Below are 56104 nucleotides of genomic sequence, written 5' to 3'. Positions count from 1 at the left end.
TCCGCGAGGCACAACGAGCTGATCGCCGCGCACGACCTGGCCACCAAGGCCCGGCGCAAGCGGGACGACGGCAGCGTGTTCGACCTGCGCTGGATCGTGCTGCATCTCATCGAGGAGACGGCCCGGCACAACGGCCACCTCGACATCCTGCGCGAGCTGGCGGACGGCCGGACCGGCTCCTGACCGTACCGGCGTCCGGCCGGGCCGCGGGAAAGAGGGCTAACGCTCCCCGCCCGGCACCCACAGCACGTCGCCGACCTCGCGGTTGGCACTGCGGGCCAGAATGAACAGCAGGTCCGAGAGGCGGTTCAGGTAGGTCGCGGTGAGCGGGTTCATCGTCTCGCCGTGCACCTCCAGGGCCGCCCATGTGGAGCGCTCGGCCCGCCGTACGACCGTGCACGCCTGGTGGAGCAGGGCGGCACCCGCGGTGCCCCCGGGCAGGATGAAGGAACGCAGCTTCTCCAGCCGTTCGTTGAAGCGGTCGCAGTCCGCCTCCAGCTTGTCGACGTAGAACTGCTCCACCCTGAGCGGCGGGAACCGCGGGTTCTCCACCACCGGCGTCGACAGGTCCGCACCCACGTCGAACAGGTCGTTCTGGACGCGGGTGAGGACCGTGACGATCTCCTCGTGCAGCCCGCCCAGGGCGATCGCGGTGCCGATGACCGCGTTGGCCTCGTTGGTGTCCGCGTACGCGGAGATGCGGAGGTCCGTCTTGGGCACCCGGCTCATGTCGCCGAGGCTGGTGGTGCCCTGGTCGCCGGTCCTGGTGTAGATGCGTGTCAGATTGACCATGCGGCCAGCGTAGTTAGGCCCCGGCCGTCCGGAACAGCCGTGTGCCCACCGTCACGGCCAGTACCGAGAACCCGACGGCGACCAGGACGCCGTGGAGCATGTGCGTGGTCGCGTACCGGCCGACGTAGGCGTCGCGGACCGCGTCCACCAGATAGCGGAACGGCACGAGGTGCGAGAGCACGTCCAGCCAGCCCGGCGCCAGGGACATCGGGAGCATCAGCCCGGACAGCAGCATCGACGGCATCGACACCGCGTTGATCAGCGGTCCGAACTCCTGCGGGGTGCGGACCTTCATGCCGAGCGCGTACGACAGCGAGGCCAGCGAGACCGTCAGCAGCGCGACGAACGCGAAGCCGATCAGCACGCCGGCCAGCGGCGCGCGCAGGCCCATCACCAGCGCGGCCAGCACCAGCAGCACCGCCTGGAAAACGAAGACCGTGGCGTCGCGCAGCACCCGGCCGAGCAGCAGGGCGAGCCGGCTGACCGGGGTCACCCGCATCCGCTCCAGCACCCCCTGCCCCTTCTCCACGATGACCGTGAACCCGGCGAACAGTGCCCCGAACATGCCGAGTTGGAGCAGCAGGCCGGGCACCAGCACCTGCCAGGAGCTGCCCTCACCGCCGAGCGGCAGGCCGGTCAGCAGCGGACCGAAGAAGAGCAGGTAGAGCAGGGGCGTGAGCACGCCGAAGAGCAGGGCGAAACGGGAGCGCAGCGACTGGCGCAGATAGCGGCCGTAGACGAGGGCCGTGTCGTGGAGGAGCATCGGGCGGATCCCTGTCTGTCTCATACGGCTACGGGAGAGGTGCCGGCCGCCGGCGCGGGGCCGCGGCCGGTGACGGCGAGGAAGGTGTCCTGGAGCGTGGCGTCCGCCGAACCGCCGTGACGCAGCCTCAGCGCGGTGGGAGTGCCCTCGGCGGCCACCGTGCCCCGGTCGACGATCACCAGGCGGTCGGCGAGGGCGTCGGCCTCGTCCAGGTAGTGGGTGGTCAGGAAGACGGTCGTGCCGTGCCGGTCGCGCAGCCGGCGGACCAGGTCCCACAGGTCGGCGCGGCTGCCGGGGTCCAGGCCGGTCGTCGGCTCGTCCAGGAACAGCACCCGGGGGCGGTGGGTGAGCGCCAGCGCGATGTCCAGGCGGCGCCGTTGACCGCCCGAGAGTGTGCCGGTCCGCCGGTCGAGGAGGTCCGCGAGGTCCAGCTCCGCGGCCAGTTCTCCGGCGCGCGCCACCGCCTCCGCCTTCGGCAGGCGGTACATCCGGCCCTGGGTGACCAGTTCCTCCCGCACGGTGATCTGCGGGTCGACCCCGCCGGCCTGGGCGACGTAACCGATGGCCCGGCGCACCCCGGCCGGATCGGTCGCCAGATCGTGCCCGGCGACCGTGGCCGCACCGCCGGTGGGGGTCAGGAGGGTGGTGAGCATGCGCAGGGTGGTGGTCTTCCCCGCGCCGTTGGGACCGAGGAACCCGAGGATCTCGCCCGCGTGGACGGTGAGGTCGATGCCGCGGACGGCGTCCACGGGTCCGGCTTTCGCTTGGAAGGTGCGAGCGAGGCCCGCCGTACTGATGACTGCTGCCATGACCCCAGAAAAACAGAGTCCCCCAAAATTTGCAATGCCACCAAAATTACAGGGACTCCAGTGCGGTGGCGGCGTCCTACGATGACGCCATGGCAGAGGGACTCAGGGAGCGGAAGAAGCGCGAGACCAGGCAGCGCATCTCGGACATCGCCACCGGACTGTTCGTGGAGCGCGGCTTCATGGCGGTGACCATGGCAGACGTGGCCGAGGCGGCCGATGTCTCCGTCAACACCGTCTACAACTACTTCCCCGCGAAGGAAGACCTCTTCTTCGACCGCTCCGCCGGCGTGACCGACCGGCTCGCCCGCTGGGTGCGCGGCCGGGACGCGGGCGAGTCCGCCGCCCGGGCCGTGCTGCGCGAACTGCGCGAGGAGGTCGAGGCCGTCTCGCCCCGGGTCGGCCTGATGGAGGGCTACGACCGCTTCATGCGCGTCATCCACGAGGCCCCGCCCCTGCGCTCCCGGCTGTGGAGCATCCAGCAGGAGATGCACGACAGTCTGGAGGCGGCCCTGCGCGAGGAGACCGGCGCCGACGGGGACGACCCGCTGCCCGGCCTGATCGCCGGTCAGCTCTGCTGGGTCCACCAGACGGTCTTCCTCGCCATCGGCCGCCGCATGCTCGCCGGTCACAAACCGGCCGAAGTGTCACGAGAGATACTCGTCCTCCTGGACGACATCGAGGACCTGTTGGACGAGAAGGTCCTCAACTACGCCGTCCGTGGGCCGTCCTGACCCCTGCCGGTGTGATGTCCGTCAAATGAGACGTGACGCGCGTTACTTACCGGTCACACAGCGGCGTCGGAGCGCTATGGTCCGCCGAGGAGAGGCAGACCTACAGCGCGTTCTAGGGAGTCGGAGTGGCACGGAAGCTCGCCGTCATCGGGGCCGGTCTCATGGGATCGGGCATCGCTCAGGTCGCCGCCCAGGCGGGCTGGGAGGTCGTCCTGCGGGACGTCACCGACGAGGCACTGAGGCGTGGCACCGACGGCATCAAGGCCTCGTACGACAAGTTCGTCGGCAAGGGCAAGCTGGCGGCGCAGGACGCCGAGGCCGCCCTGGCCCGCATCACCGCGACCACCGACCTGGACGCCGCCGCCGACGCCGACATCGTCGTCGAGGCCGTCTTCGAGAAGCTGGAGGTCAAGCACGAGATCTTCCGCGCGCTCGACAAGATCGTGCGCGAGGACGCCGTGCTCGCCTCCAACACCTCCGCCATCCCGATCACCAAGATCGCGGCGGCCACCGAGCACCCCGAGCGGGTCGTCGGCGTCCACTTCTTCTCGCCGGTGCCGATGATGCAGCTCGTCGAACTCGTCCGCGGCTACAAGACCAGCGACCAGACCCTCGCCACGGCGCGGGAGTTCGCCGAGTCCGTCGGCAAGACCTGCATCGTCGTCAACCGCGACGTCGCCGGGTTCGTCACCACCCGGCTGATCTCCGCCCTCGTCGTCGAGGCGACCAAGCTCTACGAGTCCGGCGTCGCCACCGCCGAGGACATCGACCTCGCCTGCAAGCTGGGCTTCGGCCACGCCATGGGCCCGCTCGCCACCGCCGACCTCACCGGCGTGGACATCCTGCTGCACGCCACGAGCAACATCTACACCGAGTCCCAGGACGAGAAGTTCGCCCCGCCGGAGCTGATGCGCCGGATGGTGGACGCCGGTGACATCGGCCGCAAGAGCGGGCAGGGCTTCTACACGTACTGAGTCACCCGCCCACGCACAGCCACCCCGGGAGTATCACTCCCGGGGGTGAATTCGGTATCGGTTCGCTTACAAGCAGCAACCACACCGCCACCCACGCAGTCAGACGTTGCACAGCATCGTCACGAAGTACGCCAACCGCAGCCAACGGGGAGCGCATATGTTCATCAGGGGCGACCACGTCGAGCTGGTCGTCGGGGGCCGCCTCGACGTCCGCAGCGCGGCGGACGCCCGTACGGCCCTGCACTCGGCCGTCGACGACGGAGTCGGCGACCTGGTGCTCGACCTGTCCGAACTGGACTCCTGGGACGCCACCGGACTCGGGGTGATCATGGGCGCCCACCGGCGGGCCGGCCGCTGCGGGCGCCGCCTGGTGCTGCGGGACGTACCCCCGCAGATGCAGCGCCTGCTGGTGGCCACCCGGCTGCACCGCATCCTCGCCATCGAGGGCGGCATCGGAGTGGAGTCGCTTCCCCGCGTGTGAGACGCGTACGGGATTGAACCGGCCGACGGGGGAGACCCGGACACAGCCGTCGCGGCACCCGTCGAGGACGATCCTCACGAGACCGTGACGTCTCGGACCGCAACGGCACCCCGCCCTGTCGGAGACACCGGGTGACGGTTTAGGGTTCGGTCGCCCGCTGCCTCGCGACACTCGGCCGAGCGGGCCCGGACCAGAAGCGACAGCGCGGTGTGCGACAAGGCCGGGAGGGCCGGACACGTGCACGACGCTTTTGGGGAGCTTGAACCCATGGACCCGACGAACCCCGGACCCGAGGAGCACGGACCGGCGCACAGCCGCCGCCCGCCCCGGGAATCCCTCATCGCCGACTTCGCCCCGGGCGCACCGGCACCCGCCCGGATGTTCCAACTCCTCTCGGGCGACCTCCAACTGACCGTCAATCCCGTCGACGGCAGCGAGATAGAACCCTGCCCGCCGGCCGACCGGCCCGGCAGGCCCCGCAAGCGCACCGCCGACGAGCGCGCCGGCATCGAACGCGCGGCCCGGCCGCCGGCCCCGCCCGGCCCTGCCGAGCCGGCCCTCTCCCTGCTGGAACGCCAGGACGAACGCGAACGTTTGGTGCGCCTCCTGGCTCGCGGCCGCTCCGTCCGCCTCACCGGCCCGGCCGGTTCCGGCCGCACCGCCCTGCTCGACCTGGTGGCCGAGGACTGCCTGGACCTCGCCCCCGACGGCGTCGTGCGCCTCAACGGCCACCACCGCACGGCCGGTGACCTCCTCCACGACCTGTTCCACGCCGTCTACGACGCCCCGCGTCACCGCCCCGACCAGGACGAACTGCACGCCTGGGCCGGCGAGATCGGTGCGGTCGTCGTCCTGGACGACCTCGAGTTCGGCGGCGCCGCCCTCGACGAACTGCTCGACGCCACCCCCGAATGCGCGTTCCTGTTCGGCGCCACCCCGGACGTGCCCGCGCCCTCCGCAGAGTCGGACGTCGAGGAAATCTTCCTCACCGGCCTCGACCGCGCCGGCGGCGTGGAGATCCTGGAACGCACCGTCGGCCGGGTCCTCACCGAGGAGGAGGCCAACTGGGCCGGGGACCTCTGGTTCGAGTCCGAGGGGCTGCCCCTGCGCTTCATACAGGCCGGCGCCCTCCTCCGGCAGCGCGATCAACTGCGGGCCAGCACCGAAGCGGTCGACGAGTACGGCGTCTTCCAGGACGTACGGTCCACCGCCGACCCGGCGGCCGGCACGGAGCGGGAGCACATACCCCTGCCCTCCCTCGGTGAGGCCGCCGCCCCCGCCCCGCTGCTCGCCTCCCGGCTCGGCACCTCCGCCCGCGCCGCCCTCCGCTTCGCCGTCGCCCTCGGCGGCGAGGTACCGCACCAGGCGCACCTGCCCGCCCTGGTCGGCGACACCCACGCGGACGCCGCCCTCGCCGAACTGGCCGGCTGCGGCCTGGTCTCCCCGGCCGGCTCCCGCTACCGTCTCGCGGCCGGCGTGCAGACCCAGCTTGAAGCCGCCGGGTACGCCGACGACGCGGCCGACCGGGCCGTCACCGCCGCCCAGCACTACGCCTGGTGGGCCGGGCACCCCTCGGTCACCCCGGAGCGGGTGTGCGCGGAGGCCGACGCGGTGCTGGCCGCGCTCGCCGCCGTCGTCCCCCAGACGTCCCCGCCCGCCGAGGAGGAGGAGAGCACCGCCGTACGGCTCGCCCGCACCGCCGCGCCCGCCTTCGCCGCCGGACTCCACTGGAGCGCCTGGGAACGGGCCCTGCGGTCCGGCGCCGAAGCCTCCCGGATGGCCGACGAAGTGTCCGAAAAGGTCTATTTCCACCACGAACTGGGCATCCTCGCGCTCTGCGCCGGACAGTTCGACCGGGCCCGCGCCGAACTGGAGGCGTCCGGCGGGCTGCGCGGCGCCCTCGCCGACAAGCGGGGCGCGGTCGCCGGTCGCCGGGCGCTGGCGCTGCTCGCCGACCGCACGGGCGACGTGCCCGGGCCGCCGGTGCCGGAGCCCGCGGAGACGGAACGCGGGGAGACGGAGCGCGGGGAGTCGGCCTGGCCGCCGTACGGTCCCGTCGGTGCCGTCCGGACCACCCAGGCCACCCAACGGCCCGCGCCGCAGCCGGCGCCACGGCGTGGCGGCTTCAAACGCATGGCGCGCCGCAACATGGTCGCGGCCGGCTCCGGCGCACTCCTCGCCGCCGTGCTCGGCACGGTCGTCACGCTCGGCATGACGTCCCCCGACGGCCCCGGGCGCGCCCCGGCCGGCCGGGGCGGCGCCAATCCGTCCGCGAGCCAGGGCGCCGACGACGGCGGGGTCGTCGCGGACCCGGTGGACACCGACGGGAACGGCGGCACCGGGGGCACCGGCTCGGCCGCCGGCCGGCGCACGTCACCGGGCCCCGACGGCACGTACGGCACGGCGGACGACCCCGCGCCGCCGGCGGACACCCCCCGGCCGTCGGAGAGCGTCGACCCCTCCGGCTCCGGCACGCCCTCCGGCACGCCGTCCAGGTCGCCCGGGTCGGGAGGATCGAGCGCCCCGTCCTCCGGCGGAACGACAGGGGGGACGACCGGGAGTACGACCGGTGGCCCGTCCGGCGGTACGACGGGCAGCACGACCGGTGACCCCACGGGCGGCACGTCCACGGGCGGCACCCCCACAGGCGGCTCCACCGGCACGACCGGCACGGCCGGCTCCGCCGGCACCAACGGCGGCGGCGACACCGGCACGGCGGGCACCACCGGCGGCACGACCACCGGTGGCTCCACGGACGGGTCCACCGGCGGTGGCACCACGGGCGGCGACGGCGGCGGAACGACGACGGGCGCCTCCGCCGGAGGAACGTCGAGCAGCGCGTCGGCGTCCCGGACCGCACCGAGAACGAACGCCACCACGATCTGACGCCGACACCGCCCCCTGACGGCCGGCACGTCGGCATCCGACGCCGGACACCCTGAGCTGACGGCGCACGCGCCGCTGCCGCTGGGGGGCACTTCTCCCCGTCGCGACGGCACGAGGGGCGGCGGCGCTGAAGGGGGCAGCGGGCCCGGGGTGCCGGTGGGGTCAGAAGAGGCGGAGTTTGTCGTCTTCGATGCCGCGTAGGGCGTTGTAGTCCAGGATCTGGCAGTTGATGCCGCGGTCGGTGGCGAGGACGCGGGCCTGGGGCTTGATCTCCTGGGCGGCGAAGACGCCGCGGACCGGGGCGAGGTGCGGGTCGCGGTTCAACAGCTCCAGGTACCGGGTCAGTTGCTCCACGCCGTCGATCTCGCCCCGCCGCTTGATCTCGACGGCGACGGTCTGCCCGTCGGCGTCCCGGCAGAGGATGTCCACCGGGCCGATCGCGGTCATGTACTCACGGCGGATGAGCGAGTAACCCTCGCCCAGCGTCTCGATGCGGTCGGCGAGCAGTTCCTGGAGGTGCGCTTCCACGCCGTCCTTGATCAGCCCCGGGTCCACGCCGAGTTCGTGCGAGGAGTCGTGGAGGATCTCCTCCATCGTGATGATCAGTTTCTCGCCCGCCTTGTTGACGACGGTCCACACACCTTCGTCCTCGCCCTTGCCCTCCTTCAGGGCACAGGGCGGCGACATCCAGTTGAGCGGCTTGTAGGCCCGGTCGTCGGCGTGGATGGAGACGCTGCCGTCCGCCTTGACCAGGATCAGTCGGGGCGCCGAGGGCAGATGGGCGGTGAGCCGGCCGGCGTAGTCGACCGAGCATCGGGCAATGACGAGACGCATGGTCGGCAACGCTACTCGACACCCGCGGGTGCTCGCGATCCACCCGCCCCGCTCCCTGTGGATCGTCCCGTTTGTCCCTGGAAACTCTTGTTCATCCCTGGCCGATTGTGGGCGCAACGGGACCGTTCCATATACGCATTCTGCTGGTGTGGTCACCGACCGTTGCCTACCGTAGGGAACGGGAGGTCGCGACGCATGTACTGAGCGTGTTCCAGATCGCGGACTCCCTTACCTGTCCGGCAACCCCTGCTCTTCGGGGGTGCGAGAGGAGAACCCATGTCGCTCGACGTCTCACCGGCCCTACTCGAACAGGCCGAGCGAGGCGAGGTCGACGAAGCAGCATTCGTCGACTGCGTCCGGACCTCCCTGCCCTATGCGTGGGAGATGATCAGCTCCCTGGTGGCACAGCTGAAGGTGGACGGCGGCTCCTTCGCCGACAACCAGACGCCCCCGCCGGACGAGCGGGCACGCGGTCAGTTGCTGCGTGCGCTCGCGAGTGACGCCATACGCGGCGCGCTGCAGCGGCACTTCGGTGTGCGGCTGGCCTTCCAGAACTGCCACCGGGTGGCGGTGTTCCCGCTGGACGCCTCGGTGGACGAGACGTTGGCCCGCTTCACGTCGGTGCGCAGCCAGTTGTTGAACCAGTCGCCGGAGTTCCGGGACTGCTGACGCACGGCTTCGGTACGGCCGCGGCAGTGAGCCGTCCGCTTGCCGCTCCACCCGCGGGAGCACCATTTCCGTACCGGGGCGGCAAGCCCCCCAGGTGGCTTGCGCGCGAAACGGCTCAGCGCACCTGGGGCAGTACCTCGGCGCCGAGGCGCCGTAGGTTCTCCTCCGTGGCCGCGAGATCGCCGGAGCCCTCCATGAGAAGAGCGAAGCGGGAGATGCCGGTGCGTTCCGAGGTGGCCGCGAGCCGGTCGGCGGCGAGCCGGGGGGTGCCGACGGGGTGCAGTCCGCAGAGCAGCTCGGTGTAGGCGTGCGGGTCGCGCATCGTGCGCGCCCGTCCGTCCACCGTCACATGCGCCTGGAGGCCCTGCCTGAGCCAGCCCGGCAGCGCCTTCGTCAGGGTCTCCACCGCGTCCGTGCGCCGGTCGGCGAGCTGGCAGACGCCGGCCGACACATGGGCGGCGCCCGCGATCTCCTCGCCCGGCCGTCCGGCCGCGTGGGCGCAGCGCCGCCACAGGGCGACCATCTCGGCCTTCTCCTCGTCGCCGACGTGCATGCCGAGGAGCATCGGCAGTCCGCGCTCGGCGGCCAGCCGTACGCTCGCCGGCGAGGTGCAGGCGAGGACGACCTCGGGGCCTGGGGCGTCCGTCAGGGCCTCCGAGGGGCGGGGGACGACCGGCACCTCGCGGAAGGAGAACCGCTCGCCCGAGGCGCCGACCGACGGCTCGGCCAGCCAGCGCAGCAGCAGATCGAGCGACTCCGGGAACCCGTGTTCGTACGCCTCCAGGCCCGTGCCGAACACCTCCAGGTCCACCCAGGGGCCGCCGCGTCCGACGCCCAGCGTGAACCGTCCGCCGCTCGTCAGATGCAGCAGTGCCGCCTGTTCGCCGAGGGCGACGGGGTGGGCGGTGGGCAGTACGCTGACCGCTGTGCCGACCTGGACGCGGCGGGTGCGGCCGAGCAGCAGCGCGGCCAGGGTGACGGCGGACGGGCATGTGCCGTAGGGCACGAAGTGGTGCTCGGCCAGCCAGACCGCGTCCAGCCCGGACTGCTCGGCGACCTCCGCGGAGCGGACCGCCCGGTGCAGGGCCTCCCCGGGGCCCTGGCCCGGGAACTGGGCCGCCAGCACAAAACTTCCTACGTGCATCGCATTTCCTGCTTCCTTGGCTCCGACCCGGAGCTCCCCCGCCCCGCATAACCGTCTGACACGAGCGCAGGACACGGCCTCGCGGAGAGATTGGCCGATTGTCTTTAGAATGGGCGGCCCTGGAGGGGGACTTGTGCGGGTTGGTTCCCCCCGCGTACCCGGCGCGGCGGCGCGTAGGCTGGAGGCGGCTAGTGCTTCCGTAGAGCCCCGAGAGGTGTCCCGTGTCCCCGCGTCGTAACCGACCGAACGCAGCCGGATCACCGGGCCGGAGCGCCGAGGACGACCGCGCCGGCCGGTACGGCGGCTGGCAGTCCACCGAGAGCTGGCAGGGCGAGGAGTGGAGCGTTCGGCACGTCGCCGGGGCGAGCGCGCAGAGCAAGACGTACCGCTGCCCGGGCTGTGACCAGCTGATCCCCTCCGCGGTGCCGCACGTGGTGGCCTGGCCGGAGTACTCGGGCGTCGACGACCGCCGGCACTGGCACAAGGCGTGCTGGAACGCGAAGGACCGCCGCACCACGCGGGTGCAGCGGTCCCGTAACGCGCCGAGGTTCTAGGCCGGGTCGTCGGCCCGGGGTCGGGTACCCGGGGTCTCACACATCCCGGCTGCGCAGCAGCGCGTACGCGCCCGCGTACATCGCCGCCGCCAGGCCCAGCATGATCCACAGCGGGTCCCAGCCCGAGGGGCCGGACTCGGACAGGGAGTTGGCGTAGAAAACGCTCAGCTGGTTCGGTATCGAGTACTCGAAGAGCCACTCGCGCACCTTGTTGAGCGACTCCGTCGCCATGAACAGCGCGAGCACCAGCGGCGCGAGCAGCACGCCGATCATGAGGGTGACGGCACCGGCGGAGTGCCGGATGACCGAGCCGACGAGCAGCGAGAGCAGTCCCAGCAGGGCGATGTAGAGGCTGATGCCGACGGTGGCCTTGAACCATTCGCCGCCGGAGGGGGACCGGGCGCCGGTGTCCTCCAGCATGGACACCTGGACCATGGCCACGAAGCCGGACGAGGCCAGGGTGACGACGAACGCGACGGCGAAGAACACGATCGACTTGGCGGCGAGCACGCGAGCCCGGCTGGGGCACGCGGTCATCGTCGTACGGATCATGCCGGTGCCGTACTCGGAGGCCGTGGTCAGCACGCCGAGCGTCATGATGCAGATGCTGCCGAGGAGCAGGCCGAAGAAGCCGAAGGACAGCGGGTTCTCGCCGGACATGCTCGACGAGTCGGAGTGGGCGTCGACCAGGGCGCCGGCCAGCAGACCGACACCGAGGACGAGCAGCACGAAGACGCCGAGCGTCCACATCGTCGACCGCACCGACCTGATCTTCGTCCACTCGGAGGCCAGCGCGTGCCCGAGGTGCGTGCGCACGACCGGGATGGGCGACGTGTAGCCGGGGTACGGCCCACCGGGCGCCGCCTGCCGGTGGGGCACGGCTGCCGGGGCCTGTGGCATCGGGGGCTGGGGGGTGCTCATCGGGCGTCCTCGGGCTGGGTCGGGGTGGCGGTGGCGGCCGACGCGGCAGCGGCGGCGGGGGCCGCGTCCGCGGCGGCGGTCTGCTTGCCCGCGGCCGGGGCCTGCGGGGCGGCCGGGGCGGCATCGGCGGACGCCTGCTGCGGCGCCGGCGAGCCGACCGGGGTCTGCGGGGCCGCGGGGGCGGGGGCCGCCGGGGCCGGGACCGGTGCGGACGGCTGCGCCTGCGCCGGCTGCGGGACCTGGGCGGGCTGGTGGGCCTGCGCCGGCTGCTGGGGCTGGGCGGGCTGCTGGGCGTACGGGTTCGCGGTGCCCGCGCCCGGGGCGCCGTACGCGCCCGCCGGCGCGCCGCCGTACGCCGCCGGGGCGAACGGCTGACCGCCCTGCTGGGGCGGCGGCGGGGCGTACCAGCCGGGCTGGCCCTGGCCGGGGACCGGCATGGGCGGCTGTGCGCCGGGCGGCAGCGGCTGCTGGAGGCCCGCCTTCTGGTCGATCGTCGAGCGGTAGTCCACGGAGCCCTGCGTCATCCGCATGTACGCCTCCTCCAGCGAGGCCTGGTGCGGAGACAGCTCCCACAGCCGTACGTCCGTCTCGTGCGCCAGGTCGCTGATGCGCGGCAGTGGCAGCCCGGTGACCCGCAGCGCGCCGTCCTGCTCGGGCATCACGTGCCCGCCCGCCTCGGTCAGCGCGGAGGTCAGCTTCTCGCGCAGCTCGGGGTCCGTGTCGGGGGTCCGTACGCGCGCGAAGTCGGCGGAGTTGGCCGAGATGAAGTCCCGCACGCTCATGTCGGCGAGGAGCTGTCCGCGCCCGATGACGATGAGGTGGTCCGCGGTCAGCGCCATCTCGCTCATCAGGTGGGAGGAGACGAAGACCGTACGGCCCTCGGCGGCGAGCGCCCTCATCAGGTTGCGCACCCAGAGGATGCCCTCGGGGTCGAGGCCGTTGACCGGCTCGTCGAAGAGCAGCACCTGCGGGTCGCCGAGCAGGGCGGCCGCGATGCCGAGGCGCTGGCCCATGCCGAGCGAGAAGCCCTTGGAGCGCTTCTTGGCCACGTCCTGGAGGCCGACGACCCCGAGCACCTCATCCACCCGGCGGGCCGGGATGCCCGACAGTTGGGCGAGGCTCAGCAGGTGGTTGCGGGCGCTCCGGCCACCGTGCACGGCCTTGGCGTCGAGCAGCGCGCCCACCTGCCGGGGGGCGTTGGGCAGCCTGCGGTAGGGGTGTCCGCCGATCGTCACCGACCCGGACGTGGGGTTGTCCAGACCGAGGATCATCCGCATCGTCGTGGACTTGCCCGAACCGTTCGGACCGAGGAAGCCGGTGACGGCGCCGGGCCGCACCTGGAAGGAAAGGTTGTACACGGCGGTTTTGTCGCCGTAGCGCTTGGTCAGGCCGACAGCCTCGATCATGCTCCGCACCCATCGAAAGGTTCAGGACAGCGGGGCACACGCCCCCGTAAGGGTTAGGAGGATATCGGGGCGCTGACGGTTCCACTCAAGACCGGGTAAAGCCCGGACGTCACGCGGGGTGCCCGCGCCTCCACCCGGAGTTCCGGCGCCCGAGGGCGGCGCGGGTGCGCACGCGGCACCGCGGGCCGCGCCGGGACGGCGGCCGTCAGGCGGGACGGCGAATGCGGACCGGGCCGCGGGCGCGGGCGGGGTCGACGGGGGTGCCGTGCCGGGTGATCTCCACCTGCCCCCGGGCCGCGAGCCGGGCCGCGGCCCGGCGCACGGGGTCCATCAGCTCCCGCCACCCCTCGTCCGCGTCCGGGTGGACCGCGCGGGCCACGTCCGAGGGGCACACGGACGCCCCCGCGGCCCTCCGGTCGAGCAGGCCGAGGATGGCGTCCTCGAGGTCGCGTTCACCGACCGCCATACCGCCACCCCTTCCGACCCACGCCGCCCGCACTCGGCCCCCGATCGATTCCGCCCGCTCCTGACCCGCCCTGACCGGTTAAGGCAGGTCCTGCGGATCCCGCCCGGCGAGACCCGGCCCTCGTGCTCCAGACTACGCGCGGGAGGGCGCGCGGAACGGCCGTACGCGCGGCCGTCCACACATCCGCCCCTCCGGCCCCCCGGTACACGAAAGGGGCGGTGGGGTCGGAACCCCACCGCCCCTCACGGCCTCACTGTGCCGTACGGCCACCCGGACTCAACGGGACTGCTGCGCCGGCACACCCCGGGAGATCGGCTCGTCGTCGGTGGACGTGCCGGCCGCGGCCACCGCGGCGCCGGTCAGCGTGGCGAGCATCTCGCGGACGTTCGTCAGTTGGGCGTTGATGCTGTCGCGGCGGTTGGTGAGCGCCGCCAGCTCGCGCTCGGACTCCGAACGGATGCGGTCGGCCTTGGCGTTGGCGTCGGCCACGATGTCCTCGGCCTGGCGCTGGGCCGTCTCCACCGTCTGGCGGGCGCGGCGCTCGGCGTCGGTGCGCAGCTTCTCCGCCTCCAGGCGGAGCTGCTCGGCCCGGTGCTCGATCTCGGCGAGGCGCTTCTCGGCCTTCTGCTGACGGGAGGCCAGGTCGCGCTCGGACTGCTCGCGGCGCTTGGCCAGGTTCGTCTCGAAGTCGGCGGCGGCCTGCGCGGCCTTGGCGCGGGTCTCCTCGAAGAGGGCGTCCGCCTCCTCCCGCTTGGACTGCGCGTCCTTCTGCGCGTCGGAACGTAGCTGCGACGCGTCGGACTTGGCCTTCTCGACGATCCGGACGCCCTCGTCCTCGGCCTTGGTCTTGCGCTCGGAGGCGTAGGACTCGGCGTCGTTGCGGACCTGCTGGGCCGCCGACTCGGCGAGGTCGCGGTGCTGCTCGGCCGCGCGCCGGGCCTCCTCACGCAGCTCCTTGGCCTCTTCCTCGGCCAGGCGCAGGATCTTCTCGACCCGCGCGCCGAGACCCGCGTACGACGGCTCGGCGTCGCTGACCTGGGCCTGGGCGTTCTGCGTTTCGAGGTGGAGCTCCTCGATGCGCTTCTCCAGGGCGGTGATGCGGGAGAGAGCGCTGTCACGGTCGGAGACGAGCTTGGAGATACGTTCGTCCACCTGAGCGCGGTCGTACCCACGCCGCACAAGCTCGAAGCCGTAGGGGGAAGTGTCGCTCATGGGGTTCCTGTCGAATGAGACCGGTGAGGTGATAAGGGGAATCCTAGGGGCCGAAGCGGTGTGTCATCGAGCGGATACGGTTTTGATCTGGAGAATGGCACCACTTTCGGGTGGCTGACCGGCGCACGGCTTGCCCAGGACCCGGGCAAAGCCACCAGAAGACACCGGAATCCACCCTTCCCGCTAGCTGTCCGAGGATTTGCCACCCGATCGGGGGGCACCCACGGTGGCGCCCGCCTTGACCCCGCCGTCCTTGCCGGCCGCCGGGGCCTCGAAGGACTCCAGCGCCTCCAGGACGTCCTGGACGCGGGAGATCTCGGTATTGATGTCCTCGCGCCGGCGCACCAGGATCTCCAGCTCGCGCTTGCCCTCCTCGACCGTGCGCCGGGCCTCGCGGATCGCTTCCGCCCTCAGCTCCTCGGCCTCCTTGATGAGGCTGGCCTTCTTCTGCTCGGCCTCCTTGAGCAGCCCCTCCGCCTTCCTGACCGCGGCGATGCGCACCTTGCCCGCCTCGGAATCGGCGTCCGACACCAGTTGCTTGGCCTTCGCCTCGGCCTTGGCCAGTTGCTCCTCGGCGGCCTTGATGAGCGCGTCGCAGCGGTCACCGGTCGACTTCATCGTCTCGGCGGCCTCGCGCCGGGCCCGCTCGTGCAGCTCCTCGATCTCGGTGGTGACACGGTCGCGCAGCTCCTCCGCGCGCTCCCGCGTCGCGGTGGCGTCCCGGCGGGCGCCGACCAGCAGCTCGTCCGCGTCCGTACGGGCCTTCTCCACCAGCGAGTTGCCCTCGATGGTCGCCGCGGAGACGATCCGCTCGGCCTCGCTGCGGGCCGCGCCGACCATCGTGTCCGCCTGCGACTCGGCGTCCGCGGTGGTCTTCAGCGCCTGCTGCTGCGCCTCGGTGAGCAGCTTGTCGGCCTCGGCCGTGGTCTCCGTGATGAGCGTGTCGACCTGCTCCGCCGCCTCCGAACGCCGCTTGTTGGCCTCCTTGCGGGCCTCGTCCAGAGTCCGTTCGGCCTTCTCGCGCGCGGAGTTGACGAGCCGTTCGGCCTCGGTCTCCGCGTCCGTCCTGAGCTGCTCGGCCTCCGCCCGCAGCCGCTCGGCGTGCGCCTGCGCGGAACCGACGGTCTCGGCGGCCTCGGCGCGCAGCCGCTCGGCGTCGCCGGTGGCGTCCCCGATGAGCTGCTCGGCGCCGGCGACGGCCTCCGACCGGACCCGGTCGGCCTCGGTGAGGGCCTCGACGCGCACCCGCTCCGCCTCGGTCAGTGCCTCGGTGCGCACCCGGTCGGCCTCGGCGGCCGTCTCGGTCTGGAGCCGCTCGGCCTCGCCGCGGACCTCGGTGATGAGCGTGTCCGCCTGGGTCGCCGCGTCCGAACGGATGCGGTTGGCGTCCTCACGGGCGTCCGCCCGGGTGCGGGCCGCCGCCTGGTCGGCCTCGGCCAGCGCGTCCGACGCCTCGGTGCGCACCCGCTGGGCGTACTCGCCCGCGTCCGAGCGCAGCCGCTCGGCCTCCGCGATCGCCTCCGCGACCGTCCGCTCGGCCAGCGCCTTCGCGGCCTCCGTCTCCTCGTGCGCCTCGCGCCGCACCCGGGAGGCGTCCTCGCCGGCCCGCTCCCGCTCGGCGTAGGCGTCGGCGCGGACCCGGTCCGCCTCCTCCTCGGCCTCCCGCTTCGTACGGTCCGCCACGTGCTCGGCGGCCGAGCGCAGCCCGGCGATCTCTTCCTGCGCCTGCTCGTGCAGCCCGGCGACGGAGTCCCGTACCTGCTGGGCGTGCTGTTCGGCGGCGGTGACCATCTCGGTGGCGCGCCGGTCGGCCTCCTCGACCAGCCGGGTCGCCTCGGCCTGGGCCTCCTCGACCCGGGTGCGCGCGGACGCCAGCAGCTCCTCGCTCTGCTCGCGGGCCCGCTGCCGCTCCTGGCCGGCCTCCTCGCGGGCCGCGCCGAGGAGTTCCTCGGCCTCGCGGCGGCGCCGGGCGGCCTCCTCCTGGGCGGCGGCCAGCGTCTCGGACGCCTCGGTGCCGAGCCGCTCGGCGGCGGCCTGCGCCTCCGTCCGCACCCGGTCGGCGGTGTCCTGCGCCTCCGCCTTCAGCCGCTCGGCCTCGGCGGCGGCCTCGGAGCGCAGCCGTACGGCGATGGCCTCGCCCTCGGCGCGGGGAGGCGGACGCGTCGGACGCGGCCTCGTCGCGCAGCCGGTCCGCCTCCGCCTCGGCCTGCTGCTGGAGCGTACGGATCCGCTCGGCGGCCTCCGCGCGCAGCCGCTCGCCCTCCTCGGCGGCCTCCCGGCGGATCCGGGCGGCCTCCTCGCGGGCGTCGTCCAGCGCCTTCTCGGCCGACGCGAGCCGCTCCTGCGCGTCCGTCTGGAGCCGGCCCAGCTCCTCGGCGGCCTCGGTACGGCGGGCCTCCAGGGCCTTCTCGGTCTCCTCGCGCAGCTCGCGGGCGGCCTTCTCGGCGTCCGCGCCGACCGTCTCGGCCTGCTCGGCGGCCTCGGCGCGCAGCCGCTCGGCCTCCGTGCGGGCGCGTTCCAGGGTCTCCTCGGCCTGCCGGCGCAGTGCCGTGGCGCGCTCGATGGCCTCGGTGCGGACCTTCTCGCTGTCGGCGGTCGCGGCCTGCCGCAGCTCGTCGGCGTCCGCCTTGGCCTTGGCCAGCAGCTCCTCGGCGGTCCTGGCCGCCTCCTCGATCTGCGTGACGGCCTCGCGGCGGGCCTCGGCGCGGATCGACTCGCCCTCGGTGACCGCGTCGGCGCGCAGTTGCTCGGCCTCACCGCGCAGCCGGCGGGCCTCCTCCTGGAGTTCGACCGTCTTGGCGCGGTACTCCTTGGTGTCGTCCTTCGCCGCGCCCTTGAGCTGCTCGGCGATGTCGTGCGCCTCGGCGCGCAGCCGGTCCGCCTCGGCCTCGGCCTCGCTGCGGATCCGCTCGGCCTCCTCGGCGGCGGCCCTGGTGGTCTTCCGGGCGTCCTCCGAGGCCTTGTTCAGGACGTCCTCGGCGGTCCTGGCCGCCTTGGACAGTTGGGTGGCGGTCTCCTCGGCGGTGATCGAGCGGGCCTTCTCGGCGGCCTCGGCGACGAGCTTCTCCGCCTCGGCCCGCGCGTCGGCGACCAACTGCTCGGCCTCGGACCTGGTGTCCTCGGCCTCCTTGGTGGCCTCTTCGACCAGCCGGGCGACCTGCTCCTTGGCGGTGCGCGTCCGTGTCTCGTTGGCGGCCTCGGCGCTCGCGAGGGCCTTGGCGGCGGCCTCCTTGGCCTCCGTGACCACCTTGTCGGCCTCGGTCTGCGCCTTGCGCAGGGCCTCCTCGGCCGCCGTCATCCGCTCCTCGGCGACCCGGCTCAGCTCGGCGGCCTGCCGGCGGGCGCTGTCCGACTCGGTGACCGTGGCGGTGCGAAGCTGCTCGGCGTGCTCGGTGGCCTCCTGGGCCTGGTTGGAGGCGGCGTTCAGCAGCCGCTCGGCGTCCGCGCGGGCGCGGCGCAGGATCTGCTCGGCCTCCGCGCGGGCGCTCTCGGCGTCGTTCTGGAGCCGCTCCCGGGCCTCGCGGGTCAGCCGTTCGGCCTCCGCGCGGGCGGTCGCCATGGCCTGCTCGGCCTCGGCGCGGGACTCGTCGAGCAGCCGGCGCGCCTGCGCCTCGGTCCGGGCGCGCAACTGCTCGGCCCAGGCCACGTTCTCGTTGACGTGCGACTCGACGGTGGCCCTGCGTTCGGCCAGCTCCTGGTCGAGCTGCTGGCGCCGGGTCACCGCCTCCTGGTGCAGCTCGGCCTGGAGCCGGGCGGCCTGCTCGGCGTGCTCCTGGAGGATGCGCTGGGTCTGCGCGCGGGCCTGGCTCAGCTCCCGCTCGGCGTCCTGGCGTAGCTGCTCGGCCTGCATCTGGGCGTTGCGGAGCAACTGCTCGGCCTGGTAGCCGAGGTCGCCCGTGTCGTAGGCGGGCCGGGTCATGAGGGTGCGGCGCGCCTCGTGCAGCTTGGCGCGCAGCACCTCGACCTGGTAGCCGAGGTCCTCGGCGTGCTGGATCGCCTTTTCCCGCTCGGTCCTCAGCCGCTTCATCTCGGCCTCGAACCGAGAGAGGTGGTCGACGTCAGCCGCCGGCTCTCGCTCCTGGCTCTCGTAGCCCCGCACTGCGCGGTCCCATCCGTCCCCTGGTCAGCTTCTGCAACGAGCTCCGTCCATCGGCCGGACGGGGCCCCCGGGGAATGGTGTCAGATCAGCGGCGGAGCACGGGCTGCCGCCCCGACGCTCGTCCCCCGAAACCCGGACCCCGGCATGCGGTCGCCCCCGGGTGCGGGGACGACCGCCCCCAACCCTACCGGCCCTTATGTACGGGGGTCAGTGCTCGGGCGACTCAACAGGGGCCGAAGTGACCAGTTCTGTCAGGACACCATGGCAGTCCTTGGGGTGCAGGAAGGTGATCCGCGACCCCATGGAGCCGCGTCGTGGCTCCTCGTACAGCACGCGTACGCCCTTGCCGCGGATGTCGGCGGCGTCCCCGTCGACATCCGCCGTACCGAAGGCGATGTGGTGGACGCCCTCCCCGTTCTTGGCGAGCCACTTGCCGACCGCGGAGTCCTCGCGGGTCGGTTCCAGTAGCTGGAGGTAGGAGGCGCCGCCGTCCGACGTCCCGTTGATCCTGAGCATGGCCTCGCGCACGCCCTGCTCCTCGTTGACCTCGGTGTGGAACACCTCGAAGCCGTACGTGGCCCGGTAGAACTCGACAGTCGTGTCGAGGTCGTGGCAGGCGATCCCGATGTGGTCGATTCGCGTCAGCATGGATTCAGTGCAGCGCTCCCGGGGTGGTTACGCAACGTGCGCGCGATCACACCGACAGGCCGGTGACGCCGTGCTCGCCCGCTCAGTACATTCGAAGTAAACCCTCGTTCACTCCTCGGCTGCTCGTCAGCTGGAAGGGGATCGCACCTCATGTCTTCTGGAACGACCAGCTCGGTGATCGTCGCGGGCGCACGTACGCCCATGGGGCGGCTGCTGGGCTCGCTGAAGTCCTTCTCCGGAGCCGACCTGGGCGGCTTCGCGATCAAGGCCGCCCTCGACCGTGCGGGGATCGGCGGCGACCAGGTGCAGTACGTGATCATGGGCCAGGTGCTGCAGGCCGGCGCGGGCCAGATCCCGGCCCGTCAGGCGGCGGTCAAGGCCGGTATCCCGATGAACGTCCCGGCGCTCACCATCAACAAGGTGTGCCTGTCCGGCCTCGACGCGATCGCGCTGGCCGACCAGCTCATCCGTGCCGGCGAGTTCGACATCGTCGTCGCCGGCGGCCAGGAGTCCATGACCAGCGCCCCGCACCTGCTGCCGAAGTCCCGTGAGGGCTTCAAGTACGGCGCGGTGGAGATGCTCGACGCGATGGCCCACGACGGCCTGACCGACTCCTTCGAGGGAATCGCCATGGGCGAGTCCACCGAGAAGCACAACACCCGGCTCGGCATCGGCCGCGCCGAGCAGGACGAGATCGCGGCCCTGTCCCACCAGCGGGCCGCCGCCGCGCAGAAGAACGGCCTGTACGAGGCCGAGATCACACCGGTGGAGATCCCGCAGCGCAAGGGCGACCCGGTGCTGTTCAGCAAGGACGAGGGCATCCGCGGCGACACCACCGCCGAGTCCCTGGGCAAGCTGCGCCCGGCCTTCGCCAAGGACGGCACCATCACCGCCGGCTCCGCATCGCAGATCTCGGACGGTGCGGCGGCCGTGGTCGTGATGAGCAAGGCCAAGGCCCAGGAGCTGGGCCTCACCTGGCTCGCCGAGATCGGCGCCCACGGCAACGTGGCCGGTCCGGACAACTCCCTGCAGTCCCAGCCGTCCAACGCCATCCGGCACGCTCTGAAGAAGGAGGGCCTGGACGTCTCCGACCTCGACCTCATCGAGATCAACGAGGCCTTCGCCGCGGTCGCCGTGCAGTCAATGAAGGACCTCGGCGTTTCCACGGAAAAGGTGAACGTCAACGGCGGCGCCATCGCGCTCGGTCACCCGATCGGCATGTCGGGCGCCCGTCTCGTGCTCCACTTGGCGCTGGAGCTGAAGCGCCGCGGCGGCGGCGTCGGCGCGGCGGCGCTGTGCGGCGGCGGCGGCCAGGGCGACGCGCTGATCGTGCGGGTCCCGAAGGCCTGAAGGTCCACAGGACCGTGTTGCGGTACGTCGGTGAAGTGAACGGAGCTGTGATGCAGGACGTCTCCACGCTGGTCGCCCAGGCGAGAGAGGGCCGGCCGCGGGCCGTGGCCCGGCTGATCTCACTGGTGGAGGGGGCGTCCCCGCAGCTCAGGGAGGTCATGGCGGCCCTGGCGCCGCTGACCGGCAATGCCTATGTGGTGGGCCTGACAGGCTCACCGGGCGTCGGCAAGTCGACCTCCACCTCCGCGCTCGTCACCGCGTACCGCAAGCAGGGCAAGCGGGTCGGCGTCCTGGCCGTCGACCCGTCCTCGCCGTTCTCCGGCGGCGCGCTGCTCGGCGACCGGGTCCGCATGTCGGAGCACGCCTCCGACCCCGGCGTCTACATCCGTTCGATGGCGACCCGCGGCCATCTCGGCGGCCTGGCCTGGGCGGCGCCCCAGGCGATCCGGGTGCTGGACGCGGCGGGCTGCGACGTGATCCTGGTCGAGACGGTCGGCGTCGGCCAGTCGGAGGTCGAGATCGCCTCCCAGGCGGACACCTCCGTCGTCCTCCTGGCCCCCGGCATGGGCGACGGCATCCAGGCGGCGAAGGCCGGAATCCTGGAGATCGGTGACGTGTACGTCGTCAACAAGGCCGACCGGGACGGCGCCGACGCCACCGCCCGCGAGCTGAATCACATGCTGGGCCTGGGCGAGTCCCGTGGCCCCGGCGACTGGCGCCCGCCGATCGTCAAGACCGTCGCGGCCCGCGCCGAGGGCATCGACGAGGTCGTGCAGGCCCTGGAGAAGCACCGGGCGTGGATGGAGGAGCACGACGTCCTCGGCGAGCGCCGCCGGGCCCGCGCGGCCCACGAGGTGGAGACCATCGCCGTCACCGCCCTGCGGGAACGCATCGGCGACCTGCACGGCGACCGCCGCCTCAGCACCCTCGCCGAGCGGATCGTCACCGGCGAACTGGACCCGTACCGCGCGGCGGACGAACTGGTCGCGGGACTGACGCAGGGCTGACCCCTGCCGTCCCCGCCGCCGTACTGCTAACTTGCTCCCCATGTCGTTCCTCCTCCTGGCGTAGAGCGCACCGGATGCGCGGTGACCGGCCACCGGCCACCGCTGCCTTCGGTGTCCCCTCTTCCGCCTCTCCCAGAGGAACGTCCGCGTGTCCACACACCTCTCGCGGCCCTCGTACGCCGCTGTCCTGCGCGTGCCCCATGCGCGCCGCACCTTCACCGCCGCCCTGACCGCCCGACTGTCCTACGGCACGGTCGGCCTGGCGGCCCTGCTGTCCGTGACCCGGGCCACCGGGTCGTACGCCGTCTCCGGCGCCGTGCTCTCCCTGTTCGGCGCCACGACGGTCTTCCTCATGCCGCTGCGGGCCGCGCTGATCGACCGTCACGGTCCGCGCCGGGCCCTGCTGCCCATGTCCGCGCTCCACGGCGCGCTGCTGTGCGCCCTCGCGGTCCTCACCTGGCGGCCCGGCGCACCGGTGCCCCTCATCGCCGTCTCCGCGGCCCTGGCGGGTGCGTGCGCGCCTCCGCTGGGACCGACCATGCGCGCACTGTGGTCGCAACTGGTCGCGGACCGGGAGCTGTTGCGGCGGGCCTACAGCCTGGACGGAGTCGCCGAGGAACTGCTGTTCGTCTCCGGCCCGGCGCTGGTCGGCGTCCTCGTGGGCTTCGCCCCGCCGGCCGCCGGGCTCGTGCTCAGCGCGGTCCTGAACGTGGCGGGCACCTGCGCCTTCGTCAGGTCACCGGTCCTCCCGGGCCCGTGTCCCGCCCCCGCCCGGCACCGGCGCGGCGGTCTGCGCGAGGCGCTGCCCCCGGCCGTCGTCGCCCTGGGCACGGGTCTCTCCCTGAGCGCCGTGCAACTGCTGGTGATGGCCTTCGCCACGGAACGCTCGTACGACACCGCCCTCGTCCCCTGGGTGCTGGGCGCGCTCTCGGCGGGAAGCGCGCTGGGCGGCCTGGCCCACGGGGCGGTGCGGTGGCGCGTGGCGACGCGGACCCGACTGTGCCGGTTCGCGGCGTGCCTCGGCCTGGTGCTCGTCCCGGCCGGCCTGGCGCCGGGCCTGTGGACGCTCGCCGGGGCCATGCTCGTCGCGGGCGCGTTCGTCGCCCCGGCCCTGACGACGGCGTACCTCCTCGCCGACGAAACGGCCTCCGAGGGCGCCCGCACCCGCGCAGGGGCGTGGGTGAACATGGGCGTGAACGCCGGAAGTTCCGTGGGAGCGCTGGTGGCCGGACTGCTGGCCGGCCGGCTGTCCTCGGCGGTGTGCTTCGCCCTGGCGGGCGGTACCGCCCTGCTGTCCGCCCTGGCCGCGAGCCGCCGCGTCATCGGGACGGCGGGGACCGGCACGGGGTCCGCGAAAGCGGGGTCCGCGGAGACGGGATCGGCGGGTTCGGTGGAGGTGGGCGCGGCGGCGCCGCAACGATAGGACCGGGCCGCACGCCCACCCCCTGCCCCGCTTGTCACCCCCCTGAGTCTCCCGGGAGGCTCAGGGGCGTCCCCGCTGCCCTCTCAGGTGCTCGGCGATCGGCCGGAGCGCCTTGTCCAGTTCGATCAGGGCATCCTGGGGCAGCAGATCGATGAAGTGCCGCCGTACGGACGACACGTGGTGCGGTGCGACCTTCTGCATCGTCTCCATGCCGTGCTCGGTCAGCACGGCGTACAGTCCCCGCCGGTCGGACTCGCAGTTCTCCCGGCGCACCAGGTTCGCGTTCTCCATCCGCGTGATCTGGTGCGACAGCCGGCTCTTGGACTGGAGGGTGGCGGAGGCGAGGTCGCTCATCCGCATCCGTACGTCGTCGGACTCGGACAGGTTCACGAGGATCTCGTAGTCGTTCATTGTCAGGCCGAACGGTTGGAGATCCTTCTCGAGCTGGTACGTCAACAGCCTGTTGACCTCCAGGTGGGTGCGCCAGGCGCACTGCTCCGCATCGGTCAGCCAGCGCGTGGCCGTCTCGGTCTCCATGAATGAAGTCTACCTAAGAAGTTGAATTGTGAACTACTTCGGGTGGTGTGACTGTGCGCACGCGTTCGATGTCACACTCCGCAGACTACCGCTCACAGCCCGAAGCGACGCTGGAGGTCTCCGAGCTGTCCGGGAAGGCGCGGTGCGGCCGACGATTGCGGACCGTGCCCGAACGGTGCCTGTGCGCCACCTCCGGGAACCCCCGGATCCGGCGGAACCACCCCCGTGGCCGCCTCGGCCAGGAGAGCCTCCGTCGACTGCAGCAACACCGTCCCCGCGCCCGCGAACTCGAACTGGTGCTCCTCGCCGGAGACCCCGCCGAAGCCCGTCAGCGCACGTAGACCGCCCAGTACACCCCTCAGGTACCCGTGGTCGTAGTGATGGCACGGGGACGGGCAGTCGGCCCACCCGACGAGCGCCTGAGGGTCGACCCGGAGCGGAGGTTCCATGAACACCACCGGCCCGTTAGATGCGGCCACGAACTTGCCGGTTCCGATAAGGGTCAGAAAACCCGGCACGATCGATTGTTTGAGCGCGAGACTTGGCTGAAAAGCGAGCAGGTTGCCCGCGCGAATGGTCAAATTCCCGTCGTCCAGGTCGAAGGAGTTGACGTCGAAGGCCCGGTCGGCCAGCAGCATCTTCCCCGAGCCCGACGCCACGACCCAGTCGCTCGCGTGCAGTGGCGAATGAAACGACGTACGGACAAGCCGGTCGAGTCGCCCGTGCCCGATGCCGTCGAACTCGATCGCCCCGTAGTAGGCGATCATCTTCCCCTTCTGGAGGAACCACTGGCCGCTCTTCAGCTCGACGCAGAAGGTGTACGCGTTCACGTTGTCGTCGGCGGGCAGGGTCATCGGGTCGTGCACGACCGGTCCGGTGCCCGGCGTTGTGTGGGTGCTCACAGCTTCTCCTCCGACGCCTGGACGTAGACCGTGCCGTTGCCGCTCAGCTCTAGCTGGAAGGCCTCACCGGAACCGCGGCCCACCATGTCGCGCCAGCCGAGCGCGGTGGACAGCCGGTTGCGGACCTCGCCGTGATGGGCGACGTAGGCCTGCGGGTCCACGTGGACCGGGCGCTCGGGGGTGACCGGGAGCGCGAAGACGCCGCCGTGCGCCATCACGGCCACCGAGCCGTGCCCCTGGAGGGTGGTCGTGAACAGGCCCTGCCCGGTGACCTGCCCGCGCACCAGGCCCATCACCCCGCCCTGCGCGCCCATGAACATCGTGCCCTGCCGCAGCGTGCCCTCGAAGGCGAGCAGCCGGTCGGCCTCCACGTGCAGCGTGTCGCCGGTGAGGCCGATGACGTGCACGTGGTGACCGCCGTGCCCGAAGAAGACCGTGCCGCTGCCCTCCACGGTCATCAGCGGGGTCGCCTCGCCGGCCACCCGGCGCCCGATCATGGACATCACCCCGCCCTGGCCGCCCTGGACGTTGGGCGTGAAGGACACGTCCCCCTTGTAGGCGAGCATCGCCCCGCGCTGGCTGAACAGCCGCTGTCCCGGCAGCACGGACGCCTCGACCATCTTCGAGTTGATCTCCCGGAACGTCATCTCACAGATCCCCCGCGATCGTGTTCCGCTCGCTCGGCTGCACGTACACCAGTCCGTCGCCCTCGAAGCGGATCTGGAAGGCCTCGCCGCCGCCCTCCCCGAGCAGGGTGCGGAACGTCACGCCGGACTGGAAGGACTGCCGCACCTCGCCCTGGTGGGCGACATAGGCGCCCGGGTCCACGGTCAGCGGGTACTGCGGGGTGACCCGGAGCACGACCGCCGGCCCGTCGGAGAGGATCGCCGCCTGGCCGTGCCCCTCCACGGTCGTCGTGAACAGCCCGGTGCCCTGCGAGGCGCCGCGCAGGCCCGTGAACGTGGTGCCCGTCCGCAGCTCACCGTCCGTCGCCAGCAGGTTGCCCGCCTCGACGTACAGCTTGTCGCCCCGCAGGGCGACCAGGTTTATCTCGGCGGCCCGGTCCGCCAGCCAGCAGGTTCCGTGCCCTCTCACCTCCATCACCGTCATCTGCTCGCCGGTGAGCCGCCGGGTCACCATCCCGCGCAGCCCCTCGCCGCCACCACTCAGCTTCTTGAAGGTCATCCGCCCGTCGTACGCGACCATCGAGCCGTTCTTCGCCTTCACGGCGTCACCGGTCATGTCGACGGCGAGCACCTTGCTCCCCTGGAGTCGGAACATCGCCACGCTGTGAAAGTAGCCGCCGGGCGGGTGGACGGAACAGGGCCGACGGGTGGACACCCACCCTGACCGGACCCCTAGGGGCGCCGTTTGCCACAATGGGGGGACGCTTGTGCGTACGTTCACAAACGATTACTCCCACCGAAGGTGACCCGTGGACATCAAGACCGCCACCGCCCTCCGCCGTCTCCGCCTGGTCTCGGCCCCGGAGGCCGTGTCCTTCCTGGTCCTGCTCCTGTGCTCGGTGCTGAAGCGGACCACGGACTTCAACGCGGTCCCCGTCATGGGCGCGGTCCACGGCGTCCTCTTCGTGTTGTACGTCCTGTTCTGGGCGGACGCCTGGAACCGCACCAAGTGGCCGCTGGGGACCGCCGCCCTCTACTTCGTCCTCTCGGTGCTGCCCACCGGCGGCTTCTTCGCCGAGCGCAAGCTGCGCCGCGAGGCCGAGGACGCCGTCATCGCCGCCCGCGCACGCCGGGAAGGAGCGGTGAACGCATGATCGTCGCCTTCTCCGTGACGCCCCTGGGTGTCGGCGAGGACGTGGGGGAGTACGTCGCCGACGCCGTCCGCGTGGTCCGCGCGTCGGGCCTGCCCCATCGCACCGACGCCATGTTCACCTCCGTCGAGGGCGAGTGGGACGAGGTCATGGACGTCGTCAGGCGCGCCGTCGCCGCCGTCGAGCAGCGCGCGCCCCGCGTCTCGCTCGTCCTCAAGGCGGACATCCGGCCCGGTGTGACCGACGGACTCACCTCCAAGGTCGAGACCGTCGAGCGGCACCTGGCGCGGTAACTCCGCCGCCCCGGCGCACAACCCCGGCGCACAACCCCGGCCGCAGCGGCCGGGGTTTCTCGTGCGCGGGGGTTTGAGCGATCGCTCAAATGGCGGTAGGTTCAGCGGCAGGCGGTTTGAGCGTTCGCTCAAACACCATGCTGACGTGGGGGAACACATGGGTCTGTACGTGGAGACACACATCCGGGCCGACCTCGACGAACTATGGGCCCACACCCAGGACCCGGCACAGCACCAACGCTGGGACCTGCGCTTCACCGAGATCCACCACCTCCCGCGCGCGGCGGGCGAGCCACAGCGCTTCCGCTACGCCACGCGCGTGCTGCCGTTCCTCACCGTCTCCGGCACCGGGGTCGCGGCCGGCGAGCGGGACCGCCCCGACGGCACCCGGACCTCCGTTCTGCGCTTCTCCTCCCCGCACCCCCTGTCGTTCATCGCCGAGGGCAGCGGCTACTGGCGCTACGTGCCCGACGCCCACGGCGTCCGCTTCCTCACCGGCTACGACTACCGCCCCCGCTGGGGAGCCCTCGGCACCCTCGCCGACCGCCTGCTCCTCCGTCCGCTCATGGGCTGGGCGACCGCCTGGTCCTTCGACCGTCTGCGGCTCTGGCTGGAGCGGGGCGTCACCCCCGGGCGCGCCCTCGTCCACTGGCTCGCCGAGCTGACGGTCCGCGCGCTGCTCCTCGCCCTGTGCCTGACGGGGCTCGGGCGGGGCGCCCTCCCCGGCCCGCTCGGCCCCCTCGCGGACGCCATGGCCTACCTGTGCCCGCTGCTGCTGGTCGTCGGCGTCTCCCTCGCCCTGTTCAAGGCCCCTCTCGCCGGGACCCCGGCTGCCCGGCGCTGCCTGCGCGCCCCCTCCACCCGCACCCGGGCACCCCGCCTCCTGCACACCCTGGAGAAGCACGGATGACCTCGATCTTCCAGACCGTGATGGGCGCCGACTTCGACCGCCTCCACCCCGCGCTGCGCCGCCGCTTCTCGGTGGGTCTGGCGAGCGGCGAGGCCTGCACGGGCCGGGGCGTGATGGACCGGATCTGGCACGGCCCGGCGTTCGTGCGGCCGTTCCTGGCCCTGGGCGCCGCCCGCAACATCCTCGTCCCCCGGGCCGGCCGGAACATCCCGTTCGTGATCGAGAACGTGCCCTACGCCGACACCTTCGGCCGTGAGACGGTGAGCTTCGTGCGCACCTTCGACCTGCCCGGCCGCGCCCGCCGCTTCGACGCGCAGATGGTGCTGAGCCCCCGGGGCGACCGCATCCTCGACTACCTCGGCACCCACCAGCACCTCGCCAGCGACCTGCACCTGCGTGCCGAACCCGACGGCTCGCTGCTCATCCGCTCCGGCGAGCACCGGTTCCGGGAGGGGCCGGTGGACGTCCGTGTGCCCGAGATCATCGGCGCCACGGCCGAGGTGCGGGAGTCCTTCGACGAGACGGCCGGCCGTTTCCGCATCCGGGTCCGGGTGGTGAACCGGTACGCCGGGCCGCTCTTCGGCTACGAGGGATCGTTCACGGCGTCGTACACGGATGCCCGTGTCCGCGGGGTGCGGCCCGGGCTGCGGCCGGTGCGGGAGGAGGCACGCGCATGAGCCCGGAGACGGCGAAGGCCCAGGAGACCAAGACGAGGCTGCTGGAGGGCGCCCTGCGGACGCTCACCGAGCAGGGCATCGCCCGGACGTCGGCGCGGACGGTGGCGGCGGCGGCCGGGGTCAATCAGGCGCTGGTCTTCTACCACTTCGGATCGGTGGACGAACTGCTCGCCGCGGCCTGCCGGTACGGCGCGGAGAAGGCCGTGGCCGGCTACCGGGAACGGCTCGCCGGTGTCTCATCCCTGTCCGAGCTGCTCACCCTCGGGCGGGAGATCCACGAGCGGGAACGGGCCGGGGGGCATGTGACCCTGCTCGGCCAGCTACTGGCCGGGGCGCCGACGCACGCCGCGCTGGGGCCGGCCACCGCCGACGGGCTGCGGCTGTGGATCACCGAGATCGAGCGGGTGCTCACGCGCCTGCTCGCTTCCACGCCGTTCGGCGAGTTCGTCGACCCGGCGGGGCTGGCGCGGGCGGTCGCGGCGTCCTTCGTCGGGATCGAGCTGTACGAGGGGGTCGACGACCGGGGCGCGCACGCGGCGCTCGGGGCGCTGGAGCAGCTCGGCGCGCTGGTGGCCGCGCTGGAGGACCTCGGACCGGTGGCTCAGCGGGCGGTACGGCACCGCTTGCGGCGGGCCGGCCGCTGAGGATCACGCGGCTTCCCGGGTCCGGGTGACCGAAAGCCGAGACGGAGCTGACCGGCATATGACCGGCCGGTAGGGTCTGACGACGTGCCGAAGCCTCTCAGCCTCCCGTTCGACCCCATCGACCGCGCCGACCAGCTCTGGCAGCAGCGCTGGGGAAACGTGCCGTCCATGGCCGCGATCACCTCGATCATGCGGGCCCAGCAGATCCTGCTCGCCGAGGTCGACGCGGTGGTCAAGCCGTACGGGCTGACGTTCGCCCGGTACGAGGCGCTGGTGCTGCTCACCTTCTCCAAGGCCGGTGAGCTGCCGATGTCCAAGATCGGCGAGCGGCTGATGGTGCATCCCACGTCGGTGACGAACACCGTGGACCGGCTGGTGCGGTCGGGGCTGGTCGCCAAGCGGCCCAATCCCAACGACGGCCGCGGGACCCTCGCCGTCATCACCGACAAGGGCCGCGAGGTGGTCGACGCGGCCACCCGCGACCTGATGGCCATGGACTTCGGACTCGGCGTGTACGACGCGGAGGAGTGCCAGGAGATCTTCGCGATGCTCCGGCCCCTGCGGATCGCGGCGCGCGACTTCGACGAGGAGTGACCCGGGGCAAGATCTCCCGGAACGGGTGGTTACGCTCGACTCCATGAAAAAGAGCGTGCTGACCCGCTACCGCGTCATGGCCTACACCACCGGCGTCCTGCTGGTGCTGCTGTGCCTGAGCATGATCGCGAAGTACGGGCTGGGCGTCGACGGTGCGGCCGACTTCACCCGGGTCGTCGCCATCGCGCACGGCTGGCTGTACGTCGTCTACCTGATCTTCGCCTTCGACCTGGGCTCCAAGGCGAAGTGGCCGGTCGGCAAGCAGCTATGGGTGCTGCTCGCGGGCACCGTTCCGACGGCCGCCTTCTTCGTCGAGCGGAAGATCAGCCGCGAGCTGGACGCGCGGGTCGGCGACCGCACCCCGGCCGTCGCCAAGGCGTAGCGACACCGCCGTACGGATGCCGTACGGCGGTTGGCCATCGACATTTACTAGGACGTCCTAGTAAATTCAGGGGTATGGACGCTCACGCCATCGAGGAGGGCCGCCGTCGCTGGCAGGCCCGCTACGACGCCGCGCGCAAGCGCGACGCGGACTTCACCACGCTCTCCGGCGACCCCGTGGAGCCGGTGTACGGGCCCCGCCCGGGCGACACGTACGAGGGATTCGACCGGATCGGCTGGCCCGGGGAGTACCCCTTCACGCGCGGGCTCCACCCGACCGGCTACCGCGGCCGTACCTGGACGATCCGCCAGTTCGCCGGGTTCGGCAACGCCGAGCAGACCAACGAGCGGTACAAGATGATCCTCGCCGCCGGCGGCGGGGGCCTGTCCGTCGCCTTCGACATGCCGACGCTGATGGGCCGCGACTCCGACGACCCGCGCTCGCTCGGCGAGGTCGGGCACTGCGGGGTCGCCATCGACTCGGCCGCCGACATGGAGGTGCTGTTCAAGGACATCCCGCTCGGGGACGTCACGACCTCCATGACCATCAGCGGGCCCGCCGTGCCCGTCTTCTGCATGTACCTGGTCGCCGCCGAGCGCCAGGGCGTCGATCCCGGGGTGCTCAACGGAACCCTCCAGACCGACATCTTCAAGGAGTACATCGCCCAGAAGGAATGGCTCTTCCAGCCGGAGCCCCATCTGCGGCTGATCGGCGACCTGATGGAGTACTGCGCGGCGGGCATCCCGGCGTACAAGCCGTTGTCCGTCTCCGGGTACCACATCCGGGAGGCCGGGGCCACGGCCGCGCAGGAACTGGCGTACACGCTCGCGGACGGCTTCGGATACGTCGAACTGGGCCTCAGCCGCGGACTGGACGTCGACGTCTTCGCACCCGGCCTGTCCTTCTTCTTCGACGCGCACCTCGACTTCTTCGAGGAGATCGCCAAGTTCCGGGCCGCCCGGCGCATCTGGGCGCGCTGGATGCGGGACGTGTACGGCGCCAAGAGCGACAAGGCGCAGTGGCTGCGCTTCCACACCCAGACCGCCGGGGTCTCACTGACCGCGCAGCAGCCGTACAACAACGTGGTGCGTACGGCCGTGGAGGCGCTGGCCGCCGTGCTCGGCGGGACCAACTCGCTGCACACCAACGCCCTGGACGAGACCCTGGCCCTGCCCAGCGAGCAGGCGGCGGAGATCGCCCTGCGCACGCAGCAGGTCCTGATGGAGGAGACGGGGGTCGCCAACGTGGCCGACCCGCTGGGCGGCTCCTGGTACGTCGAGCGGCTGACCGACCGGATCGAGGCGGACGCGGAGAAGATCTTCGAGCAGATCCGGGAGCGGGGCCTGCGGGCCCACCCGGACGGACGGCACCCGATCGGACCGATCACCTCCGGCATCCTGCGCGGGATCGAGGACGGCTGGTTCACCGGGGAGATCGCCGAGTCGGCTTTCCGCTACCAGCAGTCCCTGGAGAAGGGCGACAAGCGGGTCGTGGGCGTCAACGTCGCCACCGGCTCGGTGACCGGAGACCTGGAGATCCTGCGCGTCAGCCACGAGGTGGAGCGGGAGCAGGTGCGGGCGCTCGCCGGACGGAGGACCGCGCGCGACGAGGCGGCGGTGCGCGGCGCCCTGGACGGCATGCTGGCCGCCGCCCGCTCCGGCGCCAACATGATCGAGCCGATGCTGGACGCCGTACGCGCGGAGGCGACGCTGGGCGAGATCTGCGGGGTGCTGCGCGACGAGTGGGGCGTGTACACGGAGCCCCCGGGCTTCTGACTTGCCCCTCCGCCGCGCCGCCCGCCGGCCCGACAGCCGGCGGGCGGCGCGGCGTCCCCCGGGTGCCGCCCGCGGCGGCGTGAGCCCTAGCCGTCCCCCGGGGCCTCCGCCAGGCCGTGGAGGAGGACCTGGGTGAAGCTGTGGACCCATTCCTCGTCCGCCGGTTTGCCGCTCACCAGGGTGCGGTGGACGACCGCGCCGGCCACCACGTCGAAGATCAGGTCGACGATGCGGGCGGACTCCTGCGGATCGGGTTCCGGAGGGAGTTCGCCGCGTTGCTGTGCCCGGGCGCGGCCCTCCAGGACCAGGCGCATCTGGCGTTGCACGATGGAGGCGCGGATGCGTTCGCGCAGGGCGTCGTCGCGGGTCGATTCGGCGATCACCGCCATCAGGCCGCTCTTCGCCTCGGGCCGGGCGAGGATGGCCGCGAACTGGAGGACGACGCCCTCGATGTCGTCGGCGAGGCTGCCGCAGTCGGGCAGTCTCAGTTCGTCGAAGAGTTCCGCGACGGCGTCCACGACGAGTTCGTTCTTGCCGGCCCAGCGGCGGTAGAGCGTGGTCTTCGCAACCCCCGCGCGCGTGGCCACGTCTCCCAGGGTGAGCCTGGACCAGCCGAGTTCGACGAGAGCCTCCCGGGTCGCGGCCAGGATCGCGGCGTCCGCGGTGGCGCTGCGCGGGCGTCCGGGACGGCCGGCGGGGGTGCTGCTCTGCATGGCACGACCATAACCGGGGGATCCTGTGGCCCCGTGAGGGAGATCACCGACGCGGGGTGTCGCGCGCTGCCCCGATGGCATTACGCTACGGGTCGTAGCGAAAGCTCGTGCGGGACGTGCACGGGCGACGACCACGGGCGTGGGGTGGGGACCCGGCGCCGCTACGACGCATTTTTCGTTCCGGCGCGGGATCGGGGGAGGATAGACGCATGCAGCCACGGAACATGTCCATGAGCGGAGTCGTCGACCTCGCCGCGGTGAAGGCGGCCCAGGAGGCCAAGGCCAAGGCCGAGCAGGCGCGCGCCGAAGCCGCCCGTCAGGGCGGGACGGGGGCCGTCTCGCCGGCCGAACTCGTCATCGACGTCGATGAGGCGGGCTTCGAGCGCGATGTCCTCCAGCGCTCCGCCGAAGTACCCGTCGTCATTGATTTCTGGGCCGAGTGGTGTCAGCCCTGCAAGCAGCTGAGCCCGGTCCTGGAGCGGCTGGCCGTCGAGTACGACGGGCGCATCCTCCTCGCCCGGATCGACGTCGACGCCAACCAGATGCTGATGCAGCAGTTCGGGATCCAGGGCGTCCCGGCCGTCTTCGCGGTCGTCGCCGGGCAGGCGCTGCCGCTGTTCCAGGGGGCGGCCGACGAGCAGCAGATCCGGCAGACGCTGGACCAGTTGGTCGCCGTCGCCGAGGAGCGCTTCGGGCTGACCGGCCTGACCGTCGACCCGGACGCCGAGCCGGGCGGTGCCCCGCAGGCCGCTCCGGCGGCGGGGCCGTACGACGCGGCCCTGAACGCCGCCGCGCTGGCGCTGGACGCCGGCGACCTGGGCGGGGCGATCCAGGCCTACCGCAACGTGCTGGCCGACGACCCGGCTCACCCCGAGGCCCTGCTGGGTCTCGCGCAGGCCGAGTTGTTGCAGCGGGTGCAGGGTATGGATCCGCAGAAGGTCCGTCAGGAGGCGGCCGAGAAGCCGTCGGACGTGCGGGCGCAGATCGCCGCCGCAGACCTGGACCTGGTCGGCGGACACGTCGAGGACGCCTTCGGCCGACTGATCCAGACCGTGCAGCGTACGGCGGGTGACGACCGGGACGCGGTACGGGTCCGGCTGCTGGAGCTGTTCGAGGTGGTGGGCCCGGAGGACCCGCGGGTGATCGGGGCGCGCCGCGCGTTGGCGCGTGCGCTCTTCTGACCAGTCGCTAAACGCCACGGTGTGTGATGCCGGGGTGAAAGATTCACCGAAGAGGCGCCACGGTGACCGCACTTTGCCAAAACTTGGCAATCGCGGTCACTGTTACTCCGAGTAAATCAAAGCCGTTGATCTGTCTGGGTTCGTCCAGGGATCAACGGTTTTTCTCGTCCCCCGGCCACCACCGAGTGTCGCGTTCCGAGACCGGTCGGTCGTCCCCCGGTTATCCAGCCGTTACTAGCCAGTAACGAACCCCCTTGTGTCCGGGCCGAGAATGCACCACGATCAGCGACGCTCGGTCCATTCCCACACCCCGGCATCCGGCCGGGACACGGGAGACTCTGGGTCCCCACCGAGCAGGGCCGGCGGCAGTGGCGCCGGCTCTCGGGCAGGGGGGTCTTCGCCGGCCGGCGAAGCCTGTCCAGCAGGGTTGTGCGTGATGCGTGTCAGGCGCGACCAGTGGTTGTCGCTCGGGGGTGATCGCCGGTGATTCGGGCGCGGTTCGCGCCTCCGAGTGCGGGCGCTCTCCTTCCCGAGGACGTAGAGCTTCTCCCATCCCTGCCAGGCTGAGCCGCCGTCCGGGGGCGTGGCCGGGCCAGGAGATGTACGTCCGAGAAGGAGGAAATATGGAGTCCCAGGTGCGTGGCGGGACCAGATGGAAGCGGTTCGCTGTGGTCATGGTGCCCAGCGTCGCCGCTACGGCAGCGATAGGCGTCGCCCTCGCGCAGGGTGCGCTGGCTGCGTCGTTCAGCGTGTCGGGCCAGGAATTCAAGGTGAGCGCCGACAAGCTCGTCGGCCAGCACTTCACCCAGTACGGAGCGCTGGACTCGGGCAAGGGCCTCGACGGCAAGGACGCGGCGCACCCGGTGGCGGTCTCGGCTTTCGAGACGGCGACCATCACCAACATGTGCCAGTCCGTGGTCACTCCGGTCCCGTTTCTGAACAATGAGATCACCCTCAAGCTGACCGCGGGCAACAAGGGCAAGGCCGTTGCGGCGTCGGACCTCTACATCGACGTCTCCAACCTCGACGCCGAGCAGGCCGTGTTCCACGGCATGGACATCGGCGTCGCGGCCGGCAGCGCCAAGGGCCCCAAGCCCAAGGCCGAGGAGTACGAGGGCAAGAAGACCAGCCCGTTCGGGTTCGCCCAGCAGGCCGACAGCGTTGAGCTGACCGGCGTGCACCAGACGGCGTGGGCGACCACGGCCGGCACCTTCACCCTGTCCAACCTGCACATGGGTCTGGAGTGGGGCAGCGGCGCGAAGCACGAGTGCTACTAGGCGCTCGATGACGGGCGGGGGAGCCACCGGTTTCCCCGTCCGGCTTCTCGGCCCGCACCCCCGAACGCTCCACCCAGCACCACATCACCAGAGCAACGCCGCACCAGGGAGCTGTTTTCCATGAGCGCCGAGACTTCTGCCGCCCCCGGCCAGTTCACCCGCCGTAGGCTGCAGTTCCGCGCCTGGCGGGGCAACCGCCCGTTCTGGGCGGGCCTGTACGTCTTGCTCGGCGGCTTGCCGATCATGTACTTCCCGTACGCGCACCTCAAGCTGGGCGGTCTCACGGTGGCGATGTCGACCACCGCGGGAGCCGGGTCCCTGATCATCGGCGTGCTCCTCGTCGTCCTGGGTCTGACCCTGTGGTTCCAGCAGCACGTACGCGTGTTCGCCGGTGTGGCCGCGATCCTGCTGGCGCTGGTGTCGATCCCGGTCTCCAACTTCGGTGGCTTCATCGTCGGCTTCCTGCTCTCGCTCTTCGGCGGAGCCATGGCGGTGGCCTGGGCGCCGGCCAAGTCCGGCCGGCGGTCGACGGAGCCGGCCCCGGCGGACGACGACGGAACTCTCGGAGCGAGCGCGCCCGAGACCGCCAACGGGCTGAGCAAGGCGAACGACCTGTCAGGGACGAGCCCGGCCAACGGGGCGAACGGGAGGCACAGTGCCGGCTGACGAGGTGATCCGCGGGACCGACGTGGACGGGCCCCGCGAGAGAACCGGGCCACGCCACGCGGCCCCCAGGAGGACGCTGTTCACCAGGTTCCACATGCCGGCCGGCAAGGCGATAGTCTCCGTGGCGATGCCGACCGCGGTGCTCATGGGCTTCGGGTACACGTCCTCGCTCGCCCTCGCCGCCAACGGCAGCACGTCCGCGCCCACCAGCCAGCAGGCCGAGGACTACAAGGACTGTCTGAAGGCCCTGGACGACTCAAAGGACGCGTCCGCCTCACCGTCGCCGTCCGCATCGGCGTCCGCATCGGCATCGGAGAGCGCGTCCGCGACGCCGTCCCCCGCGGCGAGCGCCGACACCGGTAAGTCGGACACGAAGACGCCGGACGACACGAAGGCCCCGGGCAAGACCTCTTCGCCGGATTCAGGTTCCGGCGACAAGGCCACTCCCGAGCCGACCGCGTCCTCCGGTTCCGGCACGGGCTCGGGTTCCGGCTCGGGCTCGGGTTCGGGTTCCGGCGGTGACACGGCCACGCCGACGCCGACGCAGACCCAGAGCGGCATCGGGGGCGTCCTCGACACCATCGGTGACACGGTCGGGGACACGGTCGGTGACGTCCTCACCGGCGGCCACAAGGACTCGGGCACGTCGACCGCGACCCCGACGCCCACCGCGTCCCCGTCGTCGTCCACGCCCTCTCCGTCGTCCGACCCCGACACCGGTTCGTCGGGCTCCGGTTCGTCCTCCCCGGGCGGCGGCAGCGCCTCCGACACCGTGAAGGACACGGCCGAGAAGGCCACCGAGACGGTCAAGGACACGGCCGAGAAGGCCACCGAGACGGTCAAGGGCACGGCCGGGAAGGCCACCGAGAAGGCCCAGGACGCCGCCGGGAAGGCCGGGGACGCGACCGCGTCGGCGACACCCAGCCCGTCCGCAAGTTCCAGCACGTCCCCGGAGCACTGCCCGGCGGCCACCGACAAGGTCGGCGGCGTCGACAACGACATCCTGGTGGCCGACGACCCCTGGTACCTGGAGGCCAGCTCCCTGACGCTGAACGGCGCCGACTACCAGGGCGTCGTGGAGGTGAAGACGGCGAGCGGCACCACCAAGAAGGCGCTCAAGTACGTCATCTCCGGCGGTACCCAGATCGTGGACCTGCACCAGATCGTGAAGGACAAGCAGTCGGGCAAGACCTACCACGTGCAGAGCGCCAAGGGACGAGAGTCCACCATCAAGGGCGGCAAGACCACGATGTACACCGAGAGCATCTCGGGCAACCTGCTCGGCCTGATCCCGGTGACGTTCACCCCCGACAACCCGCCGCCCCTGAACATCCCGTGGATCCTCTTCACCCACGTCAAGGTGGTCCAGGCGGCCCAGTTCGGCGGCACCCTGACCATCCCGGGGATGCGCCAGTACACGACCGACTGAGCGTCCTCCTCGTCAACGGACCTTTCCGGGAGCCGCGACCGTGCCCCGCCGGGCGAACACCCGGCGGGGCACGGTCCTTTGGCCCGAGCTGCAACAGCTCACCGACCGGGCGAAGGCCGAGGCGTTCCGGCTGATCACCACCGCCCATCCGGAACTGCGCGGCAACGCATGGCTGCGCCAGACGGTGGGAGGCCTGCCGGCCGAGTGATGCGGCAGCCGTCCGTCGGCCACCGTAAGAGCCGAGGGCGCCCCCCGGAACAGGGAGCGCCCTCGGTGTCGTGCAAGACCCGTGCCGGACGGGTCAGTTGCCCTGGCCGCCGATGTGGTGGACGCGGATCATGTTCGTGGTGCCGGGGACCCCGGGGGGCGAGCCGGCGGTGATGATGACGGTGTCGCCCGCGTCGAAGCGGCCCAGCCTGGCGATCTCCTGATCCACCAGGTCGACCATCTCGTCGGTGGTGTGCACGAACGGCACGACGTGCGACTCCACGCCCCAGCTCAGGGTGAGCTGGTTGCGGGTGCCCTCGTCCGTGGTGAAGGCGATGATCGGCTGGGTCGCGCGGTAGCGGGACAGACGGCGTGCGGTGTCGCCGGACTGCGTGAAGGCGATCAGGCCCCGGCCGCCCAGGAAGTCGGCGATCTCGGCGGCCGCGCGGGCCACCGAGCCGCCCTGGGTGCGCGGCTTCTTGCCCGGCACCAGCGGCTGGAGGCCCTTGGAGAGCAGTTCCTGCTCGGCCGCGGTGACGATCTTCGACATGGTCTTGACCGTCTCGACCGGGTAGGCGCCCACGCTGGACTCGGCGGACAGCATGACCGCGTCGGCGCCGTCCAGGATCGCGTTGGCCACGTCGGAGGCCTCGGCGCGGGTCGGCCGGGAGTTGGTGATCATCGACTCCATCATCTGGGTCGCCACGATCACCGGCTTGGCGTTGCGCCGGCACAGCTCGATCAGGCGCTTCTGCACCATGGGGACCTTCTCGAGCGGGTACTCGACGGCGAGGTCGCCGCGGGCGACCATCACGGCGTCGAACGCCGCGACGACGTCCTCCATGTTCTCCACCGCCTGCGGCTTCTCCACCTTGGCGATGACGGGGACGCGGCGGCCCTCCTCGTCCATGACGCGGTGGACGTCCTGGACGTCCTTGGCGTCCCGGACGAAGGACAGGGCGACCATGTCGCAGCCCATGCGGAGGGCGAAGCGCAGGTCCTCGACGTCCTTCTCGCTCAGCGCGGGCACGTTGACGGCCGTGCCGGGCAGGTTGATGCCCTTGTGGTCGGAGACGACGCCGCCCTCGATGACGATCGTCCGGACCCGGGGGCCCTCGACGTCCAGGACCTTCAGCTCGACGTTGCCGTCGTTGATCAGGACCTGGTCGCCGCGCGAGACGTCGCCCGGCAGTCCCTTGTACGTCGTACCGCACAGGTGCTTGTCGCCCGGCACGTCCTCGGTCGTGATGACGAACTCGTCGCCGCGCTCCAGCTCGACCGGGCCCTCGGCGAAGGTCTCCAGGCGGATCTTGGGACCCTGGAGGTCGGCGAGGACGCCGATGGGGCGGCCGGTCTCCTTGGACGCGGCCCGGACGCGGTCGTACCGTGCCTGGTGCTCGGCGTGGGAGCCGTGGCTGAAGTTGAACCGGGCCACGTTCATGCCCGCCTCGATCATGGCGACGAGCATCTCGTGGGAGTCGACCGCGGGGCCGAGAGTACAGACGATTTTCGAACGGCGCATGGAGCGATCCTATCGGTTTGTTTCGCTACGGAATATTCCGTCTGGTGGAAGATGCAAATGAGTGGGGCACCGCTCAGGTGCTATTCAGTTGTGCTTTCCGACCAGTGCGTAGGTCTGCGTCGCGATCTCCAGTTCCTCGTCCGTCGGGACCACGGCCACCGCCACCCGGGCGGACTCCGGCGAGATCAGCCGCGACCCGTCGCCGCGGACGGCGTTGCGCTCCGGGTCGACCGCCAGGCCCAGGCTCTCCAGGCCCGTCAGCGCCGCCTCACGCACCGGTGCCGCGTTCTCGCCGACCCCGGCGGTGAACGCCACCGCGTCCACCGTACCGAGGACCGCGTAATAGGCGCCGATGTACTTTTTGAGCCGGTGAATGTAAATGTCGAAGGCGAGAGCGGCGTCTTCGTCGCCCTCGTCGATCCGGCGGCGGATCTCCCGCATGTCGTTGTCCCCGCACAGACCGAACAGTCCGCTTCTCTTGTTGAGAAGAGTGTCGATCTCCTCCATGGACATTCCGCCGACACGCGCCAAATGGAAGATGACGGCCGGGTCCAGATCACCGGACCGCGTACCCATCACGAGCCCTTCCAAGGGCGTCAGTCCCATGGAGGTGTCCACGCAGCGGCCCTTCTCGACCGCGGACGCGGAGGCGCCGTTGCCCAGGTGCAGCACGATCACGTTGACCTCGGACGGGTCCTTGCCCAGCAGCCGTGCCGTCTCGCGGGAGACGTAGGCGTGCGAGGTGCCGTGGAAGCCGTAGCGGCGGATCCGGTGCCGGTCGGCGATCCTCGGGTCGATGGCGTACCGCGCCGCCGACTCCGGCATCGTCGTGTGGAACGCGGTGTCGAACACGGCGACCTGGGGGAGGTCGGGACGGAGCGCCCGCGCGGTGCGGATGCCGGTGAGGTTGGCCGGGTTGTGCAGCGGGGCGACCGGGATCAGCCGCTCGATCTCGGTGAGCACCTCGTCGTCCACGACGGTGGGCTGGGTGAAGAACAGTCCGCCGTGCACCACCCGGTGCCCGATCGCGGCCAGCTCGGGGGAGTCCAGGCCGAGCCCGTCCCGGCTCAGTTCCCCGGCGACGGCCTTGAGAGCGGCGTCGTGGTCGGCGATCGGCCCGCTGTGCTCGCGGGTGTCGCCGGTGCCGAGGCAGGTGTGCCGCAGCCGGGAGGTCTGCTCGCCGATGCGCTCGACCAGGCCGGCCGCCAGCCGGCTGCTGTCCCGCATGTCCAGTAGCTGGTACTTCACCGAGGAGGAGCCGGAGTTCAGGACGAGGACGCGGGTGGGGTTGCTCACTGCTCGGGTGCCTTCTCGCTCAGGTTCTGGGCCTGGATGGCCGTGATGGCGACGGTCGTGACGATGTCCTGGACGAGCGCGCCCCGGGACAGGTCGTTGACCGGCTTGCGCAGACCCTGGAGCACCGGGCCGACGGCGATCGCGCCGGCCGAGCGCTGCACGGCCTTGTAGGTGTTGTTGCCGGTGTTGAGGTCGGGGAAGATCAGCACGCTGGCCTGCCCGGCGACCTCGGAGCCGGGCAGCTTGGTGGCGGCCACGGACGGCTCCACGGCCGCGTCGTACTGGATCGGCCCCTCGGTCTTGAGGTCGGGCCGCCTGTCGCGGACCAGCTCGGTGGCCGCGCGCACCTTGTCGACGTCGGCGCCCGAACCGGACGTACCGGTGGAGTACGACAGCATCGCGATCCGCGGCTCCACGCCGAACTGGGCGGCCGTGGCGGCCGACTGGACGGCGATGTCGGCGAGCTGCTCGGCGTCCGGGTCCGGGTTGACCGCGCAGTCGCCGTACACCAGCACCTTGTCGGCCAGGCACATGAAGAACACCGACGAGACGATGGACGCGTCCGGCCGGGTCTTGATGATCTCGAAGGCCGGCCGGATGGTGGCCGCCGTGGAGTGCACCGAGCCGGACACCATGCCGTCGGCCAGCCCCTCCTGCACCATGAGCGTGCCGAAGTAGTTGACGTCGGAGACGACGTCGTGCGCCAGCTCGACCGTGACGCCCTTGTGCGCGCGCAGCGCCGCGTACTTCTCGGCGAAGGCGTCGCGCAGCTCGGAGGTGGCCGGGTCGATCAGCCGGGTGTCGCCGAGGTCGATGCCGAGGTCGGCGGCCTTCTTGCGGATCTGCTCGACCGGGCCGAGCAGGGTCAGGTCGCACACCCCCCGGCGCAGCAGCACCTCGGCCGCGTGCAGCACCCGTTCCTCGGTGCCCTCGGGCAGGACGACCCGCCGCTTGTCGGAGCGCGCCTGCTCCAGCAGCTTGTGCTCGAACATCATCGGGGTGACCCGGTCGCTGCTGGGTGCCGAGACCCGGCGGGCCAGGTCGGCGGTGTCGGCGTAGCGTTCGAACAGGCCGAGCGCGGTCTCCGCCTTGCGCGGGGTGGCCGCGTTCAGCTTGCCCTCCAGGGAGAACAGTTGCTCGGCGGTGGGGAAGCTGTTGCCGGAGACCGAGATCACCGGGGTGCCCGGGGCGAGGCGGGCGGCGAGGGTGAGGATCTCGTCGCTCGGCACCTCGTTCAGGGTGAGCAGCACGCCGGCTATCGGCGGGGTGCCGGCGCTGTGCGCGGCCAGCGAGCCGACGACCAGGTCGGCTCGGTCCCCGGGGGTGACGACCAGGCAGCCCGGGGTGAGGGCGGCCAGGAAGTTCGGCAGCATCGCGCCGCCGAAGACGAAGCCCAGCGCGTCCCGGGCGAGCCCCGAGTCGTCACCGAGCAGCACCCGGGCGCCGAGGAACTGGGCGATCTGCGCGACCGTCGGCGCGGACAGCGCCGGCTCGTCGGGGAGCACGTACGTGGGGACCGGCAGCCGGTCGGCGAGCCGCTCGGCGATCCGGTCGCGGTCCTCGCGGGCCACCCGGTTGGCGACCATGGCGAGGACGTCGCAGCCGAGGCCGTCGTAGGCGCGGAAGGCGTTGCGGGTCTCGGCCAGCACGGACTCGGCCGGCTGTCGGCGCCCGCCGACCACCGGGATCACCGACGCGCCGAACTCGTTGGCGAGCCGGGCGTTCAGGGACAGCTCGTCCGGCAACTGGGTGTCGGCGTAGTCGGTGCCGAGAACCAGGACGACGTCGTAGTCCCGGGCCACCAGGTGGAAGCGGTCGACGAGGGCGGAGACCAGCTCGTCGGTGCCCTGCTCGGCCTGGAGCGCGGACGCCTGGTGGTAGTCCATGCCGTAGACGGTCGCCGGGTCCTGCGAGAGGCGGTAGCGCCCCCGCAGCAGCTCGAAGAGACGGTCGGGGCCGTCGTGGACGAGCGGACGGAACACGCCCACCCGGTCGACCTGCCGGGTCAGCAGCTCCATGACCCCCAGTTCCACGACCTGACGGCCGTCACCTCGGTCGATCCCGGTCACGTACACGCTGCGCGTCACGTGTCCACTCCGTTCCCTCTGTCGTGTCCGCCGTGTCTGTCGCGTCGTCGGCACAGACATCGGCGGCATAAAAATCGCTCACCGAGGTGAGCAGAACCCTCTTGACAATACCCCTGCCGCCGGATAAGGCGCCCGTCAAGACGGCTCCTGCCCCGTGGACGTGAAAGAATCGGCATCGGCTCACCGGTACCGACAGCGAGCAGGAGACACAGCACGATGCGCATCGGAGTTCTCACCGCAGGTGGCGACTGCCCCGGCCTGAACGCCGTGATCCGGTCGGTCGTGCACCGGGCGGTGGCGCAGTACGGCGACGAGGTCATCGGTTTCGAGGACGGTTACCGGGGTCTGCTGGACCGCCACTACCGCGCCCTCGACCTGGACGCGGTCAGCGGCATCCTGGTCCGCGGCGGCACCATCCTCGGCTCCTCCCGGCTGGAGCGCGACCGGCTGCGCGAGGCCTGCGAGCGGGCCACCGACATGGTCGAGGAGTTCGGCATCGACGCGCTGATCCCGATCGGCGGCGAGGGCACCCTGACGGCGGCCCGCATGCTCTCCGACGCCGGCCTCCCGGTCGTCGGCGTGCCCAAGACCATCGACAACGACATCTCCTCCACCGACCGCACCTTCGGCTTCGACACCGCCGTCGGCGTGGCCTCCGAGGCGATGGACCGGCTGAAGACCACCGCCGAGTCCCACCAGCGGGTGATGGTCGTCGAGGTCATGGGCCGGCACGCCGGCTGGATCGCCCTGGAGTCCGGCATGGCCGCCGGCGCCCACGGCATCTGCCTGCCCGAGCGCCCCTTCGACCCGGCCGACCTGGTCAAGATGGTCGAGGAGCGGTTCGCCCGCGGCAAGAAGTTCGCCGTCATCTGCGTCGCCGAGGGCGCGCACCCCGCCGAGGGCACCATGGACTACGGCAAGGGCGCCATCGACCAGTACGGCCACGAGCGGTTCCAGGGCATCGGCACCGCCCTCGCCTACGAGCTGGAACGACGCCTGGGCAAGGAGGCCAAGCCGGTCATCCTCGGTCACGTCCAGCGCGGCGGCGTGCCCACCGCGTACGACCGCGTCCTCGCCACCCGCTTCGGCTGGCACGCCGTCGAGGCCGCGCACCGCGGGGACTTCGGGCGGATGACCGCGCTGCGCGGCACCGACATCCTGATGGTGCCGCTCGCGGAGGCGGTCACCGAGCTGAAGACGGTACCGAAGGACCGCATGGACGAGGCCGAGTCGGTCTTCTAGGGCCACCCCTCCCTGCCTCCTGTGGTTTCGGCCCGGTCCCAGAAGTGCTCCACGATCCGGCCGAGGAAGTCCCGGCCGGACTCGCTGGCGCCCGTGCCGCCACCGCCCCGGCTGAGCGTGGCGGCCATGTGCCCCTGGTAGTCCCGGTGCAGCTCGTGCAGCACCGGCTCCAGGACGCCCCTGTCCAGGGGCGCGAGCCGCATCACCGGTCCCACGTAGGCCTGCCAGCGGGTGGTCACCGCGCTGTGCAGCAGTTCGGCGAGCCTGGCCTCGCGGCCGGTGACGGCGACGAAGTCGGGCAGGGCGAGGTCGAGGATCCGGGCCAGCGCGGCCGACTGGCGCTCGTCGCCCCGCCACCGCCCGCTCTCCTCCGTGCGCAGATACGCGCGCAGGGGCATGCCGACGGCACGGGCGACGTCCTCGGGTGCCACGGCGCGGGCCACGCGATGGTCGCGCAGGGTCCGCGGCCGGCCGATGAGTTCGCCCGGAGAACACCACAACGCGCCCGCCAGCGCGGTGAATCCGGGCTGTCGCCGGTTCTCGGCTGTCGCCGCTGCTCCGAGCTGTCGCCGGTTCTCGGCTGTCGCCGCTGCTCCGGGCCGCCGCCGGTCCTCGGCCGCCGCCGCTGCTCCGGGCCGCCGCCGGTCCTCGGCCGCCGCCGCTCCCGGCCGCCCCCGGTCCTCGGCTGCCGCCGCTCCCGGCCGGCCGCCGGCGCTCTCGGTGGGCGGTCGGCGTGTTCACCGGCTCGGCGTGCCCCAGCGGTACACCAGCTCCGGCCGTCCCACCTGCCCGTACAACGGACTGCGGCCGGCCCGGCCCGCCTCCACCAGGTGCTCCAGGTACCGGCGGGCGGTGATGCGGGAGATTCCCACGGCCTCGGCGACCCCCGCCGCCGTGAGCCCCTGCGGTGCCTCCCGCAGCGTGTGCGTCACCCGTTCCAGCGTCGGTCCGCTCAGCCCCTTCGGCAGCGCCGCGGGTGAGGGCGCCCGCAGGCTGGCCAGAGCCCGGTCCACCTCGTCCTGCCCGCTCGCCTCGCCCACCGCCGCGCGGAACTCGGCGTACCGGACCAGCCGGTCCCGCAGTGTCGCGAACGTGAACGGCTTCAGGACGTACTGGACGACCCCCAGCGAGACCCCCTCGCGTACCACCGCGAGGTCCCGTGCCGACGTCACCGCTATCACGTCCGCGTGATGCCCGGCCGCCCGCAGCGACCGGGCGAACTGGAGACCGTGCACGTCCGGGAGGTGAAGGTCCAGCAACAGCAGGTCCACGGGCGTTCGGTCCAGCACGCGCCGTGCCTGGGCCCCTGTGTGCGCCTTGCCGACCGCGACGAAACCGGGAACCCGGCCGACGTACAGCACGTGGGCGTCGGCGGCCACCGGATCGTCCTCGACGACGAGCACGCGGATGGGCGGCTGTCCGTTCGTCATCCGCCGCCGCCCAGGGCCGTGCGCAACGGCAACCGCACCTCGAACACCGCTCCGCCCTCACCCTCCTCGTCGGACTCCACCGCCGTCAGCGAGCCCTCGTGGCGGTTCACCGCCTGCCGGACCAGCGCCAGCCCGAGCCCCCGCCCGCCGGGCCCGGCCGGTTTCGTGGAGAACCCCCGCTGGAACACCAGGCCGGCGTGGGCGGGGTCGACACCGGGACCGGTGTCCGACACGCGCAGTACGACTTCGGCGGCCGAAGCGTACGCCGTCACCGTCACCCGCGCCCCCGCCGTCCCCTGCGCCGCGTCCACCGCGTTGTCGATCAGGTTGCCGAGAATGGTGACCAGGTCCCTCGCGGACAGTTCGGGCGGGAGCAGGCCGTCGTCCAGCCGGCTGTCGGGGGAGACCACCAGCTCCACGCCCCGCTCGTTCGCCTGCGCGGTCTTGCCCAGCAGCAGCGCGGCGAGGACCGGTTCGCTCACCGCCGCGACCACCTGGTCGGTGAGGGCCTGGGCCAGCTCCAGCTCGGCCGTCGCGAACTCCACCGCCTCCTCGGCCCGGCCCAGCTCGATCAGGGAGACGACCGTGTGCAGACGGTTCGCCGCCTCGTGCGCCTGCGAGCGCAGGGCCTGGGTGAAGCCGCGCTCCGAGTCCAGCTCGCCCATCAGCGACTGGAGTTCGGTCACGTCGCGCAGGGTGACGACCGTGCCCCGGCGCTCACCGCCCGACACCGGTGACGTGTTCACCACCAGCACCCGGGACGCCGTCAGATGCACCTCGTCCACCCGGGGCTCGGAGGACAGCAGGGCGCCGGTCAGCGGGGCGGGCAGCCCCAGCCCGGCCACCGAGCGCCCGATCAGGTCCCGGTCACCGCCGCCGCCCACGCCCAGCAGCTCCCGGCCGCCGTCGTTGATCAGGGCCACCCGGTACTGGGCGTCCAGCATCAGCAGGCCCTCGCGGACCGCGTGCAGGGCCGCCTGGTGGTAGTCGTGCATGTGGCTCAGCTCGGTGGCGTTCATGCCGTGGGTGTGGCGGCGGAGCCGCGCGTTGATCACGTACGTGCCGACCGCGCCCAGCAGCAGGACGCCGCCGGCGACCCCGAGCAGGGCGGTGAGCTGGTCCTGGACCCGGGCGCTGATCGTCTGCACGGTGATGCCGGCGCTGACCAGACCGATGACCCGGCCGTGGTCGGTGATGGGGGTCACCGCGCGGACGGACGCGCCGAGCGTGCCGGTGTAGGTCTCGGTGAAGGTGCGGCCGTGCCGGGCGGGTCCGATGGTGCCGAGGAAGCGTCTGCCGATCTGCCGCCGGTCGGGGTGGGTCCAGCGGATGCCGGACGGGTTCATGATCGTGACGAAGTCGACGTCGGCGTCCCGCATGACCTGGAGGGCGTACGGCTCCAGCCGGGTGCTGGGGTCCGTGGTGCGGATCGCCGTGCGGACCGAGGGGGAGTCGGCGATCGAGCGGGCCACCGCGGTCGCCTGCCGGGCGGCGGCGTCCTCGGCCTGCCGCTGGTCGCTGACGTAGGTGAACAGCGCGTACCCGGCCACGACCACCGCGACCAGCACGGCCTGCATGGCGAAGAGCTGGCCCGCCAGGCTGAGTGGTCGCGGGAGGGTGGGGAGGCGCATGTCAGCAGTGTGCCTCGCGGGCCGGGCGCGGAGTCAACGAGCGGGCCGGGCGCGAACTCAATGAACACAAGGGTGACCGCCCTCACAGGGCCGGGGGATAGTCACGGCATTCCCCCAACAACGCCCGGACGTGAGCCGCACGCCGGTTGTTCACCGACGAAGACGTCAAGGAGGGCAGTCGTGGCCGCCAGCACCCCCGATACGGCACCTGCCGCACCCCGCGCACAGCGGGACCGGACCCACTACCTGTACATCGCCGTCATCGCCGCGGTCGCGCTCGGCATCGCCGTGGGGCTGATCTGGCCCGACGCGGCGGTGGAGCTGAAGCCGCTGGGCACCGGGTTCGTGAACCTGATCAAGATGATGATCTCGCCGATCATCTTCTGCACGATCGTGCTCGGTATCGGCTCCGTGCGCAAGGCCGCCAAGGTCGGTGCCGTCGGCGGTATCGCCCTCGGCTACTTCCTGGTGATGTCGCTCGTCGCGCTCGCCATCGGTCTCGTCGTCGGCAACGTGCTGCACCCCGGCGCGGGCCTGCACCTGACCGAGGCGCTGAAGCAGACCGGGCACGCCCAGGTGTCCAGCGACGCGCTGCCGCCCGTCGACTTCGTCCTGTCGATCATCCCGACCACGTTCGTGTCCGCGTTCACCGAGGGCCAGGTCCTCCAGACGCTGCTGGTGGCGCTGCTCGCCGGGTTCGCGCTCCAGGCCATGGGCCGGGCCGGGCAGCCGGTGCTGCGGGGCGTCGAGCACATCCAGCGGCTGGTCTTCCGCATCCTGTCCATGGTGATGTGGGCCGCGCCGGTCGGAGCGTTCGGGGCGATCGCGGCCGTGGTCGGCTCCGCGGGCGTCGACGCGCTCAAGAGCCTGGCCGTGCTGATGCTCGGCTTCTACGTCACCTGCTTCCTGTTCGTGTTCGTCGTGCTCGGGGCGGTGCTCCGGATCGTCGCGGGCCTGAACATCTTCTCCCTGTTCAAGTACCTGGCGCGGGAGTTCCTGCTGATCCTGTCCACCTCCTCCTCCGAGTCCGCGCTGCCGCGGCTGATCGCGAAGATGGAGCACCTGGGCGTCAGCCGGCCGGTCGTCGGCATCACCGTGCCGACCGGGTACTCGTTCAACCTCGACGGCACGATGATCTACATGACCATGGCGTCGCTGTACATCGCGGACGCGCTGGGCACGCCGATGTCGGTGGGCGAGCAGATCCCGCTGCTGCTGTTCCTGCTGCTGGCGTCGAAGGGCGCGGCGGGTGTCAGCGGGGCCGGCCTGGCGACCCTGGCCGGCGGTCTGCAGTCGCACAAGCCCGCGCTGGTCGACGGGGTCGGGCTGATCGTGGGCATCGACCGGTTCATGAGCGAGGCGCGTGCGCTGACGAACTTCGCGGGCAACGCGGTGGCGACCGTGCTCGTGGGCACGTGGACCAAGGAGATCGACAAGGCACGGGTGCGGCTGGTGCTGGCCGGTGAGCTGCCGTTCGACGAGACGACCCTGCTGGACGAGGGGCGTGTGGCGGTGAGCGACGTCCCCGAGCCGCGCGAGGACGGCGAGAAGGAGCTGGCCAAGGCCTGATCCGCCCAGAGTTCCGGACGTCCGGCCCCGCCTGAACCCGGGCCGGGCGTCCGGTCACCGCCGCCGGGCGGCCGAGTCTCCCCCGTACCTCGGCCGCCCGGCTCCCGTTCCTCCCGGCGCCCCCGCGCCCTTTCCTCTTGCGCTACGACACCTCGGCCACCAGCTCGGTGGCCCGTGAGGCGGGTACGCCCGCCGCGGTCAGCACGGCGACCGTGGCGGCGCGGCCCGCCTCCTGTGCTGCCAGGAGGCCGTCGTTCACCGCCTCCGTCACCGCGAACAGCATCTGCTCCACCACGTAGGCGAGGGCCGGCGCGGGCAGCGGGGAGACGAACACGCCCTCGTCCAGTCCGCGCTGGAGGAGGCGGATCTTGTCGTCGCGCACGGGCGCGAGGCGTTCGCGGATGCCCTGCACGGTGACCGTCCGCTGGGCCAGGGCGATCAGCAGCCGGTAGCGGTCGGCCACCGGCCACAGGGCGAGCACCGAGCGGGCCACCGCCTCCGCCGGGTCGGCCACTCCGGCGCGGGCGTGCGAGTCGGCTTCCGCGAGGGCCTCCACGGCTCCGTCCACGAGGGTGCTGATGAGTGCCTCCCGGTTGGGGAAGTGGCCGTACACCGTGCGACGTACGACCCCCGCGGCGCGTGCGATCTGGTCCATGGAGGCGTCGGGATCGCGCAGCAGCTCGGTGAGGGCGACGTCGAGGATGCGGCGTCGGTTGGCGTCGGCGCGGCTGGTGTTACCCGTGGTCATGGCGGTCATTCTGCCTCCCCGGCTCGACTTGCACGGCGCTGTGCAACCACGTACATTGCACATGGTTGTGCAATTGCACGCCACTGTGCAAATCGTGCCAACCCCGATGCGCACGTCCGTCGCCGCTCCGGAAAGGAGACCCCCTGCCATGCGACTCGTCATGACCGAACCGGTCGACACGACGGAGCGCCCCTACGCCCCGGCGCTGGTGGGCGCTGCTGGTGCTGTGCCTCAGCCTGCTGATCATCGTGATGGCGAACACCGCGCTCACGGTCGCCGCGCCCGACATGACCCAGGACCTCGGGCTCTCTAGCGCCGACCTCCAGTGGGTCATCGACGGCTACACCGTCCCCTACGCGGCGCTGATGCTGCTGCTCGGCGCGATCGGCGACAAGTACAGCCGGCGCGGGGCGCTCGTCCTCGGGCTGGTCGTCTTCGGCGGGCGGCGCCGTCTTCGGCTACCTCGCCGACAGCTCGACGACCGTCATCGCGGCCCGCGCCGTGATGGGCGTCGGCGCGGCCCTCATCATGCCGGCCACGCTCTCGCTGCTCGCCGCCACCTTCCCGCGCGCCGAGCGGGCGAAGGCGATCACCCTGTGGACCGCCACCGCCGGGCTCGCCATCGCCGCCGGCCCGGTCGTCGCCGGTGCCCTGCTGCGCGACCACGGCTGGTCCTCGACCTTCCTGATCAACGTGCCCATCGCGGCCGTGGCCGTCGTCGGCGCCCTCGTCGTCGTCCCGCCGTCCAAGGCCGGTCACCACGACCGCATCGACTACGTCGGCGGACTGCTCTCGGTGCTCTGGACCGGCGCCCTCGTCTACATGATCATCGAGGGTCCGCACTTCGGCTGGCACGCCAAGGCCGTCGGGGCGGCGGTGCTCGCGGGCGTCGGCCTGCTCGCCTTCGTCCTGTGGGAGCTGCGGCACCCGCGCCCCATCCTGGACGTGCGCCGGTTCGCCGGCCGCCGGTTCGCCGGCTCCAACCTCGCCGTCGCCCTGTTCTTCCTGGCCGTCTTCGGCGCCTTCTACTACCTCACCCAGCACCTCCAGTTCGTCCTCGGCTACGACGCCCTGCAGACCGGTGTGCGTATGCTGCCGCTGGCCGGCGCCGTCTTCGTCGGCTCCGCCCTGACCGGCTGGCTCACCCCGCGGGTCGGCATGAAGTGGACCGTCAGTGCGGGCATGGTCGGCGGCACGACCGCCCTCGCCCTGCTGACCCGCGTGGACGCGGGCTCCGGGTACGGCGACTTCGTGGCCCCCCTGATCATCCTGGGTCTGGCCATCGGTCTCGCGCTCTCGCCCTGCACCGACGCCATCATGGGCGCGTTCCCGGAGTCCGAGCTGGGCGTCGGCGGCGCCGTCAACGACACCTCGCTGGAGCTGGGCGGCTCGCTCGGCATCGCCCTCCTCGGCTCGCTGCTCGCCACCTCGTACGGCGACCACCTCTCCGACGCCACCGCCGGCAGCAAGCTCCCGGCGAGCGCCCTGGACACCGCGCGGGACTCGGTCGGCGCCGGGTACGCCGTCGCGCAGGGCATCGGCGACAAGGCGCACCGGCTGGCCGAGCGGGCGGCGGGCGCGAAGGACCCGCAGCAGGCCGCGCAGCTCAAGCAGCAGGCCGCCGAGCTGGCCTCCGGCGCCCGGCAGATGGCGGACGCGGTGGGCTCGTCCTTCTCCGACGCGGTCGCCCGCACCAGCCTGGTCGGCGCGGTGATCCTCGGCGTCGGCACGGTCCTGGTGGCCGTCCTGCTGCCCCGGCGCGAGTCCGCCGCACCCGAGACGGAGACCGAGGAGCGGGAACTGGCGGACAGCCAGGCCGGCTGACCGCCTCCCGCCCCCGTCGCGCGCGCACGTGCCGTTCCGGATCCACCGGAACGGCACGTGCGCGCGTAGCGTCTGTACGCGTATGGAGGCACGTGAATGAAGATCGACTGGGACCGGCGGACCTGTGCGCGCAAGGGGCATGTGACCTACGCGCCCGACGATCCCCGGCTGCGGGTACGGCTGCACGTCCGGACCGCGCTCGGGGACGCTTGGCGCTGTCTGCGCTGCGGTGACTTCGCGCTCGGCGAGCCGCACGGCTCCGGGCCGGCCGGCGACGCGCCGCTGGTGCCGCGCGGGAAGGTGCTGCGGGACCTGTTCGTCCTGCGCTTCCTGGCGGTCGAGCGGGCCGTGCGCGGGGTGTTCATCGTGCTGGTCGCGGTCGCGGTCTGGAGGTTCAGCAACAGCAGGGACGCGGTGCGCCGGCTCTTCGACGAGTACCTGGACGTCTTCCGCCCGGTCTTCCGGCACTTCCACTACGACCTCGACCACTCACCGGTCGTCGGCTCCGTCCAGAAGGTCTTCGGCTACCGGCACTCCACGCTGGTGCTGGTGGCCGCGCTGCTGCTGGCCTACGCGTTGATCGAACTGATCGAGGCGGTCGGCCTGTGGTACGCCAAGCGCTGGGCGGAATACCTGACGGTGGTCGCGACGGCCGCGTTCCTGCCGCTGGAGATCTACGAACTCACCGAGCACGTCAGCGGGGTGAAGATCGCCACGCTCGTCCTCAACATCCTCGCCGTCCTCTACATCGCGCTGACCAAGCGCCTGTTCGGCCTGCGCGGCGGACGCCGCCGGTTCGAGGAGGAGCGGCACAGCGCCTCCCTCATGGAGGTGGCGGAATCGGCGGGGGTTCCCGCCTTGCCTTGACGCCGACGTCAACCCGTACCGTCGTGGACATGCGAATCGGCGAGCTGGCCGCGCGGGCCGGGACCACGACACGCACCCTGCGCTACTACGAGGCGCGGGGGCTGCTGCCGGCCCGGCGCGACGGCAAGGGACACCGCACGTACGACGAGGGCGACCTCAGGCTGCTCCGGCAGATCCGCACCCTCCAGGACTTCGGGTTCGACCTGGAGGAGACGCGGCCGTTCGTGGACTGCCTGCGGGCCGGGCACCCGGACGGCGACTCCTGCCCGGCCTCGCTCATGGTCTACCGGCGCAAGCTGGCCGAGCTGGACACGCTCATCGGGGAGCTGACGGCGGTGCGGGAGACGGTCGCCGGGCAACTGGAGCGGGCCGAGCGGGCCCGGGACGAGCTGGCCGCCGAGGCGCTGGTTCCGGGGGGTCCGGAACCCGTGTGCGAACTGGGAGGGCTGACGCGGTGAGCTTGGTGAGCGGACTGACAGAAGTGACGGACGCCGATTTCGAGGCGGAGGTGATCGGCTCGGACCTGCCGGTGCTGGTGCAGTTCACGGCCGAGTGGTGCGGGCCGTGCCGGCAGCTCGCGCCGGTGCTGAAGGACATCGCGTTCGAGGAGGGCGACCGGCTGAAGGTCGTCCAGATCGACGTGGACCGCAATCCGCGGACGACGATCTCCTACGGCGTGATGGCCACGCCCACCCTCCTGCTCTTCCGCGACGGCGAGCCGGTGCGCTCGATCGTGGGAGCGCGGCCCAAGCGCCGGCTGCTGGCGGACCTGGCGGACGCGCTGTAGAACCGCCCCGGAACGCGAGAAATCCCCCGAGCAATTGCGTTCGGGGGATTTCTCTGCGTATATTCAGTGGTTCACGACTTCCATGAGGAAAGTCGTGGAGAAGTCCAGTGAGCACAGTATATGCGGGCGGGAGCGGAATTGTCAAACGCGGATCTGTCGAACAGTGAATTTCCGGACGATGAATTGCGGAACGAGCAGGAATTCATCGACGGACTGTACGCACGCGTGGACGTGCTGCTCGGCGAGGCCGAGACCTCCGTGACCGACGCGCTCGCCCAGGGCGACAAGCCCATGCAGGCCCGGCTGGAGCGGGACATCCTGGTCGCCGAGCGCTCGGGACTCCTCGCCGCGCTGAACGCCGTGGACGGCTCGCTCTGCTTCGGCCGGATCGACCTGACCGACGGCACCAGACACCACATCGGGCGGATCGGGCTGCGCGAGGACGACGCCGAACGCACCCCCGTCCTCGTCGACTGGCGCGCCGACGTCGCCCGCTCCTTCTACCTGGCCACCGGCCACACCCCGATGGGCCTGCGCCGCCGCCGGCACATCGCCACCGAGGACCGGACCGTGACCTCCCTGCACGACGAGATCCTGGACCTGGGCGACGCCACCCGCACCGGTCACGAGGACCCCACCGGCGACGCCGTCCTGCTCGCCGCGCTGAACTCGGCCCGCACCGGCCGGATGAGCGACATCGTGCGGACCATCCAGGCCGAGCAGGACGAGATCATCCGGGCACCCCACCGCGGCGTGCTGGTGGTGGAGGGCGGCCCCGGCACCGGCAAGACCGCGGTCGCCCTGCACCGTGCGGCCTACCTGCTCTACGAGTACCGGGAACTGCTCGCCCGCCGGGCCGTGCTCATCGTCGGCCCCAACCCGGCCTTCCTCGGCTACATCGGCGAGGTGCTGCCCTCCCTCGGCGAGACCGGGGTGCTGCTGGCCACGGTCGGCGAGCTGTATCCCGGCGTGCGGGCCACCGCCACCGACACGCCCGAGGCGGCGGCGGTGAAGGGCCGCGCGGACATGGCCGACGTGCTCGCCGCCGTCGTACGCGACCGGCAGACGCTGCCCGACCCGGTCCTCGCGATCGAGCACGACCGCGAGGTGCTGATGCTGGACGACGGCCTGGTGAGCGTCGCCCGGGAACGGACCCGCGCCGCGAAAGTGCCGCACAACGCGGCCCGCGAGTACTTCGAGGGCCACATCCTCAACACCCTCACCGAGCTGTACGCCGAACGCGTGGGCACCGACCCCTACGACGGCAGCAGTCTGCTCGACGCCTCCGACATCACCCAGATCCGCGACGAACTCGCCGAGAACCCCGGCGTCCGGTCCGCCGTCGACCGGCTCTGGCCCCGGATCACCCCGCAGCGCCTGCTCGCCGACTTCCTCGCGGAACCGGACGGCCACCTCTCGAAGGAGGACGCGGACGCGGTCCGCCGCCCGGTGACCCGCGCCTGGACCGTCGCCGACGTCCCGCTGCTGGACGAGGCGGCCGAACTCCTCGGCGAGGACGACCGGCTGGTGCGGGCGCGGGCGGACCGCGAGCGCGAGACCCGGATCGCCTACGCGCAGGGCGTGCTGGACGTCTCGTACGCCTCGCGGACCTACGAGTTCGAGGACAAGGAGGACAGCGACCCCGAGGCCTCCGAGGTGCTGTCGGCGCACGACATCATCGACGCCGCGCGGTTCGCCGAGCGGCAGGAGGAGACGGACCACCGCAGCGCCGCCGAGCGGGCCGCCGCCGACCGCACCTGGGCGTTCGGGCACATCATCGTGGACGAGGCGCAGGAGCTGTCGCCGATGGCCTGGCGGCTGCTGATGCGGCGCAGCCCGACCCGCTCGATGACCCTGGTCGGCGACCCGGCCCAGACCGCGGAGGCGGCCGGCGTCGGATCCTGGGCGGACATCCTCGCCCCCTATGTCGAGGACCGCTGGGAGCACACCCGGCTCGGCGTCAACTACCGAACCCCGGCCGAGATCATGGACCTGGCCGCGGCCGTGGTCCGCGCCCGGGAACCCGGCTTCGAGCCGCCCAGCTCGGTCCGGTCGACCGGGGTACGGCCCTGGGTGCGGCGGGCCACCGGTGACCTGCCCGGCGCGGTCGCCCGGGCGGTCGCCGACCTCACGCCCGCCGAGGGCCGGCTCGCGGTGATCGCCCCGCGCGCGCTGCACCGCTCCCTGGCCGCCCGGCTGGACGGGGTCACGGCCGGCGCGGAGCCCGACCTGACGCGCGGGACCGTCCTGCTCGACCCGCGCCAGGCCAAGGGGCTGGAGTTCGACTCGGTCCTGGTGGTGGAGCCGGCCGCCTACGGCACGAGCGATCTGTACGTGGCCCTGACCCGGGCCACCCAGCGGCTCGGCGTGCTGCACACGGGTTCGCTGCCGCCGGGCCTGACCGACGGGGAGTGACGCGGCGGGCCCGGGGGCGCGCCGCCCCAGGGCCCGTGAGCGCCGTCCCGCGCACGGTCAGGCGGGGCGCAGCCACACCGTCGCGAGCGGGGGCAGCGTCAGGCGGATGCTCGCCGGCCGGCCGTGCCAGGGGTGTGCCTCGGGCTTGACGGCGTCCGGGGTGGTGACGTCGCCGCCGCCGTAGCGGGCCGCGTCGGTGTTCAGCACCTCCACCCACGCCGGCACCTCCTCCGGGACCCCGATCCGGTAGTCGGGACGGACCACCGGGGCCAGATGGGTGATGGCGAGGAGCGGGTTGCCGTCGGCGTCGTACCGCAGGAACGCGAAGACGTTGTCGTCCGCCGCGTCACCGGTGACCCATGCGAAGCCCGCCGGGTCGGTGTCGCGCTGCCACAGTGCCGGAGTCGCCCGGTACCGCGCGTTGAGGTCCGCCACGAGGTCCCGTACGCCCCGGTGCTCGGCCTCCGCGCCGTAGGACGGGTCGAGCAGCCACCAGTCAGGGCCGTGCACCTCGGACCACTCGGCGCCCTGCGCGAACTCCTGCCCCATGAACAGCAGTTGCTTGCCCGGGTGGGCCCACATGAAGCCGAGGTAGGCGCGGTGGCCGGCGCGCCGCTGCCACCAGTCGCCCGGCATCTTCGACACCAGGGACCCCTTGCCGTGCACCACCTCGTCGTGGGAGATGGGCAGGACGTAGTTCTCGCTGTAGGCGTACACCATCGAGAACGTCATCTCGTGGTGGTGGTGCCTGCGGTGCACGGGGTCGTGGCTCATGTACGCCAGCGAGTCGTGCATCCAGCCCATGTTCCACTTCAGGCCGAAACCGAGCCCGGCGAAACCGCTCGGGCCCGTGAGGTGGGTGGGGCGGGTGACGCCGTCCCAGGCCGTGGACTCCTCGGCGATGGTCACCACGCCCGGGCAGCGCCGGTACACGGTGGCGTTCATCTCCTGGAGGAAGGCCACCGCGTCCAGGTCCTCCCGGCCGCCGTGCTCGTTCGGCTCCCACTGGCCCGGCTCGCGCGAGTAGTCCAGGTAGAGCATCGAGGCGACCGCGTCCACGCGCAGCCCGTCGATGTGGAACTCCTCGCACCAGTAGACCGCGTTCGCCACCAGGAAGTTGCGCACCTCGCGCCGGCCGAAGTCGAACTCCAGCGTGCCCCAGTCGGGATGGGCGGCCCGGCGCGGGTCGTGGTGCTCGTACAGCGGGCGCCCGTCGAAGGCGGCCAGCGCCCACTCGTCCCGGGGGAAGTGCGCGGGCACCCAGTCCATCAGGACCCCGATGCCGGCCTGGTGCAGCCGGTCCACCAGGTACTTGAAGTCGTCCGGGGTGCCCAGCCGGGCCGTCGGCGCGTAGAACCCGGTGACCTGGTAGCCCCAGGAGCCGCCGAAGGGATGCTCGGCGACCGGCATCAGCTCGACGTGCGTGAAGCCCGTCTCGGACAGGTACGCCGGCAGTTGCTCGGCGAGCTGGCGGTAGGTCAGGCCCGGCCGCCAGGACGGCAGATGCACCTCGTAGACGGAGAAGGGCGCCTCGTGGACCGGGGTGTCCGCCC

51 protein-coding genes and 3 pseudogenes (2 of these 54 cut by a window edge) are annotated in these 56104 nt (G+C 72.0%); 30 read left to right on the top strand and 24 right to left on the bottom strand.

The features are described 5' to 3' along the window. Positions 1–183, top strand: the 3' end of a protein-coding gene (locus D9753_RS11105; protein WP_121786865.1) for a DinB family protein. The gene continues 321 nt to the left of window position 1, outside the view; 183 of the gene's 504 nt are visible here — the last part of the coding sequence; its start codon lies beyond the left edge, outside the window; its stop codon occupies positions 181–183. A 36-nt stretch (positions 184–219) separates the two neighbouring features. Here the strand turns inward: D9753_RS11105 and D9753_RS11100 are convergent, their stop codons facing one another. The 3 genes from D9753_RS11100 to D9753_RS11090 are packed head-to-tail and all read right to left on the bottom strand — an operon-like array spanning position 220 to position 2364. Further along, the gene (locus tag D9753_RS11100) at positions 220–792 is read right to left on the bottom strand and encodes a cob(I)yrinic acid a,c-diamide adenosyltransferase (protein ID WP_121786864.1); all 573 of its coding nucleotides are present in this window, start codon (positions 790–792) and stop codon (positions 220–222) included. A gap of 13 nt (positions 793–805) precedes the next feature. Continuing rightward, entirely contained in the window at positions 806–1555 is a 750-nt protein-coding gene (locus D9753_RS11095; protein ID WP_121786863.1) for an ABC transporter permease, read from the bottom strand. A 20-nt stretch (positions 1556–1575) separates the two neighbouring features. After that, positions 1576–2364 carry an ABC transporter ATP-binding protein gene (locus tag D9753_RS11090; protein WP_121786862.1) on the bottom strand — a complete coding sequence of 263 codons (789 nt, stop codon included), beginning with the start codon at positions 2362–2364 and terminating at the stop codon, positions 1576–1578. 89 nt (positions 2365–2453) lie between these two features. On the opposite strand from D9753_RS11090, the gene D9753_RS11085 reads away from it, so the two are divergent. The 4 genes from D9753_RS11085 to D9753_RS11070 all read left to right on the top strand — a co-directional run bounded on the left by D9753_RS11085 (position 2454) and on the right by D9753_RS11070 (position 7436). Then, entirely contained in the window at positions 2454–3095 is a 642-nt protein-coding gene (locus D9753_RS11085; RefSeq protein WP_121791012.1) for a TetR/AcrR family transcriptional regulator, read from the top strand. A gap of 125 nt (positions 3096–3220) precedes the next feature. After that, entirely contained in the window at positions 3221–4069 is an 849-nt protein-coding gene (locus D9753_RS11080; RefSeq protein ID WP_121786861.1) for a 3-hydroxyacyl-CoA dehydrogenase family protein, read from the top strand. 157 nt (positions 4070–4226) lie between these two features. Further along, complete coding sequence (locus D9753_RS11075; RefSeq protein WP_121786860.1) at positions 4227–4550, top strand: STAS domain-containing protein; 324 nt, start codon at positions 4227–4229, stop codon at positions 4548–4550. 267 nt (positions 4551–4817) lie between these two features. Next, complete coding sequence (locus D9753_RS11070) at positions 4818–7436, top strand: ATP-binding protein (RefSeq protein ID WP_121786859.1); 2619 nt, start codon at positions 4818–4820, stop codon at positions 7434–7436. A 162-nt stretch (positions 7437–7598) separates the two neighbouring features. Here the strand turns inward: D9753_RS11070 and nucS are convergent, their stop codons facing one another. After that, positions 7599–8270 carry an endonuclease NucS gene (gene nucS / locus D9753_RS11065; protein ID WP_121786858.1) on the bottom strand — a complete coding sequence of 224 codons (672 nt, stop codon included), beginning with the start codon at positions 8268–8270 and terminating at the stop codon, positions 7599–7601. 276 nt (positions 8271–8546) lie between these two features. Between nucS and D9753_RS11060 the strand changes: the two genes are divergently transcribed. Continuing rightward, a complete protein-coding gene (locus tag D9753_RS11060; RefSeq protein ID WP_121786857.1) occupies positions 8547–8939 on the top strand; it encodes an SCO5389 family protein in 393 nt (130 codons plus the stop codon). Between the two features lie 115 nt (positions 8940–9054). Here D9753_RS11060 and D9753_RS11055 read toward each other — a convergent pair whose 3' ends face one another. Beyond that, complete coding sequence (locus D9753_RS11055; RefSeq protein ID WP_121786856.1) at positions 9055–10083, bottom strand: LLM class flavin-dependent oxidoreductase; 1029 nt, start codon at positions 10081–10083, stop codon at positions 9055–9057. Between the two features lie 221 nt (positions 10084–10304). Here D9753_RS11055 and D9753_RS11050 point away from each other — a divergent pair, with 221 nt between their 5' ends. Continuing rightward, positions 10305–10637: an ATP/GTP-binding protein gene (locus D9753_RS11050; RefSeq protein WP_121786855.1), complete on the top strand. Its 333-nt coding sequence runs from the start codon at positions 10305–10307 to the stop codon at positions 10635–10637. Between the two features lie 36 nt (positions 10638–10673). Here D9753_RS11050 and D9753_RS11045 read toward each other — a convergent pair whose 3' ends face one another. The 6 genes and pseudogenes from D9753_RS11045 to mce form a co-directional block, all read right to left on the bottom strand. Continuing rightward, positions 10674–11558 carry an ABC transporter permease gene (locus tag D9753_RS11045; RefSeq protein WP_121786854.1) on the bottom strand — a complete coding sequence of 295 codons (885 nt, stop codon included), beginning with the start codon at positions 11556–11558 and terminating at the stop codon, positions 10674–10676. Next, on the bottom strand, positions 11555–12964 hold the full coding sequence (locus D9753_RS11040) for an ABC transporter ATP-binding protein (RefSeq protein ID WP_121786853.1): 1410 nt from the start codon (positions 12962–12964) through the stop codon (positions 11555–11557). The genes D9753_RS11045 and D9753_RS11040 overlap by 4 nt, the downstream gene beginning before the upstream one ends. A 205-nt stretch (positions 12965–13169) precedes the next feature. Then, positions 13170–13430, bottom strand: a complete 261-nt coding sequence (locus tag D9753_RS11035; RefSeq protein WP_121786852.1) for a DUF3253 domain-containing protein — start codon at positions 13428–13430, stop codon at positions 13170–13172. Between the two features lie 276 nt (positions 13431–13706). Continuing rightward, positions 13707–14642 carry a coiled-coil domain-containing protein gene (locus D9753_RS11030; protein WP_121786851.1) on the bottom strand — a complete coding sequence of 312 codons (936 nt, stop codon included), beginning with the start codon at positions 14640–14642 and terminating at the stop codon, positions 13707–13709. Between the two features lie 183 nt (positions 14643–14825). Next, positions 14826–18741: pseudogene (scy, locus tag D9753_RS11025) on the bottom strand (polarized growth protein Scy). 207 nt (positions 18742–18948) lie between these two features. After that, on the bottom strand, positions 18949–19389 hold the full coding sequence (gene mce / locus D9753_RS11020; protein WP_121786850.1) for a methylmalonyl-CoA epimerase: 441 nt from the start codon (positions 19387–19389) through the stop codon (positions 18949–18951). 150 nt (positions 19390–19539) lie between these two features. On the opposite strand from mce, the gene D9753_RS11015 reads away from it, so the two are divergent. The 3 genes from D9753_RS11015 (at position 19540) to D9753_RS11005 (ending at position 23169) form a co-directional block, all read left to right on the top strand. Then, positions 19540–20739, top strand: coding sequence for an acetyl-CoA C-acetyltransferase (locus D9753_RS11015; protein WP_205614119.1), 1200 nt, complete (start codon positions 19540–19542; stop codon positions 20737–20739). A gap of 50 nt (positions 20740–20789) precedes the next feature. After that, positions 20790–21746 carry a methylmalonyl Co-A mutase-associated GTPase MeaB gene (gene meaB / locus D9753_RS11010; protein ID WP_121786848.1) on the top strand — a complete coding sequence of 319 codons (957 nt, stop codon included), beginning with the start codon at positions 20790–20792 and terminating at the stop codon, positions 21744–21746. Positions 21747–21894: 148 nt separating this feature from the next. Further along, positions 21895–23169, top strand: a complete 1275-nt coding sequence (locus D9753_RS11005; RefSeq protein ID WP_121786847.1) for an MFS transporter — start codon at positions 21895–21897, stop codon at positions 23167–23169. Between the two features lie 60 nt (positions 23170–23229). On the opposite strand, the gene D9753_RS11000 is transcribed toward D9753_RS11005, so the two are convergent. The 4 genes from D9753_RS11000 to D9753_RS10985 form a co-directional block, all read right to left on the bottom strand. Further along, positions 23230–23706 (bottom strand): MarR family winged helix-turn-helix transcriptional regulator, encoded by a 477-nt coding sequence (locus tag D9753_RS11000; RefSeq protein WP_121786846.1) that lies wholly within the window; start codon positions 23704–23706, stop codon positions 23230–23232. A 92-nt stretch (positions 23707–23798) separates the two neighbouring features. Further along, a complete protein-coding gene (locus D9753_RS10995) occupies positions 23799–24608 on the bottom strand; it encodes an AIM24 family protein (protein WP_121786845.1) in 810 nt (269 codons plus the stop codon). Beyond that, on the bottom strand, positions 24605–25255 hold the full coding sequence (locus D9753_RS10990; protein WP_121786844.1) for an AIM24 family protein: 651 nt from the start codon (positions 25253–25255) through the stop codon (positions 24605–24607). Before D9753_RS10990 ends, D9753_RS10995 begins: the two co-directional genes overlap by 4 nt. 1 nt (position 25256) lies before the next feature. Then, positions 25257–25889, bottom strand: coding sequence for an AIM24 family protein (locus D9753_RS10985; protein ID WP_121786843.1), 633 nt, complete (start codon positions 25887–25889; stop codon positions 25257–25259). Positions 25890–26043: 154 nt separating this feature from the next. On the opposite strand from D9753_RS10985, the gene D9753_RS10980 reads away from it, so the two are divergent. The 8 genes from D9753_RS10980 to D9753_RS10945 all read left to right on the top strand — a co-directional run bounded on the left by D9753_RS10980 (position 26044) and on the right by D9753_RS10945 (position 31660). After that, positions 26044–26388, top strand: coding sequence for a DUF3817 domain-containing protein (locus tag D9753_RS10980; protein ID WP_121786842.1), 345 nt, complete (start codon positions 26044–26046; stop codon positions 26386–26388). Continuing rightward, positions 26385–26678, top strand: a complete 294-nt coding sequence (locus D9753_RS10975; protein ID WP_121786841.1) for an MTH1187 family thiamine-binding protein — start codon at positions 26385–26387, stop codon at positions 26676–26678. Before D9753_RS10980 ends, D9753_RS10975 begins: the two co-directional genes overlap by 4 nt. 157 nt (positions 26679–26835) lie before the next feature. Continuing rightward, on the top strand, positions 26836–27588 hold the full coding sequence (locus D9753_RS10970; RefSeq protein ID WP_121786840.1) for a hypothetical protein: 753 nt from the start codon (positions 26836–26838) through the stop codon (positions 27586–27588). Further along, complete coding sequence (locus tag D9753_RS10965) at positions 27585–28265, top strand: DUF4166 domain-containing protein (protein WP_121786839.1); 681 nt, start codon at positions 27585–27587, stop codon at positions 28263–28265. The genes D9753_RS10970 and D9753_RS10965 overlap by 4 nt, the downstream gene beginning before the upstream one ends. Then, positions 28262–28909: a TetR/AcrR family transcriptional regulator gene (locus D9753_RS10960; protein WP_121786838.1), complete on the top strand. Its 648-nt coding sequence runs from the start codon at positions 28262–28264 to the stop codon at positions 28907–28909. Before D9753_RS10965 ends, D9753_RS10960 begins: the two co-directional genes overlap by 4 nt. 84 nt (positions 28910–28993) lie before the next feature. Then, positions 28994–29503 (top strand): MarR family winged helix-turn-helix transcriptional regulator, encoded by a 510-nt coding sequence (locus D9753_RS10955; RefSeq protein WP_121786837.1) that lies wholly within the window; start codon positions 28994–28996, stop codon positions 29501–29503. A gap of 43 nt (positions 29504–29546) precedes the next feature. Beyond that, a complete protein-coding gene (locus tag D9753_RS10950; RefSeq protein ID WP_121786836.1) occupies positions 29547–29885 on the top strand; it encodes a DUF3817 domain-containing protein in 339 nt (112 codons plus the stop codon). Between the two features lie 74 nt (positions 29886–29959). Then, positions 29960–31660, top strand: a complete 1701-nt coding sequence (locus D9753_RS10945; protein WP_121786835.1) for an acyl-CoA mutase large subunit family protein — start codon at positions 29960–29962, stop codon at positions 31658–31660. A gap of 86 nt (positions 31661–31746) precedes the next feature. Here the strand turns inward: D9753_RS10945 and D9753_RS10940 are convergent, their stop codons facing one another. Beyond that, a complete protein-coding gene (locus D9753_RS10940) occupies positions 31747–32373 on the bottom strand; it encodes a TetR/AcrR family transcriptional regulator (RefSeq protein WP_121786834.1) in 627 nt (208 codons plus the stop codon). A 209-nt stretch (positions 32374–32582) separates the two neighbouring features. On the opposite strand from D9753_RS10940, the gene D9753_RS10935 reads away from it, so the two are divergent. From D9753_RS10935 to D9753_RS36480, 5 genes are all read left to right on the top strand, one after another. Then, positions 32583–33554 carry a tetratricopeptide repeat protein gene (locus D9753_RS10935; RefSeq protein WP_121786833.1) on the top strand — a complete coding sequence of 324 codons (972 nt, stop codon included), beginning with the start codon at positions 32583–32585 and terminating at the stop codon, positions 33552–33554. Positions 33555–34177: 623 nt separating this feature from the next. Then, complete coding sequence (locus D9753_RS10925; protein ID WP_121786832.1) at positions 34178–34831, top strand: DUF6230 family protein; 654 nt, start codon at positions 34178–34180, stop codon at positions 34829–34831. Positions 34832–34951: 120 nt separating this feature from the next. After that, a complete protein-coding gene (locus D9753_RS10920; protein ID WP_121786831.1) occupies positions 34952–35497 on the top strand; it encodes a DUF6114 domain-containing protein in 546 nt (181 codons plus the stop codon). Then, the gene (locus D9753_RS10915) at positions 35487–36926 is read left to right on the top strand and encodes a hypothetical protein (RefSeq protein ID WP_205614118.1); all 1440 of its coding nucleotides are present in this window, start codon (positions 35487–35489) and stop codon (positions 36924–36926) included. The genes D9753_RS10920 and D9753_RS10915 overlap by 11 nt, the downstream gene beginning before the upstream one ends. 40 nt (positions 36927–36966) lie before the next feature. Beyond that, positions 36967–37134: a hypothetical protein gene (locus D9753_RS36480; protein WP_163010669.1), complete on the top strand. Its 168-nt coding sequence runs from the start codon at positions 36967–36969 to the stop codon at positions 37132–37134. 93 nt (positions 37135–37227) lie between these two features. Here the strand turns inward: D9753_RS36480 and pyk are convergent, their stop codons facing one another. The 3 genes from pyk to pta form a co-directional block, all read right to left on the bottom strand. Beyond that, the gene (pyk, locus tag D9753_RS10910) at positions 37228–38655 is read right to left on the bottom strand and encodes a pyruvate kinase (protein ID WP_121786830.1); all 1428 of its coding nucleotides are present in this window, start codon (positions 38653–38655) and stop codon (positions 37228–37230) included. A gap of 84 nt (positions 38656–38739) precedes the next feature. Next, positions 38740–39951, bottom strand: a complete 1212-nt coding sequence (locus D9753_RS10905) for an acetate kinase (protein ID WP_121786829.1) — start codon at positions 39949–39951, stop codon at positions 38740–38742. Further along, positions 39948–42038, bottom strand: a complete 2091-nt coding sequence (gene pta, locus D9753_RS10900; RefSeq protein WP_121786828.1) for a phosphate acetyltransferase — start codon at positions 42036–42038, stop codon at positions 39948–39950. The genes D9753_RS10905 and pta overlap by 4 nt, the downstream gene beginning before the upstream one ends. A gap of 216 nt (positions 42039–42254) precedes the next feature. On the opposite strand from pta, the gene D9753_RS10895 reads away from it, so the two are divergent. Next, on the top strand, positions 42255–43280 hold the full coding sequence (locus tag D9753_RS10895) for an ATP-dependent 6-phosphofructokinase (RefSeq protein WP_121786827.1): 1026 nt from the start codon (positions 42255–42257) through the stop codon (positions 43278–43280). Here D9753_RS10895 and D9753_RS10890 read toward each other — a convergent pair. The 3 genes and pseudogenes from D9753_RS10890 to D9753_RS10880 all read right to left on the bottom strand — a co-directional run. Next, positions 43277–43807: pseudogene (locus D9753_RS10890) on the bottom strand (XRE family transcriptional regulator); the annotation flags it as partial. The gene D9753_RS10895 and the pseudogene D9753_RS10890 sit on opposite strands and share 4 nt — an antisense overlap. A gap of 210 nt (positions 43808–44017) precedes the next feature. Further along, positions 44018–44710: a response regulator gene (locus tag D9753_RS10885; protein WP_121786826.1), complete on the bottom strand. Its 693-nt coding sequence runs from the start codon at positions 44708–44710 to the stop codon at positions 44018–44020. Continuing rightward, positions 44707–46341, bottom strand: a complete 1635-nt coding sequence (locus tag D9753_RS10880) for a sensor histidine kinase (protein ID WP_121786825.1) — start codon at positions 46339–46341, stop codon at positions 44707–44709. The genes D9753_RS10885 and D9753_RS10880 overlap by 4 nt, the downstream gene beginning before the upstream one ends. A 180-nt stretch (positions 46342–46521) precedes the next feature. Here D9753_RS10880 and D9753_RS10875 point away from each other — a divergent pair, with 180 nt between their 5' ends. Further along, complete coding sequence (locus D9753_RS10875) at positions 46522–47910, top strand: cation:dicarboxylate symporter family transporter (RefSeq protein WP_121786824.1); 1389 nt, start codon at positions 46522–46524, stop codon at positions 47908–47910. A 142-nt stretch (positions 47911–48052) separates the two neighbouring features. Here D9753_RS10875 and D9753_RS10870 read toward each other — a convergent pair whose 3' ends face one another. After that, positions 48053–48667, bottom strand: a complete 615-nt coding sequence (locus D9753_RS10870; protein ID WP_121786823.1) for a TetR/AcrR family transcriptional regulator — start codon at positions 48665–48667, stop codon at positions 48053–48055. Between the two features lie 139 nt (positions 48668–48806). Between D9753_RS10870 and D9753_RS10865 the strand changes: the two are divergent. The 5 genes and pseudogenes from D9753_RS10865 to D9753_RS10845 all read left to right on the top strand — a co-directional run bounded on the left by D9753_RS10865 (position 48807) and on the right by D9753_RS10845 (position 54551). After that, positions 48807–50482: pseudogene (locus D9753_RS10865) on the top strand (MFS transporter). A gap of 96 nt (positions 50483–50578) precedes the next feature. After that, positions 50579–51349, top strand: a complete 771-nt coding sequence (locus D9753_RS10860) for a DUF2127 domain-containing protein (protein WP_121786822.1) — start codon at positions 50579–50581, stop codon at positions 51347–51349. 29 nt (positions 51350–51378) lie between these two features. Then, the gene (locus D9753_RS10855) at positions 51379–51807 is read left to right on the top strand and encodes a MerR family transcriptional regulator (RefSeq protein WP_121786821.1); all 429 of its coding nucleotides are present in this window, start codon (positions 51379–51381) and stop codon (positions 51805–51807) included. A 14-nt stretch (positions 51808–51821) separates the two neighbouring features. Beyond that, complete coding sequence (gene trxA, locus D9753_RS10850) at positions 51822–52136, top strand: thioredoxin (RefSeq protein ID WP_121791010.1); 315 nt, start codon at positions 51822–51824, stop codon at positions 52134–52136. Positions 52137–52256: 120 nt separating this feature from the next. Next, positions 52257–54551, top strand: coding sequence for a HelD family protein (locus D9753_RS10845; protein ID WP_121786820.1), 2295 nt, complete (start codon positions 52257–52259; stop codon positions 54549–54551). Positions 54552–54608: 57 nt separating this feature from the next. Here D9753_RS10845 and glgB read toward each other — a convergent pair whose 3' ends face one another. After that, positions 54609–56104, bottom strand: the 3' portion of a protein-coding gene (gene glgB, locus D9753_RS10840) for a 1,4-alpha-glucan branching enzyme (protein ID WP_121786819.1). The gene runs 817 nt beyond the window's last position; the window shows 1496 of its 2313 coding nt (coding positions 818–2313); its start codon lies off the right edge, out of view; its stop codon occupies positions 54609–54611.

Origin of the sequence: Streptomyces dangxiongensis (genome assembly GCF_003675325.1) — a bacterium.
Taxonomy (GTDB): domain Bacteria; phylum Actinomycetota; class Actinomycetes; order Streptomycetales; family Streptomycetaceae; genus Streptomyces; species Streptomyces dangxiongensis.
Note: the sequence above shows the minus strand (reverse complement) of the source record. Positions and strands in the feature narration are given on the sequence as shown.

What these genes read in the sequence shown, in the direction of transcription:
- D9753_RS11100 (WP_121786864.1), bottom strand. Translation starts at nt 792, where the DNA reads ATGGTCAATCTGACACGCATCTACACCAGGACCGGCGACCAGGGCACC.
- D9753_RS11095 (WP_121786863.1), bottom strand. Translation starts at nt 1,555, where the DNA reads ATGCTCCTCCACGACACGGCCCTCGTCTACGGCCGCTATCTGCGCCAG.
- D9753_RS11090 (WP_121786862.1), bottom strand. Translation starts at nt 2,364, where the DNA reads ATGGCAGCAGTCATCAGTACGGCGGGCCTCGCTCGCACCTTCCAAGCG.
- D9753_RS11085 (WP_121791012.1), top strand. Translation starts at nt 2,454, where the DNA reads ATGGCAGAGGGACTCAGGGAGCGGAAGAAGCGCGAGACCAGGCAGCGC.
- D9753_RS11075 (WP_121786860.1), top strand. Translation starts at nt 4,227, where the DNA reads ATGTTCATCAGGGGCGACCACGTCGAGCTGGTCGTCGGGGGCCGCCTC.
- D9753_RS11070 (WP_121786859.1), top strand. Translation starts at nt 4,818, where the DNA reads ATGGACCCGACGAACCCCGGACCCGAGGAGCACGGACCGGCGCACAGC.
- nucS (WP_121786858.1), bottom strand. Translation starts at nt 8,270, where the DNA reads ATGCGTCTCGTCATTGCCCGATGCTCGGTCGACTACGCCGGCCGGCTC.
- D9753_RS11060 (WP_121786857.1), top strand. Translation starts at nt 8,547, where the DNA reads ATGTCGCTCGACGTCTCACCGGCCCTACTCGAACAGGCCGAGCGAGGC.
- D9753_RS11055 (WP_121786856.1), bottom strand. Translation starts at nt 10,083, where the DNA reads ATGCACGTAGGAAGTTTTGTGCTGGCGGCCCAGTTCCCGGGCCAGGGC.
- D9753_RS11045 (WP_121786854.1), bottom strand. Translation starts at nt 11,558, where the DNA reads ATGAGCACCCCCCAGCCCCCGATGCCACAGGCCCCGGCAGCCGTGCCC.
- D9753_RS11040 (WP_121786853.1), bottom strand. Translation starts at nt 12,964, where the DNA reads ATGATCGAGGCTGTCGGCCTGACCAAGCGCTACGGCGACAAAACCGCC.
- D9753_RS11035 (WP_121786852.1), bottom strand. Translation starts at nt 13,430, where the DNA reads ATGGCGGTCGGTGAACGCGACCTCGAGGACGCCATCCTCGGCCTGCTC.
- D9753_RS11030 (WP_121786851.1), bottom strand. Translation starts at nt 14,642, where the DNA reads ATGAGCGACACTTCCCCCTACGGCTTCGAGCTTGTGCGGCGTGGGTAC.
- mce (WP_121786850.1), bottom strand. Translation starts at nt 19,389, where the DNA reads ATGCTGACGCGAATCGACCACATCGGGATCGCCTGCCACGACCTCGAC.
- D9753_RS11015 (WP_205614119.1), top strand. Translation starts at nt 19,540, where the DNA reads ATGTCTTCTGGAACGACCAGCTCGGTGATCGTCGCGGGCGCACGTACG.
- meaB (WP_121786848.1), top strand. Translation starts at nt 20,790, where the DNA reads ATGCAGGACGTCTCCACGCTGGTCGCCCAGGCGAGAGAGGGCCGGCCG.
- D9753_RS11000 (WP_121786846.1), bottom strand. Translation starts at nt 23,706, where the DNA reads ATGGAGACCGAGACGGCCACGCGCTGGCTGACCGATGCGGAGCAGTGC.
- D9753_RS10990 (WP_121786844.1), bottom strand. Translation starts at nt 25,255, where the DNA reads ATGACGTTCCGGGAGATCAACTCGAAGATGGTCGAGGCGTCCGTGCTG.
- D9753_RS10985 (WP_121786843.1), bottom strand. Translation starts at nt 25,889, where the DNA reads ATGTTCCGACTCCAGGGGAGCAAGGTGCTCGCCGTCGACATGACCGGT.
- D9753_RS10975 (WP_121786841.1), top strand. Translation starts at nt 26,385, where the DNA reads ATGATCGTCGCCTTCTCCGTGACGCCCCTGGGTGTCGGCGAGGACGTG.
- D9753_RS10970 (WP_121786840.1), top strand. Translation starts at nt 26,836, where the DNA reads ATGGGTCTGTACGTGGAGACACACATCCGGGCCGACCTCGACGAACTA.
- D9753_RS10965 (WP_121786839.1), top strand. Translation starts at nt 27,585, where the DNA reads ATGACCTCGATCTTCCAGACCGTGATGGGCGCCGACTTCGACCGCCTC.
- D9753_RS10960 (WP_121786838.1), top strand. Translation starts at nt 28,262, where the DNA reads ATGAGCCCGGAGACGGCGAAGGCCCAGGAGACCAAGACGAGGCTGCTG.
- D9753_RS10950 (WP_121786836.1), top strand. Translation starts at nt 29,547, where the DNA reads ATGAAAAAGAGCGTGCTGACCCGCTACCGCGTCATGGCCTACACCACC.
- D9753_RS10945 (WP_121786835.1), top strand. Translation starts at nt 29,960, where the DNA reads ATGGACGCTCACGCCATCGAGGAGGGCCGCCGTCGCTGGCAGGCCCGC.
- D9753_RS10940 (WP_121786834.1), bottom strand. Translation starts at nt 32,373, where the DNA reads ATGCAGAGCAGCACCCCCGCCGGCCGTCCCGGACGCCCGCGCAGCGCC.
- D9753_RS10935 (WP_121786833.1), top strand. Translation starts at nt 32,583, where the DNA reads ATGCAGCCACGGAACATGTCCATGAGCGGAGTCGTCGACCTCGCCGCG.
- D9753_RS10925 (WP_121786832.1), top strand. Translation starts at nt 34,178, where the DNA reads ATGGAGTCCCAGGTGCGTGGCGGGACCAGATGGAAGCGGTTCGCTGTG.
- D9753_RS10920 (WP_121786831.1), top strand. Translation starts at nt 34,952, where the DNA reads ATGAGCGCCGAGACTTCTGCCGCCCCCGGCCAGTTCACCCGCCGTAGG.
- pyk (WP_121786830.1), bottom strand. Translation starts at nt 38,655, where the DNA reads ATGCGCCGTTCGAAAATCGTCTGTACTCTCGGCCCCGCGGTCGACTCC.
- D9753_RS10895 (WP_121786827.1), top strand. Translation starts at nt 42,255, where the DNA reads ATGCGCATCGGAGTTCTCACCGCAGGTGGCGACTGCCCCGGCCTGAAC.
- D9753_RS10885 (WP_121786826.1), bottom strand. Translation starts at nt 44,710, where the DNA reads ATGACGAACGGACAGCCGCCCATCCGCGTGCTCGTCGTCGAGGACGAT.
- D9753_RS10880 (WP_121786825.1), bottom strand. Translation starts at nt 46,341, where the DNA reads ATGCGCCTCCCCACCCTCCCGCGACCACTCAGCCTGGCGGGCCAGCTC.
- D9753_RS10870 (WP_121786823.1), bottom strand. Translation starts at nt 48,667, where the DNA reads ATGACCGCCATGACCACGGGTAACACCAGCCGCGCCGACGCCAACCGA.
- D9753_RS10860 (WP_121786822.1), top strand. Translation starts at nt 50,579, where the DNA reads ATGAAGATCGACTGGGACCGGCGGACCTGTGCGCGCAAGGGGCATGTG.
- D9753_RS10855 (WP_121786821.1), top strand. Translation starts at nt 51,379, where the DNA reads ATGCGAATCGGCGAGCTGGCCGCGCGGGCCGGGACCACGACACGCACC.
- D9753_RS10845 (WP_121786820.1), top strand. Translation starts at nt 52,257, where the DNA reads ATGCGGGCGGGAGCGGAATTGTCAAACGCGGATCTGTCGAACAGTGAA.